The organism is Pseudomonas sp. BR20 (assembly GCF_050780135.1).
In the GTDB taxonomy this organism is placed as follows: Bacteria; Pseudomonadota; Gammaproteobacteria; order Pseudomonadales; family Pseudomonadaceae; genus Aquipseudomonas.
The window spans coordinates 2,153,153-2,208,091 of the sequence record NZ_CP172012.1 but is presented as its reverse complement, the minus strand read 5'-3'; the positions used below and the strand labels follow the sequence as shown (position 1 = coordinate 2,208,091).

Here is a 54,939-nt window from a genome sequence, read left to right as displayed (position 1 = left end):
GGATCATCTTGGCAACGTCGGTGGCGTACTCGGTGGAACGCGCGTCCAACGGGTTGCTGATGGTGAAACCCACCTGGTTGTTGATGACGATGTGAACAGTACCGCCGGTCTTGAAGCCGCGGGTCTGCGACATCTGGAACGTTTCCAGGACCACGCCTTGACCGGCGAATGCCGCGTCACCGTGGATGGAAATCGGCAGGACCTTTTCACCGGTGGTGTCGTTACGACGATCCTGGCGAGCACGGACCGAACCCTCGACCACTGGAGAAACGATTTCCAGGTGGGATGGGTTGAAGGCCATGGCCAGGTGAACTTCACCGCCGGTGGTCATCACGTTGGACGAGAAGCCCTGGTGGTATTTAACGTCACCGGAACCCAGCTCGACCTTCTTCTTGCCTTCGAACTCGTCGAACAGCTCACGCGGGTTCTTGCCGAAGGTGTTGACCAACACGTTCAGGCGACCACGGTGGGCCATGCCGATCACGATTTCCTTGGTGCCGTAGGAGCCGGAACGCTGGATCAGCTCGTCGAGCATCGGGATCAGGCTCTCGCCGCCTTCCAGGCCGAAACGCTTGGTGCCCGGGTATTTGGTACCCAGGTATTTTTCCAGGCCTTCGGCTGCGGTCACGCGCTCAAGCAGGTGGCTGCGCACGTCGGCGGACAATACCGGGCGGCCGCGTACGCCTTCCAGGCGATGCTGGAACCAGTGGCGTTGCTCGGAATCGGTGATGTGCGTGAACTCAGCGCCGATGGTGCGGCAATATGTCTGCTGCAACGCTTCGTGAATTTCGCGTAGGCTCGCTTCCTCTTTGCCGATGAACAGGTCGCCGGCACGGAAGGTCGTATCAAGATCGGCATTGGTCAAGCCGTAATGATTGATCGACAGGTCTGCAGGTGCAGGACGCTGCCAGAGCCCCAGCGGGTCAAGCTGGGCCGCCTGGTGGCCACGCATCCGGTAGGCCTGGATCAGTCGCAGTACTTCAACTTGCTTCTTCTCGTGCTCACTGCTCACGCTTCCGGCGGAAACCGGCTGGGCGCGGCGCTGGTTCTTTGCCAGCAGCACGAACTGATCGCGAATTGTTGCGTGCGATACATCGGTGGCAGCGTTGCCGTCTGAAGACAACGTCTGAAATTTGGTGCGCCATTCTTCTGGCACAGCGTTAGGGTCGTGCAGGTAGAGCTCATAAAGCTCTTCCACATAGGCAGCGTTACCACCTGAAAGATAGCCGCTGTTCCACATGCGCTGCATCACGCTTTCTTGCATGCTTGGTCACCCTCGATTTGGGGACACCACCGGCGAAAACACCGAGTTTGCTTGCAAAAGGCCAAGTGCAGCGACCAAAACAAGCCACTTAGGATCACGCTGATAGTTCGGGTACCAACCCGAATGCCCCTGCTTGTCTCATTTCTTCAAAATAAGAGCCGCGGCTTTGTAAGTCGCTGCTCAAGTTAAAACTACGGCGCCGGTTGAAGCCTGCGCCGCAGCATTTACGGGCACAACGGTCCTGCCTTGTTACAACGTCAGTTACACGCCACTCTGCAGCAGCATGTTACGGATGTGACCAATGGCCTTAGTCGGGTTCAGGCCTTTGGGACATACGTTGACGCAGTTCATGATCCCGCGGCAGCGGAATACGCTGAACGGGTCATCCAGCGAAGCCAGGCGCTCGGACGTCTTGGTATCACGGCTGTCTGCCAGGAAGCGGTACGCTTGCAGCAGGGCAGCTGGACCCAGGAACTTGTCCGGGTTCCACCAGAAGGACGGGCAAGAGGTCGAGCAGCAGGCGCACAGGATGCACTCGTACAGACCGTCGAGCTTTTCACGCTCTTCAGGGGACTGCAGACGCTCGATGGCCGGAGCCGGCGTATCGTTCTGCAGGAACGGCTTAACTTTCTCGTATTGCTTGTAGAAGATGCTCATATCGACGACCAGGTCACGGATAACCGGCAAACCTGGCAGAGGACGAACGATCAGCTTGTTGCCTTTAACAACAGCAGACAGCGGCGTGATGCACGCCAGGCCGTTTTTGCCGTTGATGTTCATGCCGTCGGAACCGCAAACACCTTCACGGCAAGAGCGACGATAGGAGAAACCCTCGTCCTGCTCTTTGATCAGTGCCAATACATCCAGCACCATCAGGTCTTTACCACCGGTATCGACCTGGAACTCCTGCATGAACGGCGCAGCGTCCTGATCAGGGTTGTAGCGATAAACACTGACTTTCAACATGGCAGCCACCCTTAGTAAGTCCGAATTTTCGGTTCAAACGTCGGAACCGTCTTCGGCGAGAAGTTCACAGCACGCTTGGTTACGCGCTTGTCACCCGGGAAGTACAGGGTGTGGCACAACCAGTTTTCGTCATCGCGATCTTCAAAGTCTTCACGAGCGTGGGCACCACGGGATTCTTTACGAACCTCGGCGGCGATCGCAGTCGCTTCAGCCACTTCCAGCAGGTTTTGCAGCTCAAGGGCTTCGATACGAGCGGTGTTGAACGCCTGGCTCTTATCGTTGATCTTGACGTTGGCGATGCGCTTGCGCAGATCGGCCAGCTGGGCAATACCCTTCTGCATGTATTCGCCGGTACGGAATACACCGAAGTAGTTCTGCATGCAGTTTTGCAGTTCGCGACGCAGGGTTGCCACGTCTTCGCCATCAGTCCGCTCGTTCAGAGCGTTCAGACGCGCCAGAGCGGCCTCGATGTTGGCGTCGGTGGCGTCATCGTATTCGATGCCGTCGGTCAGGGCTTTTTCCAGGTGCAGGCCAGCTGCGCGGCCGAATACCACCAGGTCGAGCAGCGAGTTGCCGCCCAGACGGTTGGCACCGTGTACCGATACACAAGCCACTTCGCCTACTGCGAACAGACCGTGGATGATCTCGTCCACGCCGTCGGCGTTCTGGGTGATCGCCTGGCCATGAATGTTGGTCGGAACACCGCCCATCATGTAGTGGCAGGTTGGAACAACCGGAACCGGAGCAACCACTGGGTCAACGTGGGCAAAGGTCTTGGACAGTTCACAGATACCCGGCAGGCGGCTGTGCAGCACTTCTTCACCCAGGTGATCGAGCTTCAGCAGTACGTGGTCACCATTCGGGCCACAGCCGTTACCGGCGATGATTTCCTTAACCATCGAACGAGCAACAACGTCACGACCCGCCAGGTCTTTCGCGTTCGGAGCATAACGCTCCATGAAACGCTCGCCGTGCTTGTTGATCAGGTAACCACCTTCACCACGGCAACCCTCGGTCACCAGTACACCGGCGCCGGCGATGCCGGTCGGGTGGAACTGCCACATTTCGATGTCTTGCACCGGCACGCCGGCACGCAGTGCCATGCCGACGCCGTCACCGGTGTTGATCAGGGCATTGGTGGTCGACGCGTAGATACGACCTGCACCGCCAGTCGCCAGAACAGTAGCCTTGGCGCGGATGTAGGTGGTTTCACCGGTTTCGATGCAGATGGCGATCACACCGACGAACTCGCCTTGTGCGTTCTTGACCAGGTCAACCGCGTAGTACTCGTTCAGGAATGTGGTACCGGCTTTCAGGTTGCCCTGATAAAGCGTGTGCAGCAGCGCGTGACCGGTACGGTCGGACGCGGCGCAGGTACGGGCAGCCTGGCCGCCTTTACCGTAATCCTTCGACTGGCCGCCGAATGGACGCTGGTAGATACGACCTTGTTCGGTACGGGAGAACGGCAGACCCATGTGGTCCAGCTCGAACACCGCGGCCGGGCCTTCCTGACACATGTATTCGATAGCGTCCTGGTCACCGATATAGTCGGAACCCTTGACGGTATCGTACATGTGCCAGCGCCAGTCGTCGTTCGGGTCGGCGGACGCGATGGCGCAGGTGATGCCACCCTGGGCCGATACGGTGTGGGAGCGCGTCGGGAACACCTTGGTGATCACGGCAGTCTTGTGACCGCCCTGGGCCAGCTGCAACGCCGCGCGCATGCCAGCACCGCCGCCACCAATAATGATGGCGTCGAATGAAATAGTTGGAATGTTAGCCATGAATCAGATACCCCAAAGAATCTGCACACCCCAGACGAAGTAAGCGAACATCGCGACGCCGCATACTGCCTGGAAGAGGAAACGGACTGCGGTCGCGGACTTGCCCAGCGCCATCGGCGTCAGGTAGTCAGTCGCGATGGTCCACATGCCGACCCAGGCGTGAGCGCCCAGGGCTACAAGGGCCAGCAGGCTGAAGATTCGCATCGCATTGTGGGAAAACAGCCCGTGCCATTGCTCGTAGCCAATGCCCGGGTTTGCGACGAGGTATCCGATCAGGAAAATGAAATAAGCCGCGAGAACGACCGCAGACACACGCTGCGCCATCCAGTCATAGAGGCCCGAACGCGATAGGTTCGTAACGCTGGTTACCATATCCAAACTCCTGCCAGAACGATCAGCACCACGGAAATGGCGATGATGATTTTCGAGCCCAGGCGGCCGCCTTCCAGCGTCTCACCGATGCCCATATCCATGATCAAGTGGCGCACACCGGCTACCAGGTGATAAAGCAGAGCGGACAGGAGGCCCCATGCTACGAACTTGGCCAGCGGGCTGGTCAAGCATGCCTTCACCTCGGCGTATCCTTCCTCGGAACCCAGGGATTTGCTCAATGCATAAAGCATGATGCCCAAGCCCAGGAACAGGATGATGCCGGAAACACGGTGCAGGAACGACGTAACGCCGGTGATGGGGAGTTTGATGGTCCTTAGGTCTAGGTTTACAGGTCGTTGGCTATTCACGGCTTTTTTTCACACTGAAGAGCCCCTAACAATCAGGGCAAAGTTGTTGGGGAGTGCACTGGTCAGGTAAGCACCACCCAGGGAGTGCGACCCCCAATGAAAGCAAGCCCAAAAGCCCTTGGCGGTCGGTGGCCGAGTATAGACAGTTAGGTTACTAATGACAACGCGCGCTCCTCACCCTAATAGCGGATTGCGCTGGCGAGATAAAAGGCGTAAACGGCAGGCAATTTCGAGGAAAAAGTAGGCTTAAAGCCTTCTGGGGCAAGACTTTAGGCAAATTGACATCTGAATTTATCTCACTATAGTGGTGCGGGCCCTGCGTGGGGGGTCTGTCTGATGATTTGAAGCATAAATAGGAGGCCACATGGCTGACAAAAAAGCGCAGTTGATCATCGAGGGCGCAGCCCCCGTCGAGCTGCCCATTTTAACCGGCACCGTTGGTCCCGATGTTATCGACGTACGGGGCCTGACGGCCACGGGCCGTTTCACTTTCGACCCAGGTTTCATGTCGACCGCCTCTTGCGAGTCGAAGATCACCTATATCGACGGCGACAATGGCATCCTGCTGCACCGGGGCTACCCGATCGAGCAACTGGCTGAAAAATCGGACTACCTGGAAACCTGCTACCTGCTGCTAAATGGCGAATTGCCAACAGCCGAGCAAAAAGCCCAGTTCGTCAGCACCGTGAAGAACCACACCATGGTTCACGAGCAGTTGAAGACCTTCTTCAACGGCTTCCGTCGCGACGCCCACCCGATGGCCGTCATGTGCGGCGTGGTCGGCGCCCTGTCGGCCTTCTATCACGACTCTCTCGACATCAATAACCCGCAGCATCGCGAAATTTCCGCGATCCGCCTGGTTGCCAAGATGCCGACCCTGGCCGCAATGGTTTACAAGTACTCCATGGGTCAACCCATGATGTACCCGCGCAACGACCTGACGTACGCGGAAAACTTCCTGCACATGATGTTCAACACCCCGTGCGAGATCAAACCGATCAGCCCGGTGCTGGCCAAGGCAATGGACCGGATCTTCATCCTCCACGCCGACCACGAGCAAAACGCCTCGACGTCCACCGTGCGCCTGGCAGGCTCTTCGGGTGCCAACCCGTTCGCCTGTATCGCCGCCGGCATCGCCGCGCTGTGGGGCCCTGCCCACGGCGGTGCGAACGAAGCCGTATTGACCATGCTCGATGAAATCGGCGATGTGTCCAACATCGACAAGTTCATCGCCAAGGCCAAGGACAAGAACGATCCGTTCAAGTTGATGGGCTTCGGTCACCGGGTCTACAAGAACCGCGACCCGCGCGCCACCGTCATGAAACAGACCTGCGACGAAGTGTTGAAGGAACTGGGCATCAAGAACGATCCGCAACTCGAACTGGCCATGCGCCTGGAAGAGATCGCCCTGACCGACCCGTACTTCATCGAACGCTCGCTGTACCCGAACGTCGACTTCTACTCGGGGATCATCCTCAAGGCGATCGGCATTCCAACCAGCATGTTCACCGTGATCTTCGCCCTGGCGCGGACCGTGGGCTGGATCTCCCACTGGAAAGAAATGCTCTCCAGCCCGTACAAGATTGGCCGCCCGCGCCAGTTGTACACCGGCTACGAGTCGCGTGACATTACCAAGCTGGAAGATCGCAAGTAAGCACCTTTTAGCAGCACCGAAAACGGCCTCCCTCAGTGGAGGCCGTTTTTATTTGTGTCGACTGATCTACCACCATCGGGGGCAAGCCCCTCCCCCCACATTGAACTGCATTCCAAATGATGTACTCGGTTAACTGTAGGAGAGGGGGGTTGCCCCCGATGGCATTGGCACAAGCACCTTCATAACCTCCAGACAAAAAAATGCCCCGGCCTTTCGACCGGGGCATTTCTTATCCAGCTACAACCTTAGTGATTAACCGCCCCACTCGCCCCCAGGCCAGTCTGCGAACGCACAAACTGCGGGAAGTACAGTGCACGTTCTTTCTCTGCCGCCGCCGACTTGTCGGTGATGGAGAAGAACCAGATGCCGACGAACGCGATGATCATCGAGAACAGCGCCGGGTACTCGTACGGGAAGATGGCTTTTTCGTGATGCAGGATCGAGACCCAGATGGTCGGACCCAGGATCATCAGGCCAACGGCACTGACCAGGCCCAGCCAGCCGCCAATCATCGCGCCACGGGTGGTGAGGTTTTTCCAGTACATGGAAAGCAGCAGTACCGGGAAGTTACAGCTGGCGGCAATCGAGAACGCCAGGCCGACCATGAACGCGATGTTCTGGCTTTCGAACAGGATACCCAGACCAATCGCCAGCACGGCCAGGGCGATGGTGGTGATCTTCGATACGCGAATCTCATCCTTCTCGTTGGCCTTGCCCTTCTTGATCACGCTGGCGTACAGGTCATGGGACACCGCCGAAGCACCGGCCAGGGTCAAACCGGCAACCACTGCCAGGATGGTGGCGAAGGCCACAGCCGAGATGAAGCCCAGGAAGATACTGCCGCCCACCGCGTTGGCCAGGTGCACCGCCGCCATGTTGTTACCACCGAGCAAGGCGCCTGCAGCATCCTTGAACGCCGGGTTGGTACTGACCAGCAGGATCGCGCCGAAGCCGATAATAAAGGTCAGGATATAGAAGTAGCCGATGAAGCCAGTGGCATACAGCACGCTCTTACGCGCTTCCTTGGCGTCGCTTACAGTGAAGAAGCGCATCAGGATGTGCGGCAGGCCGGCGGTACCGAACATCAGTGCCAGGCCCAGGGAGAACGCAGAGATCGGGTCTTTCACCAGGCCGCCGGGGCTCATGATCGCTTCACCTTTAGGGTGAACCTTGATCGCCTCGGAGAACAGCATGTTGAAGTCGAAGTTGACGTGCTTCATCACCATCAGCGCCATGAACGAAGCACCGGACAGCAACAGCACCGCCTTGATGATCTGCACCCAGGTGGTCGCCAGCATGCCGCCGAACAGCACGTACATGCACATCAGGATCCCTACCAGGATCACCGCCACATGGTAGTCGAGGCCGAACAGCAGCTGGATCAGCTTGCCCGCACCCACCATTTGCGCGATCAGGTAGAACGCCACCACGACCAGGGAACCACAGGCCGACAGGCTGCGGATCTGGGTTTGCCCGAGGCGATAGGACGCCACGTCGGCAAACGTGTACTTGCCCAGGTTACGCAGGCGCTCGGCGATCAGGAACAGAATGATCGGCCAGCCCACCAGGAAGCCGATCGAGTAGATCAGGCCGTCGTAGCCAGAGGTGAACACCAGTGCGGAAATACCCAGGAAGGACGCGGCCGACATGTAGTCGCCGGCAATGGCCAGGCCATTCTGGAAACCGGTGATCTTGCCGCCGGCCGCATAGTAGTCGGCCGCCGACTTGTTGCGCTTGGACGCCCAGTAGGTGATGCACAACGTCGCGCCGACAAAGGCCACGAACATCAGGATCGCTGCGATATTCAGCGGTTGTTTGTGCACTTCACCGGTCAATGCATCCGCCGCCCAAACAGCGGGCGCGAAGACCGAAGCGCCGAATACAGCCAATAGACGACGGATCATTGCGCAGCCTCCTTGAGAATCGCATTGTTCAGGTCGTCGAATTCGCCGTTGGCGCGTCGCACATAGATGCCGGTGAGGACAAAGGCCGAGACAATCAGCCCGACCCCGATGGGGATGCCCCAGGTGATGGATGAGCCGGGGCTGAGTTTAGCCCCCAGTACTTGTGGCCCGTAGGCGATCAACAGAATGAATCCGGAGTACAGCCCTAGCATGATCGCCGAGAGAATCCAGGCGAACCTTTCCCTTTTTCTCACCAGCTCCTTGAAACGCGGGCTGTTTTGAATCGAGAGGTAAATGCTGTCGTTCATTGTTTTTATCCTCGCAGCACAGCTTTTTTATTATTGGAACGTATCCACTGTATGCGGCTACGGAACAGGTTCCAGACGACCTTAGTAGTAGACGGAGTGTAGCGAGGGATTGAGAGGGCGCAGAAACATTTGCGGGTGACGAAAATAATGTGGGAGAGGGCTTGCTCCCGGTAGCGGTGAGCCAGTCAGATCATTGCCGACTGACACTCCGCTATCGGGGGCAAGCCCCCTCCCACAGGGGGTGTATCAAGGCATTGGGGGGTTATTTACCGATCCATTCGGCAACGCGCTCAGGGTGCTTGGCAACCCAGTCCTTCGCGGCCGCGTCTGGCTTGGCACCTTCCTGGATAGCGAGCATGACTTCGCCGATCTCATCCTTGGAGGCCCACTGGAATTTCTTCAGGAAGGCCGCGACTTCCGGCGCTTTCTTCTCCAGGCCCTTGCTGCCGATGCTGTTGACGGTTTCAGCAGCACCATAAATCCCTTTTGGATCGTCCAGGAAACGCAGTTTCCACTTGGCGAACATCCAGTGTGGCACCCAGCCGGTGACCGCAATGGATTCCTGTTTGTCTTCGGCACGGGTCAGCTCGGCGATCATCGCCGCACCCGAACTGGCTTGCAGCTTATAGTCGAGGCCGTACTGCTTGATGGCTTCGTCGGTCTTGAGCATCACGCCTGAACCGGCATCGATGCCGACGATCTTGTTCTTGAAGGTGGTATCGGTCTTGAGGTCTTCAATGGACTTGGCCTTGACGTACTCAGGCACGATCAAGCCGATCTTCGCATCCTTGAAGTTGGGGCCGTAGTCGACCACCTTGTCCTTGTTCTTGGTCCAGTACTCGCCGTGGGTCACGGGCAGCCAGGCGGAGAGCATGGCATCGAGCTTGCCGGTGGCCACGCCTTGCCACATGATCCCGGTGGCGACCGCTTGCAGTTTCACGTCATAACCGAGCTTTGCCTTAATCACCTCTGCCGCCACGTGCGTGGTGGCAACGCTGTCGGACCAGCCATCTACATAACCGATGCTCAGAGTTTTGCTGTCGGCGCTGGCCAGTGTGGAGCTCATCGCAACTACCAGAGTGGCAGCTGCGCCCAAGAGTCGTCGCATCTTCATCGTACTTCCCCGAAAGTGCTGCGCCCGACGGATGTCGAGCGACGTCAACCTGTTGTTATGTGGTGCGCCGCGCCCCCTTCACGCGCATCGATCCGGCTGCTGCGACATCAGTGGAGTGCTGACACGTCGATCATCAACCTGCCGGGGCCTTCGACCTGCTCTGTCAGCGACCTCATGCAAGCAAGAAACGACATCACATCGCCAGTAGGACTTTTTGTAGGACTTAACCCCACATTCCCGCCTGAACTTTGCATGTCAAAATTATGCAGCCCCACTGGGATAGCGCAAATCCGGGTAAGATGCGCGCCTTTGCTCCCCCAGATAAGCCGACCATGCCCGCGACTGCCCGCTTCCCTGCCCTGCCCTATTGCTTCGCTTTGATCCTCGGCCTGCTGGCCCTGACTGGTTACTGGTATGGCCTAGGCCGGCCGGTGGTGCTGCCCGATGTGGCCAGTGCCAGTCACAAGCTGCAATGTGCGTCGTACACACCGTTCGACAAGGACCAATCGCCCTTCGACCAACCGTTCAAACTGCGCCCCGAGCGCATGGACGCCGACCTCGCACTGCTGGCCACCCGCTTCGAATGCATCCGCACCTACTCCATGACCGGGCTGGAAGCCTTGCCGGACCTGGCGCGCAAGCATGGCCTAAAGGTGATGGCTGGTGCCTGGGTCAGCAGTGACCCAGTGACAACCGAAAAGGAGATCGACGAGCTGATCGCGTCCGCCAACGCCAACCCCGATGTGGTCACCTCGGTGATCGTCGGCAACGAAGCCCTGCTGCGCAAGGAAGTCACCGCCAAACAGCTGGTGACGCTGATCCATAAAGTCAAAAGCCAGATCAAGCAGCCGGTCACCTATGCCGACGTCTGGGAGTTCTGGCTGCAGCACCCGGAAATCGCTCCGGCGGTGGACTTCCTGACCATCCACCTGCTGCCGTACTGGGAAGATGACCCCTCCGGCATCGACCAGGCCCTCAAGCATGTGGGCGATGTACGCCAGACTTTTGGCAACAAATTCGCGCCCAAGGACATATTGATCGGCGAGACCGGCTGGCCCAGCGAAGGTCGCCAGCGCGAAACCGCAGTGCCGAGCCGGGTCAATGAAGCCAAGTTCATGCGCGGTTTCGTGGCCATGGCCGAAGCCAATGGCTGGCACTACAACCTGATCGAAGCGTTCGACCAACCGTGGAAGCGCGCCAGTGAAGGCGCCGTGGGCGGTTACTGGGGCCTGTTCGATGCCGATCGCCAGGACAAGGGCATCCTCGCCGGGCCGGTGACCAATGTGCCGTACTGGCCGCTGTGGCTGGGAGTGGGCGGGATTATCCTGCTGGGCACGTTGGTGCTCGGTGGTCGCGTTCGCAGCACTCGTGCCGCGATGGCCTTGCCTCTGCTGGGTGCGGTGGCTGCCTGCTCCATCGGTACCTGGGCTGAACTGACCCGCGTGACTGCGCGTTTCAACGATGAGTGGGTATGGGCCGGTTTACTCGTGGCGCTGAACCTGCTGGTGCTGGCCCACGCAGCCCTGGCCCTGAGTGCCCGGGAAGGCTGGCGCGAACGGGCGTTCAGTTGGCTGGAACAACGCGCAGGCTGGCTGGTGGCAATCACCGGGTTTGCCGGCGCAGTGATGATGCTGGCACTGGTGTTTGACCCACGCTACCGCAGCTTCCCAAGTGCAGCACTGCTGCTGCCGGCCTTGGTGTACCTGGTTCGCCCGGTGACCGGGCCACGCCGGGAGATCGCCCTGCTGACCTTTATCATCGGTGCCGGCATTGCGCCGCAATTGTACCGTGAAGGTCTGCTGAACCAGCAGGCGTGGGGTTGGGCGCTGGTCAGCGGGTTGATGGTTGTGGCTTTGTGGCGGTGCTTGCGGGTGCGCAAGGCTTAAGAGCGCCATCGGGGGCAAGCCCCCTCCCACCTTTGGAATGCGTTCTCAGGTGGAAGGGGGCTTGCCCCCGATTGGCCTTATCAGGCGCCCCGCGGCTGCCTGACCAACCTCAACCCCGCAATCACTACCGCAAACACCGCAAACGTGGTGTTGTACAACGCCAGGGCCGGGAACCCGAACACCAGCCCCAGCACCGCCAAGCCCCATCCCGCACGGCCCGGTACGAAAAATGCCAGTACCGCCGTCACCAGCGCGGCCCAGCCCAGCACCTTGAAGTGGATCATCAAGCCCAGGTTCGAACGCACCTGGCATTCCCAGCGGCTGGCCTCGTCGGCACAGATGCCGACCCACTGGCCATCTTCCATAAAGCCATAACGTGCGCCATAACTGGCAGCCAGCCATAACGGCAGGGCAATAAGCAGCAGAATCAGCGGCAAGCGGCGGGACATGGAGCACTCCGATAGGCAAAAACGGCGCTCAGCTTAATGCGCCGGCGGCCGTTAGCAAGGTGCATACACACAATTAGTGTTCACTAATGCATGGCAAAGTGTATCGTCTCGCTACTATTACCCCGATTCCGACGTTATTTTCCGACTTTTAGTGCCGAAGGCTGGCACTTCGGTGGCAACGCGGTGGTCATAGCCTGCGAACTTCATTAAGCACGTTTCCTCTTAGGGATTAAGTCATGCTCCGTTCCTTGCGCTGTGCTGCCTTACTGGGCAGCCTTTTTTTGAGTGCGTCAGCACTGGCCGTCGATATCGACCCAGCCAGCTATGGCTACCCTTTGACCAACCCGTTCGAAGCGACCATCGCCACCACACCGCCTGACCTTCGGCCTTCATTGCCGACTGATGACGAGATCAACCAGTCCGACTACACCCTGAATATGCGCCCCGAGCGCGAGTTCAGCCTGCCGGACAATTTCTGGGCAGTGAAGAAACTCACTTACCGCATCGCCAAGCAGGATCGTGCTGCGCCGCTGATCTTCCTGATCGCAGGCACCGGTGCGCGGTTTGACAGCAGCATCAACGAATACCTGAAAAAACTGTATTACCAGGCCGGCTACCACGTGGTGCAACTGTCGTCGCCCACCAGCTTCGACTTCATCGCCTCTGCGTCGCGCTTCGCCACCCCCGGCATCAGCCAGGAAGATGCCGAAGACATGTACCGCGTGATGCAAGCCGTGCGCGCACAGAACGCTTCGCTGCCGGTGACCGACTTCTACCTCACCGGCTACAGCCTCGGCGCGCTGGATGCGGCGTTTGTCAGCAAGCTCGACGAGACCCGCCGCAGCTTCAACTTCAAGAAAGTGCTGCTGCTCAACCCGCCGGTCAACCTCTACACCTCGATCACCAACCTCGACAAGCTGGTACAGACCGAGGTCAAGGGCATCAACAACACCACCACGTTCTATGAACTGGTGTTGAACAAGCTGACCCGTTACTTCCAGCAAAAGGGCTACATCGACCTCAATGACGCCCTGCTCTACGACTTCCAGCAATCCAAGCAGCACCTGACCAACGAACAGATGGCCATGCTGATCGGCACCTCGTTCCGCTTCTCGGCGGCCGACATCGCCTTTACTTCGGACCTGATCAACCGCCGTGGCCTGATCATCCCGCCGAAGTACCCGATCAGCGAAGGCACCAGCCTCACGCCGTTCCTCAAGCGTGCGCTGCAGTGCGACTTCGACTGCTACCTCACCGAACAGGTGATCCCGATGTGGCGCGCCCGCTCCGACGGCGGCAGCCTGCTACAACTGGTTGACCAGGTCAGCCTGTACGCCCTCAAGGACTACCTGCACGCCAGCCCGAAAATCGCCGTCATGCACAACGCCGACGACGTGATCCTCGGCCCGGGCGACCTTGGTTTCCTGCGTAAAACCTTCGGCGATCGCTTGACCGTCTACCCGCTGGGCGGCCATTGCGGCAACCTCAATTACCGCGTCAACGCCGACGCCATGCTGGAGTTCTTCCGTGGCTAAATATCTTCTGCTGCTCGCCGCCCTGATGTGTGCGGGCGTAGCCAATGCCGACAACAGCAAGGCTCACGCGCCTGTGGTGATGGACTCCGACGGTTTCAAGGAGCCGTTGAGCAAACTCAAGTTCAACCCGGGCCTGGACCAGCGTGAGTTCGAACGCTCATCGGTCAACGCGCTGAATGTGTATGACCCGTTGGAGTCATGGAACCGCCGCGTGTACCACTTCAACTACCGCTTCGACCAATGGGTGTTCCTGCCGGTGGTCGATGGTTACCGCTACGTCACGCCAAGCTTCCTGCGCACCGGCGTGAGCAACTTCTTCAACAACCTGGGCGACGTGCCCAACCTGTTGAACAGCCTGCTGCAACTCAAAGGCCACCGTTCCCTGGAAACCACCGGGCGCCTGCTGCTCAACACCACCGTCGGCGTCGCCGGCCTGTGGGACCCGGCGACCGCCATGGGCCTGCCGCGCCAGAGCGAAGACTTCGGCCAGACCCTGGGCTTCTACGGCGTGCCCGGCGGTGCCTACCTGGTACTGCCGATCTTCGGCCCGTCGAACCTGCGTGACACCGGCGGCTTGCTGGTGGACTACACCGCCGAGTCGCAGATCAACTTCCTGAACGTCTCCGAAGTCAGCTCCAACCACCCGGAAATCTGGGCCCTGCGCGCGGTGGACAAGCGCTACCAGACCAGCTTCCGCTACGGTCAGATGAACTCGCCGTTCGAGTATGAAAAGGTGCGGTATATCTATACGGAATCACGCAAATTGCAGATTGCCGAGTAAATAACACCGACAAAAAAGGCCATTCGAATGAATGGCCTTTTTTTTGCGCGGAGTGGCGGCAACAGCAGCATGACTGGAACCACCCGCACAGGAATGCGACGGACCATCCGACCGAGCTTCCGGGTAAGCAACAGCCCATAGACACCGATGGCCATAAGCTTGGTTACGCAAACCGGTAATTTCCCCCACACGCAGCTCACTAAATTTCCTAGATATCCGGGAACCGTTTCTTTTTATAAAACCACCTAAGGCGCGAACCCACGGGTTCCCTAATCAGATGCCTAATCATTAAAAACGGAAAACCTTGATGAATGTAGACCGCCCCGGCCCTAGCGGCTCCAATCAATACAATACCGGATACGCCCAGGCAAACGGCCCGTCAGGCCCCCAGTCGTCGATAGACCGGCAGGGGCACGACTCTATCAGTGCACCTACCGGCAATACGGGCAGGGCACCTGGCGATCATCGCAGCGTCGACGCCATCACCAGCACCCCGCTTTTTGCGAGCGCGCGCGAGGCGCTCAAGGATGACAATCTGACGGGGATCAAGTCTCAGACAGGTGACTGGGACGACGTGAATGCATCGGACGATACTCGGGCCGACCGGGCCGCAAATGCCGAGCGCGTATTCCGATACACCGACGCCAAGGGCGGCACCGAGTCGACACCAAATAACAACCAGATAGAAGGGGCGATTTACACCCGGCCAATGATGCTAGGCGCCAGTTCTGACAGTAGCTATGACTACGTGGAGGGTTCGGAAGCAAACACGCTTTCTAACTTCGCGCAGAACGGCTACAAAGCCTTCGCTCAGTAATCGGCAGGCTGCAAGCAGCGGGCGTGACGACGCTCGCTGCGCTAATACACGTCGGTGGCCTGACTGAAATGTCAGTCCCTCGCAGTCCGCCATAACCGACCGACCACCGACACCACAACCAATACCGCCGCCCCGGCGACAATCCCCACACCCGCGTTCAACAGGGTCGGCATCAGCCACGCCACCCCACCGACACTCTGGCTCACCGTTTCCACCCAATGATGCACCACCGGCACGCCATGGGTAAGGATGCCGCCACCGACCATGAACATCGCCGCCGTGCCAATCACCGACAGGCTCTTCATCATGTACGGCGCCGTCCGCAGAATCCCGCCGCCGATACTGCGTGCCACCTGGCCGGGCTTTTGGGTGAGCCACAGGCCCAGGTCATCCAGCTTGACGATGCCGGCCACCAGCCCGTAAACGCCGATGGTCATGACGATGGCAATGCCCGATAGGACGATCACTTGCTGCATCAACGGCGCATCGGCCACAGTGCCGAGGGTGATGGCGATGATTTCCGCGGAGAGAATGAAGTCGGTACGGATCGCGCCTTTGATCTTGTCCTTTTCAAAGGCCACCAGATCAGTGGCCGGGTCGGCCACCGCTTCAACCAGCTGCGTGTGTTCGGCCTGGACTTCAGCCTTGCTGTGCAGGAACTTATGCGCGAGTTTCTCGAAACCTTCGAAACACAGATACGCGCCACCGAGCATCAACAACGGTGTCACGGCCCAAGGGGCGAAGGCGCTGATCAACAACGCAGTGGGCACCAGGATCAACTTGTTGATGAAGGAACCCTTGGCAACGGCCCATACCACCGGAATTTCCCGCTCGGCACGCACGCCGGAAACCTGCTGGGCATTTAGCGCGAGGTCATCGCCGAGCACCCCGGCGGTCTTCTTCGCGGCCACTTTTGTCATCAGGGCAACGTCATCGAGTACTGCGGCGATATCGTCGATCAACACCAACAAGCTGCTTCCTGCCATGAATCGGGCTTCCTTAAGAGAGGGATGGGCGGAGCATAACGCGGCGCAGGGCTTTGCGGGCACATTGTTGAGGCCCGCGGATGGCCGGTGCTACCATGCTCGACCGCCTGTCCTGGCAAGGAAACCTCCCGTGCTCAGTTTCATAGATACGTTTCTCTTTTGGCGAATGGCTGTTGTCGTCAGGCAAGGAGCCGCGGCGACTCATAGCTCGCTATGGGGAGGAGCGGCGACGCAGAATGGCGGCAACAGACGCCGTCAAAAAGAAACCGTATCTGTGAGACTGAGCACTTTATGAGCACCATTCGCGAGCGCAACAAAGAAAAGATCCTGCGGGCGGCGAGCGAGGAGTTTGCCGACAAGGGCTTCGCCGCGACCAAAACCAGCGACATCGCCGCCAAGGCCGGGCTGCCCAAGCCCAACGTCTATTACTACTTCAAGTCCAAGGACAACCTCTACCGAGAGGTGCTCGAAAGCATTATCGAGCCGATCCTGGTGGCTTCCACGCCATTCAATCCCGAGGGTGAGCCTTCGGTGGTGTTGAGTAATTACATCCGCTCGAAAATCCGCATCTCCCGCGACCTGCCTTTCGCCTCCAAGGTGTTCGCCAGCGAAATCATGCATGGCGCACCGCACCTGAGTGCCGAGCAGGTCCAACAACTCAACGCCCAGGCCAAGCACAATATCGACTGCATCCAGAGCTGGGTGGATCGCGGGTTGATTGCGGCTATCGACCCCAACCACCTGATGTTCAGCATCTGGGCGGCAACGCAGACGTATGCGGATTTCGACTGGCAGATTTCGGCGGTGACCGGTAAGGCCAAGCTGGATGAAGCCGATTATGAAGCGGCGGCGCAGACGATTATTCGGTTGGTACTCAAGGGCTGTGCGCCGGACTGATGCACCGAGGTGCCTGTGCCGATCGGGAGCAAGCCCCCTCCCACACTTGATTGGGTTCACACATTTATAAAGGTGAATACGGTCAAATGTGGGAGGGGGCTTGCTCCCGATGAGGCCCTTACAGTCACACACGACTTAAGCTGACACCCCCGCATCCGCCATCAACCCCACCCCCTCGATCGCCGTGATCGCACACTGCTCATCAATATCCGACGTATCCCCGCTGATCCCGATCGCCCCCAGTACCACCCCGGCCTGATCCCGAATCAACACCCCACCCGGTGCTGGCACCACGCTGCCCTGCCCCAGGCTATTTAACGCCGCGATAAACGCCGGCCGTTGCTGCGCGTCCAGTGCAAGCAAGCGCGAGCCCTTGCCCAGCGCAATCGCGCCCCAGGCCTTGCCGATGGCGATTTGCGGGCGCAGCAGGCTGGCGCCGTCTTCGCGCTGCAGGGTGATCAAGTGGCCGCCGCTGTCGAGGACCGCGATGGTCAGCGGTGCGGCCGAAAGCGTGCGGCCGGCGCTGAGGGCCTGGCTGGCCAGTTGGGTAGCAATCTTCAAGGTTAAAGCGCTCATGGTGCCGTCCTTCTTTTGTTATTGGGGAAGCGGTGGAGGTCTGTTTGATCAGATACTTGATCAAACAAATAGAACACAATGACATTTATTTTTGTATACAATATTTTCGCACAAAGGCTCCATACGTCGAAAAAAGCCGTTCCGACGAACGCAAAGACCAATCAATAAAATGGATTGACCTGCGCCGCCCGCCGTGAATACACTTTGGACAGACACCACTTGTATACAATTACAAAACGCAAGAGGCACCAAAATCATGAGCAAAATGAGAGCAATCGAAGCCGCCGTCCTCGTCATGCGTCGTGAAGGCGTGGACACCGCCTTCGGTATCCCAGGCGCTGCGATCAACCCGCTGTATTCGGCCTTGCAGAAGGTGGGTGGCATCGATCACGTCCTTGCTCGCCACGTTGAAGGCGCCTCGCACATGGCCGAGGGGTACACCCGCACCAAGGCCGGCAATATCGGCGTGTGCATCGGCACCTCGGGCCCGGCGGGCACCGACATGGTCACCGGCCTCTACAGCGCCTCGGCCGATTCGATCCCGATCCTGTGCATCACCGGCCAGGCGCCACGGGCCCGCATGCACAAGGAAGACTTCCAGGCCGTGGACATCACCAGCATCGTCAAGCCGGTGACCAAGTGGGCAACCACTGTCCTCGAGCCGGGCCAAGTGCCATACGCCTTCCAGAAAGCCTTCTATGAAATGCGCTCCGGCCGCCCTGGCCCGGTACTGATCGACCTGCCGTTCGACGTGCAGATGGCCGAGATCGAATTCGATATCGACGCGTACCAGCCGCTGCCACTGGCCAAGCCACTGGCCACGCGCATCCAGGTCGAAAAGGCACTGGCGCTGCTGGATCAGGCTGAACGCCCGTTGCTGGTGAGCGGCGGCGGTGTGATCAACGCCGACGCCAGCGAGCTGCTGGTGGAGTTCGCCGAATTGACCGGCATCCCGGTGATCCCGACGCTGATGGGCTGGGGCACCATTCCCGACGATCACCCGCTGATGGTGGGCATGGTCGGCCTGCAAACCTCCCACCGCTACGGCAACGCGACGATGCTCAAGTCCGACGTGGTGCTGGGGATCGGTAACCGCTGGGCCAACCGCCATACCGGTTCAGTGGAGGTGTATACCGAAGGGCGTAAATTCATTCACGTCGACATCGAACCGACGCAGATTGGCCGCGTATTCACCCCGGACCTGGGCATCGTGTCCGACGCCGGCTCCGCGCTGACGATGTTTATCGAAGTAGCCCGCGAGTGGAAAGCCGCCGGCAAGCTCAAGGACCGCAGCGCTTGGCTGCATGACTGCCAGCAGCGCAAGGCGACCCTGCACCGCAAGACCCACTTCGACCATGTGCCGGTCAAGCCGCAACGGGTCTACGAAGAAATGAACCAGGTATTCGGCAAAGACACCTGCTACGTCAGCACCATCGGCCTGTCGCAGATTGCCGGCGCCCAGTTCCTGCATGTGTACAAGCCACGCCACTGGATCAACTGCGGCCAGGCCGGCCCGTTGGGCTGGACCATTCCGGCGGCGCTGGGCGTGGTCAAGGCCGACCCGAGCCGCAAGGTGGTGGCGCTGTCCGGTGACTATGACTTCCAGTTCATGATCGAAGAGCTGGCCGTGGGCGCACAGTTCAAGCTGCCGTATATCCATGTGGTGGTGAACAACTCCTACCTGGGGTTGATCCGCCAGGCCCAGCGCGGGTTTGAAATGGACTACTGCGTGCAGTTATCTTTCGACAACCTCAACGCACCGGAGCTGAACGGTTATGGCGTCGACCACGTCGCCGTCGCTGAGGGCCTGGGTTGCAAAGCCCTGCGCGTGTTCGAACCGGGACAGATCGCGCCGGCGTTGCGCAAGGCCGAACACATGATCGAAGAGTTCAAGGTGCCGGTGATCGTCGAGATCATCCTGGAGCGCGTGACCAATATTTCCATGGGCACCGAGATCAACGCCGTCAACGAATTCGAAGACCTGGCCCTGGTCGGCAACGATGCGCCGACTGCCATTTCCCTGCTCGATTAAGGAGAACCCTATGCCGCGCTTTGCCGCCAACCTGTCCATGCTGTTTACCGAGCAGGACTTTCTCGCCCGCTTCAAAGCCGCTGCCGATGCCGGCTTCCAGGGTGTCGAGTACCTGTTCCCCTACGAATTCAGCTCGGCTGACATCAAAGCCCAGCTCGACGCTCACCGCCTGACCCAGGTGCTGTTCAACCTGCCGGCCGGTGACTGGGCCAAAGGCGAACGCGGCCTGGCGTGCCACCCGGACCGGGTCGAGGAATTTCGCGCCGGGGTCACGCTGGCTATCGCCTACGCCCAGGTGCTGGGCAATACCCAGATCAACTGCCTGGCGGGGATTCGGCCCCAGGGTGTGGATGATGAAACCGTGGAAAAGACTTTTGTCGCCAACCTCAAGTACGCCGCCGACAAGCTGCAAGCGGCGGGCATCAAGCTGGTGATGGAGGCGATCAACACCCGCGATATCCCTGGCTTCTACCTGAACAACACAGCGCAAGCCCTGTCGATTCGCGAGCAGGTGGGCAGTGACAACCTGTTCCTGCAGTACGACATCTACCACATGCAAATCATGGAAGGCGACCTGGCCCGAACCATGGCCGCGCACCTGGGGGAGATCAACCACATCCAGCTGGCGGACAACCCTGGGCGCAATGAGCCGGGAACGGGGGAGATCAACTACCGCTTCCTGTTCGAACATCTGGACCGCATCGGGTACGGGGGCTGGGTCGGCTGTGAGTACAAGCCGTTGACCACTACCGAAGCGGGTTTGGGCTGGCTTAAAACCCACAATGCCATCTGACAAACACCACATAAGAAGAGGCATTCATCATGGCTAAAATCGGATTTATCGGCACCGGCATCATGGGCCAACCCATGGCCGCGAACCTGCAGAAAGCCGGGCATCAACTATTTCTTTCCGAGCACCACGGCAAGGCGCCGGCCGAGCTGATCAGCGCCGGCGCAGTGGCCTTGGCCAACCCGCAGCACGTCGCCCAGGAAGCCGAGTTCATTATCGTCATGGTCCCCGACACCCCGCAGGTCGACGACGTGCTGTTCCGCGCCGACGGCGTGGCCGCGGGCCTGTCGCCGCACAAGGTGGTGATCGACATGAGTTCGATCTCGCCCTCCGCCACGAAAGCGTTTGCCGCCAGGATCAATGAAACCGGCGCGCAGTACCTTGATGCACCGGTGTCCGGCGGTGAAGTCGGCGCCAAGGCCGGCACCTTGAGCATCATGGTCGGTGGCGAGCCGCAGACCTTCGAACGCGCCCTGCCGCTGTTCCAGAGCATGGGCAAGAACATCACCCTGGTGGGCGGCAATGGCGACGGCCAGACCGCCAAAGTGGCCAACCAGATCATCGTCGCGCTGAATATCCAGGCGGTGGCCGAAGCGCTGCTGTTTGCCTCCAGGAACGGCGCCGACCCGGCCAAGGTGCGTGAAGCACTGATGGGCGGCTTTGCCTCATCGAAGATCCTCGAAGTGCATGGCGAACGCATGATCAAGGGCACCTTCGATCCGGGCTTTCGCATCAACCTGCACCAGAAGGACCTGAACCTGGCCCTGGCCGGTGCCAGGGAACTGGGAATCAACCTGCCGAACACCGCCGGCACCCAGCAGGTGTTCAGCACGTGCGCGGCGATTGGCGGCGGGAATTGGGACCACTCGGCGTTGATCAAGGGACTGGAGCATATGGCGAACTTCTCGATTCGCGATAAATAACCCCCTTTGAAATGGCTGCACCTCTAATAACAAAAATCCCCCGGGAGCCCGCTTATGTCGGTCGATCCGCAGCACCTGCTTCGCGAGCTGTTTGCCACAGCCATCGACGCCGCCCACCCCCGGCACGTCCTTGAACCCTACCTGCCGGCCGACCGTAGCGGCCGTGTGATCGTGATCGGCGCCGGCAAGGCGGCGGCCGCCATGGCGCTGGTCGTCGAGAACTGCTGGCAGGGCGACGTCTCGGGCCTGGTGGTGACCCGCTACGGCCATGGCGCGCCGTGCCAGAAAATCGAAGTGGTCGAAGCCGCCCACCCGGTGCCCGATGCCGCCGGCCTTGCAGTGGCCAAGCGCGTGCTGGAACTGATCAGCAACCTCGGCGAAGACGACCGGGTTATTTTCCTGCTCTCCGGCGGCGGTTCCGCCTTGCTGGCGCTGCCCGCCGAAGGCATCAGCCTGGCCGACAAGCAGGCCATCAACAAAGCCCTGCTCACCTCCGGCGCCACCATTGGCGAGATGAATTGCGTGCGCAAGCACCTCTCGGCGATCAAGGGCGGTCGGCTGGCCAAGGCCGCCTGGCCGGCAATGGTCTACACCTACGCGATTTCCGATGTGCCGGGCGACCAGGCCACGGTCATCGCCTCCGGCCCCACGGTCGGCGACCCGAGCACCTCGCAACAGGCGCTGGCGATCCTCAAGCGCTACGGCATCGACGCACCGGCCGCCGTGCGCAGCTGGTTGCAGAATCCGGCCTCGGAAACCGTCAAGCCCGGCGACCCGGTGCTCGCCCGCAGCCACTTCCAGCTGATCGCGCGCCCGCAACAATCGCTGGAAGCGGTGGCGGTGAAAGCGCGCCAGGCCGGTTTCAGCCCGCTGATCCTCGGCGACCTGGAAGGCGAAGCGCGGGAGGTGGCCAAAGTACACGCCGGCATCGCGCGGCAAATCGTGCAGCACGGCCAGCCGCTGGCGGCACCGTGCGTGATCCTCTCCGGCGGTGAAACCACCGTCACCGTGCACGGCGACGGCCGTGGCGGACGCAACGCCGAATTCCTGCTGAGCCTGACCGACAGCCTCAAAGGCCTGCCCGGCGTGTACGCCCTGGCCGGTGACACCGACGGCATCGACGGTTCCGAAGACAACGCCGGCGCCATCATGACACCCACCAGTTATGCACGCGCCGAAGCCCTGGGCCTGTCGGCCAGCGACGAGCTGGATAACAACAACGGTTATGGCTACTTCGCCGCCCTCGACGGTTTGATCGTTACCGAGCCGACCCGCACCAATGTCAACGACTTGCGTGCCATCCTGATCCTTGAGACTGCCCACCATGACGCCTGACAGGAAGGTCAAGATCATCGCCACCCTCGGCCCGGCCACCGACGGTATCGACGACATCCGCGAGCGGGTGCACGCCGGGGTGAATATCTTCCGCCTCAACTTCAGCTACGTTGACCATGCCGATCACGCCCGGCGCTACCAACGGATTCGCCAGGTGGATGAGGTGTGTTCCACAGCGCTGGAGATTGTCCAGGCGCAGGGCATGGCGCCGTGCGGGCAGGCGGGGTAGACCAACTCCTTGCGTATAGAGACGCTGATCCAGCGCCTGTAGAGGCCCCATCGGGGGGCAAGCCCCCTCCCACATTGGACGGCATTCACACATCTAACTATGTGAACCCAATCAAGTGTGGGAGGGCTTGCCCCCGATGGGCCCAACTCGGTCCCACTGAATACCCATCATGCACAACCCAACCTGCCCCGACTGGGCCGAAGCCCTGCTCAACGGTTTCAGCCAGATCTTCCTGCAACGCCATCCGCTGTGCGGCCTGCTGTGCCTGTTGGCGATCCTGATCGGCGCTCCGGCCTTGTTTGGCGGAGCATTGCTGGGTGGCGTCGCGGGGTTGCTCACGGCCCAGCGTCGCGGCTATCCCAAGGCCGAGCGTCAGGCCGGGCTGTATAGCTATAACGGCGTATTGCTGGGCCTGTTGATCAGCCAGCATTTCGCCTGGTCGGCGTTGTTGCCGCCGCTGATCCTCGCGTGCGGCGGCTTGAGTGCGATGCTTACGCGGCAGTGGTTGAAACACGCTACGCAGCCCGACGACCTGCCCGCCTACACCGCGCCCTTTGTCGGCCTGGGCTGGCTGCTGTTGGGTAGCGTCTCGCACAGTACCTTGGCCCTGAGCGAGGCCGATACCCTGGCTGCGCTCGGCGCGCCGTTCACCGGCCTGGCGCAAATCATGCTGCTGGACCAGCCGCTGGCGGGCGCGTTGATTGCCCTCGGCCTGTTGCTGGCGAACCGGCGCGCCGCGGTCTGGGCCATGATCGGCGCCAGCAGCGGCGTACTGATCGCCCTGTTGCTGGACGAAACCACCGCCGCCCTCCTCGGCCTGCACAGCTACAACCCGGCTCTCGCGGCCCTGGCGCTGAGCCAGGCACGGCACCAACCGTGGCTGCCGCTGCTCGGCATCCTCCTGGCGATCGTCCTCACACCGGGCTTTGCCGCCCTGCACCTGCCCGCACTCACCGCGCCGTTTATCCTCGCCTGCTGGCTGGTACGTGCCGGCGGCCGAATACTCAGGAAACCCCGCATGGACAGCCCCTTCGAATCCCCCTAGGCTTGCTCGATATTCGATTCAGGCGGGTTTTATGGACAGCAATAACGACTGGCGTCAGCGGCTCTACGTCATGGTTTTTCAAAGCGACACCGTCGCCGGGCGGCGCTTTGACGGCATCCTGCTGTTGATCATCCTCGCCAGTCTGGTGATCGTGATGCTCGACAGCATCGACCAGGTCCACCAGAACTACGCCGATGTGCTGGCCTACATTGAATGGGGCTTCACGCTGATCTTCCTGATCGAGTACGGGTTGCGCCTGTACTGCTCGCCCAAGCCGTTGCGCTACGCCTTCAGCTTTTACGGGCTGGTCGATCTGCTCGCCATCGTGCCCGGCATCCTCGCGCTGTACTACAGCGACGCGCAATACCTGCTGATCATCCGCATCATCCGGATGCTGCGGATTTTCCGCGTGCTCAAGCTCAGCCCGTACCTCAAGCAGGCCAACTACCTGATGGCGGCGCTGCGCGGCAGCAAGCAGAAGATCGTGGTGTTCCTGGTCAGCGTGTGCACCCTGGTGACGGTGTTCGGCACCTTGATGTATGTGATCGAAGGCCCGGAGCACGGCTTCACCAGTATCCCCAAGGGCATCTATTGGGCGATCGTGACGCTGACGACCGTGGGCTTTGGCGATATCGTGCCCAAGACGCCGTTGGGCCAGGTGATTTCGTCGCTGGTGATGATCACCGGTTACTCGATCATCGCCGTGCCCACGGGTATTTTTACTGCCGAGCTGGCCAGTGCCATGCGCGGTGAACAACTGCAACACGACTGCCCGGTGTGCAGGAAAAACAGTCACGAGCCCAACGCGGCGTTCTGTTCGCGCTGTGGCAGCGCTCTTTTTAAGAAAGTGGAATAAGCAAAGTTCTTTTTAATCTTTAAGCGACTAAGTGCCCCCCGGCTATAGTCGCTGGCAATGTGCCTCCCCTCTTCTCCCGAACAACAAGGAATGAGCAGTGAAAAAACTCGTAAGCGCCTCTCTCCTGGCCGCCGGCCTTGCCCTGGCGGGCGCCGTCCAGGCCGCCCCGGTCACTCTGCTCAACGTCTCCTACGACGTGATGCGCGATTTCTACAAGGACTACAACACCGCCTTCCAGAAGCACTGGGAAGCCGAGCACCCGAATGACAAGCTGACCCTGCAGATGTCCTTCGGCGGTTCCAGCAAACAAGCGCGCTCGGTAATCGACGGCCTGCCGGCTGACGTGATTACCATGAACATGGCCACCGACATCAACGCCCTGGTCGACAACGGCAAACTGGTGCCGGACAACTGGGTCAGCCGCCTGCCGAACAACAGCGCGCCGTTCACCTCGGCCACTGTGTTCATCGTGCGCAAGGGCAACCCGAAAGCCCTGAAAGACTGGCCGGACCTGTTGAAAGATGGCGTGCAAGTAATCGTGCCCAACCCGAAAACCTCGGGTAACGGCCGCTACACCTACCTGTCGGCCTGGGGTTATGTGCTCAAAAACGGCGGCGATGAAGAGAAGGCCAAGGCCTTTGTCGGCAAGCTGTTCAAACAGGCGCCAGTGCTGGACACCGGTGGCCGTGCCGCCACCACCACGTTCATGACCAACCAGATCGGCGACGTGCTGGTGACCTTCGAGAACGAAGCGGAAATGATCGCGCGGGAATTCGGCCGTGACCAGTTCGAAGTGGTCTACCCAAGCGTCTCCGCCGAAGCCGAGCCGCCGGTGTCGGTGGTGGATAAAGTGGTCGAGAAGAAAGGCACCCGCGTGGCGGCTGAAGACTACCTGAAGTACCTGTGGTCGCCGGAAGGCCAGGAAATCGCCGCCAATAACTACCTGCGCCCACGTGATCCGAAGGTGCTGGCCAAGTACACCGACCGCTTCCCGAAAGTCGACTTCCTGTCGGTAGAGAAGACCTTTGGTGACTGGCGCACCGTGCAGAAAACCCACTTCAATGATGGTGGCGTTTTCGACCAGATCTACAGCGGCCAGTAACCCGACCTGACTGAATAAACTCGGTCAACATGTGAGAGGGGGCTTGCCCCTCCCACATTTGGATCTGTGTTTTGCAGTTACATCGGCGGCGTCACGCCATCCTTGCCGGCCGAGATAGCTTGGGCAGTGATTTTCCCATCCGCCCCCTGCGCCGCAAACAACACCACCTTCACCCCCGGCTTGAGCAAGCTGCGGTCCCCCGGTTCCAGGTTGACGATCGGTACATCCTCCGGCACCACGATCTTCTGTTCGCCGCCTTTGTATTTCACGGTCAACGTCCGCCCTTTGCTGACCACCAGGTCGCCGACAGTGCCGTTGGTCATGCTGCTGCCTTCCTTCAGGTCAAACGCCCGATGCCCGTCGCCGGTGCCGGCCATGGCCGGTGGGAACACATGCACTTCCAGCGCCGTCAGGGTGCCGTCGGCGTTGGGCATGGCGGCCGAGCCGATGTAGCTGCCAGGTTTGATTTCATCGATCTTGGCCAGGGTGACGGCGCGCACCTGGGTCGCTTGGGTCAGGTGCACGGTGACTTCTTCACCGCTGTTGACCTTGACGTGCAGGGCGTCGCCGTCGACTGCCGTGATGGCGCCACGCACACCGACGCGCGGCGCCTCGGCCGCATTCGCCAGCCCCACCGCCATCGCGGCGGCAAGGGTGGAAGCCAGGAGCATCTTGTTCAACGTGATCTTCATTGCAATGGATTTCCTGTTTCGGCAATTGGGACTGACTGTATCATTGCCGTTCGCGCAGAAAATTAACGATTCACTCATCATTACAGGGCATGAGTGTTATCACTGCCGGCGGCCTACCCGGGCTACGGTGTTGTCTTTAGGCTCGCCTCACTTTCCCTCGCTTTTATGAGAACACCATGAACGCTACTTCCCACGCTACAAGCACCATGACCCGGAGCATGGTGATGCTGTTTGCGTTTTGCTGCGGCGCCATCGTCGCCAACATCTACTACGCCCAGCCGATCATCGAACTGATCGCACCGGACGTCGGCCTCACCCCCGCGATGGCCAGCCTGATCGTGTCGCTGACGCAGATCGGCTATGCCCTCGGCCTGTTTTTCCTGGTTCCCCTGGGTGACCTGCTGGAAAACCGCAAGTTGATGATCATCACGACCGTGGTGGCAATTGCCAGCCTGTTGGGTGCGGCCTTTACCGAACAACCGAACCTGTTCCTGCTGGTGTCGTTGCTGATCGGTTTCAGTTCGGTGTCGGTCCAGATCCTGATCCCGCTGGCCGCACACCTGGCGCCCGCCGAGTCTCGGGGTCGGGTGGTCGGCAGCATCATGGGCGGCCTGCTGCTGGGCATCCTGCTGGCACGGCCAGTGTCCAGCGTCGTGGCTGACCATTTTGGCTGGCGCGCGATGTTCATGGCCGCAGCCGCGTTGATGGCGCTGATCAGCGTGGTGCTGATGCTGACCATCCCCAAGCGCCAACCGGATCACAGTGCCAGTTATGGCCAACTGCTGCGCTCCCTGGGCACCCTGCTGCGTGAACAACCGCTGCTGCGCCAACGCGCGTTTTACCAAGGCTGCATGTTCGCCACGTTCAGCCTGTTCTGGACCGCCGCCCCGCTGGAACTGGTGCGCAACCACGGCCTGAGCCAGACCCAGATCGCGATCTTCGCCCTGGTCGGTGCCATCGGCGCCATTGCCGCCCCCATCGCCGGGCGCCTGGCCGATGCCGGCCACACCCACCGCGCGTCGCTGCTGGCCATGGTGTTTGCAGTGTTGAGCTTCCTGCCGGCCTTTGTACACCCGCTGTACAGCGTGATCGGCCTGGCGGTGACCGGCGTGGTCCTGGACTTCTGCGTGCAGATGAACATGGTCCTCGGTCAACGCGCCATCTACGCCCTTGACGCCAACAGCCGCAGCCGTCTGAACGCGCTGTACATGACCAGCATCTTCATCGGCGGTGCCTTCGGCTCGGCGATTGCCAGCAGCGTGTACGAACACGGCGGCTGGCTGGGTGTGATGCTGGTGGGCAGCGCGTTTCCGCTGGTGGCGTTGTTGCGGTTCCTCAGTGCGTCACGGCAAACGGCTGTCGCCACCGCCTAAGAACGCACCAACTTCTCCAAAGCCGCATCCGCCAGAAATGACGAGCGGCTTTTGACCTTGTGCTCGCGCACATAGCGATCGATGCGCTGGATGACATAACCGGGCAAGGTCACATTGACCTTCTCGGTCTTGCCCAGATAGGGCGAGATGTCCAGCTCCAGCATGCCCCAGCCCATCCCGACATAGTCTTCGTGGGTGTGATGATTGGCCACCGATGTTGGCATCGGAATCACCCCACCCTCTGCGGCGATCTGCTGCAGCAGGATGTGCGCGACTTCCACAGCGGCGTTGTACGCCTCTTCGAAACTGTCCCCGGCAGTGGCTGCGCCTGGAATATCGGGGATCTGGATACCGGTGGCGGTGAAGTCATCGCCCCATTCGATACAGATTGGGTATTGCATGAATGCTCTCCTTAAAACTGAAACAGCCCGGCGCGTTTCCTGATGCTTCTGACGGTGCCCAAGGGCAGATCCTTCTTCGGATGCGGCACCGGGATCGTGTACGGGTTATAGCGGTGGGTAAAAATATGATGACTGCCCGTGACCCGATCCAGCACCCAGCCCGCCTCTTGCAGCTCCTTGATCAATAGCCTGCTTTGCACCCCAGCCTCCTTGGCTTGGCCTGAATGAAAGTAACCCTAGAGTTATCTTTACTCAAGCACAGATTGGGTCAGCCTGACTGGCGGTTGTTTTGCACCATGTTGAAAACCGCCAACCGGATGACACCCCATGGGCATTACCCTTAGGCTGGTACGCCGCGCTGCATCGCGATGCGCCCAATCCAGCAAGGAACACCCGATGGACCGTCTCACCGCCATGGAAACCTTCGTCCACGTTGTCGAGACCGGCTCGTTCTCCGCCGCGGCCAAGCGCCTGGGCATCGGCCAACCGGCCGTGTCCAAGAGCGTCGCGCAATTGGAGGCACGCCTGGCGGTACGCTTGGTGATGCGTTCGACAAGGGGTCTGACGCCAACCGAGGCAGGGCTGGCGTTTTTCGATAAAGCCAAGCGCGCCATTGATGAAGCCAACGCGGCCGACGAGGCTGCGCGCGGTGCAGGCTCCGGGCTCTCGGGGAACCTGCGGATCAGCGCGCCGGTGACCTTCGCACGCCTGCACATCATTCCGCACCTGGGGCCGTTCCTGGCGCAATATCCGGGGATGAACGTGGACGTGGTGCTCGATGACCGCAGCCTCAACCTGGTGGAGGAAGGCATCGACGTCGCCCTGCGCATGGGCAACCTGAATGACTCAAGCCTTACGGCGCGCAAGATTGGCGAATCGCCCTGCGTCATCCTCGGCACCCCGGCCTACTTCGCACGCTTCGGCGAACCCGCCACCCCCGCCGACCTGATGCAACACCAGGCAATCATCTATACCCGCGCTGAAGGCTCACACTGGCGCTTCAGCCAAGGCGGCAGCCAATACCCCGTCGTCGCCCATGGCCGCGTGCATGTCACCGCAGCAGAAGGGGTGCGCGCCGCCGTGCTGAGTCATCTGGGGCTCACCCTGTCGTCCTCCTGGATGTTCGCGCCGGAGCTGGCCAGCGGCGAAGTCAAGACGGTACTGACCGACTGGGAATTGCCGCCCAGGGATCTATGGGCGGTATTCCCCACCGGGCGTATGGCCAGTGCCAAGGCGCGGGCATTTGTGGAGTATGTGCAGGCGCTGATCAAGGCTTGACGACGCGCTGCAGTACCTGCAGCAACGTCGATAATATCTTGACGATTACCTCGTTCAATGCCGAAAGGGTATCGGTTTTCGACTCAGGCGGTGAAGGTGACGGTAAGGGTGCAGGTAACGGTGAAGGTGGCGTCGGGGCAGGCAGCGGCCTGACCTGCGGTTTTTGCCCTTGCCACAGCACGTCCCCGGGCTTGATCTGGCCGACGCTCTTGACCATGAAATCGGCATTGCCGCGGCCCTTCAGGTCGATCTCCAGGCTGGAGCGGCCGGTGGCGGCGTCGTGTTTGAGCACAGCCTCGCCTGCCCGGCCACTGAAGCGATCAGTAAACACCAGGGCGCCGACACCTGCTTCTTTCAAGACACCCGAGACGTCGAGCCTATCGGTGCCGCTGGTGAAGTCCTCAATAAGGTCCGGCTGCTGCGAGGTGGAGTCACTGGCCTTATCGTAGGTAAACGTGTCTGCGCCACCACCACCGCGCAACGTGTCGGCCCCTGCCCCGCCCTTAAGCCGGTTGTCGGCGTCATTGCCGGTCAGCACATCCCGTCCGGAACCGCCGATGGCGTTTTCAACCGTAACGCCTTTGGCGATCGAAACATTGCCCTTCAAACCGCCTACATCAGAAAACGATTCGGCCTTCAAATTGATGTTCTGGTTTTGGGAAAACCCGGAAAAATCCAGGGTATCGTCACCGCCGCCATCCCAGACGCAAAAGATGGGTTTATCGCTGGCGCTGGTGAGGGTCATGGCTTCACGGTCGGTATTGGAATTGAAGCCGTAGGTCGTGTCGGTGTTGCGGGTTTGGTGATTGGCCCCATAGAGCCGCTGAACCGCAGCGATGTCGTCCATCATCGGGGCAGAAGGGTTCGAATTCCGAAAGTCGTGGCCGGCCTGGTTTTTCTCCGACCAGTAACTCATCACACTGCGTGCCTTTGTATCACCGGCATACGCGGCGCCACTGTTGTAATCAGAACCGCCGCCATTGTAGTTGCCCGGATGCTGCAGGCCGATGGCGTGGCCGATTTCATGCACGGCGGTCACTGAAAAGTGGCTGCCTAACGCAGGCGAACTACTTTCTCGCAGGGTGCCAACCGTGGCCGTGGTGCTGGCAGTGGAGCGCGTGGGTGAGGTGGCGACGCCACGGTCACCGCGCGGGTTATTTTTGATATGTACCGTGCCGTCGGCGCCGGCGGCCCGCTCCTTGAAACTGATGTTGGCCACGTCCTCCCAGGACTGCGCCGCCTGGCGCACACGGCGTTGCTGCGCGGCGCTGAACGTCGGGTCTACCGTATAGGAGAGGTCGATCCGCTTGTCGCTATTACGGTCGTGGAAGTGCAGGTTGTCGCGGGTGATGTGCTTTCCGGCCTGCTCCGTCGTGAAGGTGGGTTTGCGACTGGCGCCCACACCGAAGGGGCCGGGATCGGAAGGTGGTAAATTTTCAAGCGAGAAGCTGAGCGGATTACGTTCAGAGTTAATCATGGGACAGTGCGCTCTTGAGAGTGAGTGAATGAGCCGAATCAATCAGCATCGGGGCAGTAACCTCCCATGCAGAAAACCCTCGGAACAGCACTGATTTAGTTCGCACTGAAACATTCTAACGTGGCGCAACACGCGCTAAGAGACGCACTAAAACACTTTCAATTTAAACAACTGAACACACACTTTCGGGTAAGAAAACTTATTGGATTATCAGGAAAAAAACGAAATCCTACAAAACTGTCCTGATTCGGCTACGCAAAATCCGCCCGCCCCCAGATACATGCTCTTAACCTTTTCCGACGAGTTCTCAGCATGTCAGAATCTCGCCGCTTGACATGACCTTATGCTAAAGCGCAGGTCACCGCGCGTCATCGGTGCCGAGCAGGCTCAGGCGCATACCGAGTGCCCCTGGCTCAGGCAACATAACAAGCGTTCGACCGTGTGTTCCAGTGGGCCGGAGTTATCCAACACGAACAACCCGGCGCCATTGCCGGCGATCAGCTCTTGGGTAAACCGCGCATTGCGCGCCAGGCGCGCCTCGATATCCGCCAAAGACTCACGGCCCCGCGCTATTAAGCGCTGGCGCAAGACGGCTTGATCCACCGTCAGCAACAGCACCAACACATCCGGGTAGCGCTCGCGGGTCTGCGCCAGGTGTGCGCGTGAGCCGTTGACCAGCACGTCTTCCCCCGTCGCCAGCCATTCGTCGATGACCTCAGGGATGCCGTAAGACAACCCGTTGGCGTGCCAGCTGAGGGCAAACGCGCCCTCGGCCTGCATCACGGCGAATTGCTCCGGGCTTACGCCCTGGGCCGCCTCGCCCACCGCTTCCGCCGAGCGCGTGATCACGCGGCGCACAATCCGGCAACCGCGCTCGGCCAACCGCGGGCGTGCAGCCTCCAGCAGGCTGTCCTTGCCCGAACCCGATGGCCCGATGAGATAGATCAACCTGCCCACCATCAAAACACCCTCTTCGTTTGTCGCCAGACGTGTTGCACCACAGGAAGCCCTACGCGGCTCCTGGCTTGGACCAGGTCGGCGCGCAGGCCAATGGCGATTTTCCCCGCACTGGAAAGTATATCCAGCAATCTCTCGGCAGCCACGCCTGCGGCGGCCACATTACCGAAGTGCGCGCCGCTCCAATATTTGCTAGACGTAGTGCTTGCTCAACCCTGACGGGTTGGTGCTGGCTGTGGGTGCGGCACTGGAGCGGGAGTGCCCTGTGGCTTGATGGCTGAGGAGATCTCCTGTGGGAGGGGGCTTGCTCTCGATAGAGGTATGTCAGTCAGACACTCATTAACTGAAACACCGCTATCGGGGGCAAGCCCCCGCCCACATTTGCCCTCCAGTGTTTAGAAGAATGGGTTCACAGGCATGAAAAAGGCGACCCGAAGGTCGCCTTTTGTCATTGCGCGTACTGCTTGCTCAAGCCCGGCGGCACGCCCTGCACGTCGGTGTCTTCCCAGGGCCCGTTGGGGCTGATGGAGCGGCTCCAGCCGTTGCTCCAGCGGTAGTAGGTGCGCTGGCGGTAGAAGGTGTCGGGCTGGTCGTCCAGCACGTACACCTGCATCTTGCCGTCCCAGTGGCTGGCCGCGCCCGGTGGTGGGGCGAAGGTCGGCGATTTGGTCGGCAGTGGCTTCGGCGGCGGGGTCACCGGGCCCGAGGGCTTGGTGCTTGGCTGGGTGGATGGGCCTGACGGCGGGATGGTCGGGCCGGTCGGGGCGGGAGGTGGGCGGTGGACCGCACAGGCGCTCAGGCCCAATACCAGGCTGAGCAGGGTGATGCGTGCAAATGCGGTCATAGGCGTTTCCTCGAATTACTTGTCCGGACTGTCGATGGTCAGCTGCTGCAACGCAGTGGTGGTGCTGGCCAAGGGTTGGCTGCGGCCGATCCACTCGCCAGTGGTCGGTTGACCGGCCCGGGATATGCGCGCAACCAGTTGGACTTCGGGGAAGTTGGACAGTTTCAACTGCGGCATCATCGCGTCGGCATCGCCGAGTTCGACGGTGACGGGCAACTCGGCAACGGTGACGCGCTTGGCCGCCAAGGGTGCCGGCGGGCCTTTTACCGCGCGGGCGAAGATGAATACGCTGTCGGTTGGCAGGGCCTTGGCCTTGACCTCGGCGGACAGGTCCACGCGGACTTTCATCACCGCCTTTTGCGCGACGGTGCCGCCGCTTTCCTTGAGCTTCTCGGCGGCACGGTCGATGCCGCCTTGCAGCGCCACGCGGGAATTGTCTTGAGGTGGCAGTTGCGCCAGCAGGCGGCTCCAGTAGTCGATTGCCTCTTGATAACGCTGGCCTTCGAAGGCGGCGATACCGAGCAGGCCGAGACTGGTGACTTCCTTCGGGTCGAGCTTCAAGGCTTCGTCGGTCAGCGCCTGGACCTTGGGCGACCACTGTTTATTGTCGGCAAAGTACTGCGCCTGGGCCCATTGCCCCAGCAGTTCCGGCTGACGCCCGGCCAAAGCCACGGTGCGTTCGAAGACCTTGGCGGCATCGGCGGAACGATCCTGGGCCATATAGGCGCGGCCGAGGAAGTACAAACCTTCCGCCGAGTCCGGTTGGGCGGCGGCGGCGCGTTCCAGGCGCTGGGTCATGTCTTCCATGGACACCGGCGGCTGGGAAAATTCGCGGGTCAGTTCAACCTTGTCGCTGGCGCCGAAGTGCATATACAGGCCAAGGCCAAGCACCGGGACGAGTACGGCGGCGAGCAACGGCAGCGGTTTGCCCAGGCGTGATTCGCGGGGTTTTTCCACGCCCTCGGTATCCGCCAGCAGCTCGCGGGCGGCTTCGGCGCGGCCGGTGTCGAGCTGGGCGGCGTTGAGCACGCCTTCGTCCTGCTGCACTTGCAGCTCGGCCACACGTTCTTGGTAAAGCGCCACGTTCAGCGCGGTGCGATCCTCTTCGCGCTGGACACGGCGGCCGCGCAACACAGGGATCAACAGGAAACTCAGGGCAATCAGAAGCAGCAAGCCGGCTGCGAGCCAGAAATCAATCATCAGTCTTGGTGTCCAGCAATTGGTCGAGGCGTTGGCGCTCTTCGGGGGATAGCGCGTCGGAACCATCGGTAGGCGCGGCGCGGCGACGGCGGACGATCACGGCCATGACGACCACGCCGGCCAGCAGCAGCCCGGCGGGGCCGAACCAGAGCAGCGCGGTCTTGCCGGTGAGGGCCGGTTTGTAGCGCACGAAATCACCGTAGCGGTCGACCATGAAGTCGATGATCTGCTGGTTGTCCTTGCCCTCCCCCAGCATGCGGAAGATTTCTTTGCGCAGGTCGGCGGCGATGGGCGCGTTGGAGTCGGCGATGTCCTGGTTCTGGCACTTGGGGCAGCGCAGTTCCTTGGTCAGTTCGCGGAAACGCTCGCGGTCACCGTCCTTGGCAAATTCGTAAGTGTCGATGGCGGCGTGGGCCACCCCGGCCAAGCCCAGCGCCAGGACGGCAGCGGCTAACAGGCGCTTCATGGCTTGGCCTCGTCGACCAGCGCCTGGTACTTGGCGGCCAGTTGCTCGCGCCACACCACTTCGTCGATCACCCCGACGTATTTGTCGCGGATCACACCTTTGGCGTCGATAAAGAAGGTTTCCGGGGCGCCGTACACGCCGAGGTTCAAACCGAGGTTGCCGTCTTCATCACGAATATCCAGCTGGTACGGGTTGTGGAACTCCGCCAGCCACTTCAAGGCCGCCGCGTTGTCGTCCTTGTAGTTGATGCCGTAGATCACCACGCCCTTCTCGGCCAGCTTGTTCAGCACCGGGTGCTCAACGCGGCAGGAGATGCACCAGGTGCCCCACACGTTGACCAGCGCCGGTTTGCCGAGCAGGTCGGCCTGGGTCAGGGTCTTGTCACCCTGCACGGTCGGCAGGCTGAACGCGGGGAACGGCTTGCCGATCATCGCCGAGGGCAGTTCGGCCGGGTCCAGGTACAAGCCGCGATACAGAAACACCGCTACCACCAGGAACAATGCCAGCGGCAACACCATCAACCAACGCTTCATACCGCCGCTCCTTGCATGCCAAGCGCTTCACGCACCCGGCTCTTGACCTTGACCCGATACCTGCGGTCCAGCGCCGCGAGCAAACCACCGAAGCCGGTGAGCAAACCACCGAACCAGATCCAGCGCACGAACGGTTTCACATGCACGCGCACGGCCCAGGCGCCATCGCCCAGGGGTTCACCCAAGGCCACATAGAGGTCACGGGTGAAACCGGCATCGATGCCGGCTTCGGTCATCATCGAGCTTTGTACGGTGTACAGGCGTTTTTCCGGGTGCAGCACGGCGATCTCTTTACCGTTACGGACTACGCGCACGGTGCCTTTGTCTGACGTGAAGTTCGGCCCTTCGAAGTGCTTGGCGCCGTCGAAGATGAAGTGGTAACCGGCCAGGTCCATGGACTCGCCCGGCGCCAGGCGCAGGTCGCGCTCGGCACTGTTCTGGCTTGACAGCACCACGCCGAGGGCGCACACGGCGATGCCGATGTGGGCGATCTGCATGCCCCAGTAGCTGCGGGTCAGGGTCGGCAGGCCTTTGACCAGGCCTTTGTGGCGGGTCTTGTCGAAGATGTCACGCACACCGGCCAGCAACACCCAGGCGGCGAGCAGGAAGGTGGCGAGCACCGCCCAGTTGAAGTCGCCATAGGCAATGCCGGCGACCACGGCCAGGGCCACGCTGCCGAGCAGCACCGGCATCAACATGCCGGCCAGCCATTTGACCGGGGTGTCCTTCCAGCGCACCAGCATGCCGACCGCCATCACCACCATCAACAGGCCCATCAACGGGATAAACAACGCGTTGAAGTACGGCGGGCCGACGGACAGTTTGGCGCCGCTCAGGGCATCCAGCACCAAGGGGTACAAGGTGCCGAGCAGGATCATCGACGCGGCCACCACCAACACCAGGTTATTGCCCAGCAGCAGGGTTTCCCGCGACCACAGGTTGAAGCCGACCTGGCTCTTGACCACCGGCGCGCGCAGGGCGAACAGGGTAAGGGAGCCGCCGACCACAAACAGCAGGAAGATCAGGATGAACACGCCGCGCTCCGGGTCGGAGGCGAAGGCATGCACCGAGGTCAACACGCCCGAACGCACGAGGAAGGTGCCGAGCAGGCTGAGGGAAAATGCCGCGATGGCCAGCAACACGGTCCAGCTCTTGAACACGCCGCGTTTTTCGGTGACGGCCAACGAGTGAATCAGTGCGGTACCCACCAGCCATGGCATGAACGAGGCGTTTTCCACCGGGTCCCAGAACCACCAGCCACCCCAGCCGAGTTCGTAGTAGGCCCACCACGAACCGAGGGTGATGCCGATGCCGAGGAAGGCCCAGGCGACGATGGTCCACGGCCGCGACCAGCGCGCCCACGCCGCATCGAGACGCCCGCCGAGCAAGGCGGCGATGGCGAAGGCAAAGGCCACGGAGAAACCCACATAGCCCATGTAGAGCATCGGCGGGTGCACGATCAGGCCGATGTCTTGCAGCAGCGGGTTGAGGTCGTGACCGTTCGCCGGGATCTGCGGCAGGATGCGGGTGAACGGGTTGGAGGTCATGATCAGGAACAGCAGGAAGCCGATGCTGATCATGCCCATCACCGCCAGCACCCGGGCGAGCATGACTTGCGGCAACTGGCGCGAAAACACCGACACCGCGAAGGTCCAGCCCCCGAGGATCAACGCCCACAACAGCAGCGAGCCTTCGTGGGCGCCCCACACCGCGCTGAACTTGTAGTACCAGGGCAAGGCGCTGTTGGAGTTATTGGCCACATAAGCGACGGAAAAGTCGTCGGTCATAAAGGCGTAGGTCAGGCAGCCAAACGCGAACACCAGGAACGCACACTGGCCCCAGGCGGCCGGCTGCGCCAGGCTCATCCACAGGCGGTCACCACGCCAGGCGCCGAGCAACGGCACCACGGCCTGGACGATGGCAAAGCACAGGGCGAGGATCATCGCCAACTGGCCCAGCTCCGGAATAAACAGTGCGGACGTCATGGCTTAGCCCTCCTTGGCGGGGGTGGGTGCGGACTGGCCGCTGTCCTTGAGGGCTTTGGTCACCTCAGGTGGCATGTATTTTTCATCGTGCTTGGCCAGTACTTCATCGGCCACCACCACGCCGTCGGCGTTGAGCTTGCCCAGGGCGACGATGCCCTGGCCTTCGCGGAACAGGTCCGGGAGGATGCCGCGATAAGTGATGGTCACGGCCTTGTTGAAATCGGTGACAACGAAGGTGACGTCGAGGGAATCGCCGGAGCGTTTCAGGGAGCCCTTCTCCACCATGCCGCCGGCGCGGATGCGCGTGTCCAGCGGCGCTTCGCCGTTGGCGATCTGGGTCGGGGTGTAGAACAGGTTGATGTTCTCCCGCAGGGCGCTCATCGCCAGGCCCACGGCAATACTGACGCCGGCCAGAATGGCAAGGATGATCAACAGACGCTTTCTACGCAGCGGATTCACTTTTCGGTCTCCCGGCGCAGACGACGCGCCTCTTGTTGCAGGTAACGCTTGCGGGCCAGGATCGGCGCGACGACGTTGAGGGCCAGCACAGCCAGGCAGATGCCATAGGCCGTCCAGACATACAGGCCGTGGTGGCCCATGGCGAGAAAATCACTGAAAGAAGCAAAGCTCATCCACGCGCTCCCAGGCAGGTTTGCACTTCGGCCTTGACCCAGCTGGCGCGGGCTTCACGCTTGAGCACTTCGAGGCGCATGCGCATCAGCAGCACGGCGCCGAAGAAACAGTAGAAGCCCAGCACCATCAACAGCAGCGGCGCCCACATTTCCACGGGCATCGCCGGCTTTTCGGTGAGGGTGAAGGTGGCGCCCTGGTGCAGGGTGTTCCACCACTCCACCGAGTACTTGATGATCGGGATGTTGATCACGCCGACAATCGCCAGCACCGCGCAGGCCTTGGCGGCGCTGTCACGATTGCTGATCGCGTTGCCCAGCGCAATCAGACCGAAGTACAGGAACAGCAGGATCAACATGGACGTTAGTCGCGCATCCCACACCCACCATGAGCCCCAGGTGGGTTTGCCCCAGATCGCGCCGGTGACCAGCGCCACGGCGGTCATCCACGCACCGATGGGCGCGGCGCATTGCAGGGCGACGTCCGCGAGTTTCATCTTCCAGACCAGGCCGACGACACCGCATACCGCCAGCATCACGTAGCAGGACTGGGCCAGCATCGCGGCAGGCACGTGGATGTAGATGATGCGAAAGCTGTTGCCTTGCTGGTAGTCCGGCGGCGCAAAGGCCAGGCCCCAGACCAGGCCGATGCCGATCAGCAACACGGCGGCGATGCTGAACCAAGGCAGCAGTTTGCCACTGATGCCGTAGAACCATTTGGGCGAGCCGAGCTTGTGAAACCAGGTCCAGTTCATTGCTGTTTCTCACGGTTGCTTCTCGTCATTGCGAGAAGCGTAGGGTCTTTCTTATGTTGAAGAGCTGACAATGTCGCTGGGTCAGACCTCATTATTCGCCGACGCTGATCTTCAGGCCGGCAGCTATAGCAAAGGGTGTCAGGGTTACCGCCAGGGCGGTCAGGCTGCCAAGCCACAGGAGGTAACCGGTCGCCGGCATGCCCATGAGCGCGGCTTGCAACGCGCCGCTGCCCAGGATCAGTACCGGGATGTACAACGGCAGAATCAACAGGGCCAATAGCAGGCCACCACGCTTCAAACCGACGGTCAGTGCCGCGCCCACCGCCCCCAGCAAGCTCAAGGCTGGCGTGCCGAGCAACAAGGAAAGGAGCAACACCGGCAGGCACTCGGAGGGCAACCCTAGCATCATCGCCAGCAACGGTGAGAGCAGCACCAGCGCCAAGCCGGAAAAAGCCCAGTGTGCCAGCACCTTGGCCAGTACCAGAAGTGGCAGGGGGTGCGACGAAAGGACCCACTGTTCGAGGGAACCGTCTTCGAAATCACTGCGAAACAGCCCGTCCAGCGAGAGCAGGACAGACAAAAGGGCCGCGACCCACACCAGTCCCGGCGACAAGGTTTGCAACAGTTTAGTCTCGGGGCCGACCGCCAACGGGAACAACGCGATCACGATGGCAAAGAACACCAGCGGGTTGGCCAATTCGGCCGGGCGACGGCACAGCAACCGGGCTTCGCGGGCGACCAACAGGGCGAACACACTCATACCGACCACCGGCCCAGGTCGAGGTCACGGTAACCGACGGGAATGCGCGCCAGGGTGTGGTGGGTGGTGAGCACCACCTGGCCGCCCTGCTCGCAGTGCCGCGCCAGGTGTTCTTCCAATTGGGTGACGCCTTGTTTGTCGAGGGCGGTGAAGGGTTCGTCGAGAATCCACAGTGGCGGGCCCGGCAGGTACAGGCGCGCCAGGGCCACACGGCGCTGTTGGCCGGCAGACAGGGTGTGACAGGGAACGTCTTCGAAACCCTTGAGGCCGACGGCGGCCAGGGCCTGCCAGATGGCGTCGCGGGTCGCGGGATGATGCAGGGCACTGAGCCAGCTGAGGTTCTCTTCGGCGGTGAGCACATCTTTGATGCCGGCGGCGTGGCCGATCCAGATCAGGTTGCGCGCAAGCTCAGAGCGTTGTTCGTTGAGCGGCTTGCCGTTGAGTCGAACTTCACCGGCCGTGGGCTGCATCAAGCCGGCCAGCAGGCGCAGCAGACTGGTCTTGCCGCTGCCGTTGGGGCCGCTGATCTGCAGCATGTCGCCGCCCGCCACACGCAGGTCGAGGTGCTCGAACAGCAGACGCAGGTCGCGTTCACAGGAGAGCGCTACGGCTTCAAGAAGAGGGCTGGTCAAGAGATTGCGGGCCTTTACGGTTCAAGTCGGCGGTGCAGCGGCCGTTATAGAAAGAAGCACCATAACGGCTTTGGCGACCGATTTTAGAGAGCTGGATCAAATAGTTGTGAGGTTTTTAGCGCTCTCTTTGCAGACGGGCGGCATTATACATGCGATGCCCTACGCTAAAGAGGGCTATTTCCCCAGAGACGATGCGCACGATGACCGGAGAGATCAACCTTCCTACGCTTCCTCCCACCCCGGCAGCCGGGCAAAGCTCTGCGCCTGCGCCTGCGCCTGGGGCGCTGCTGAAACTGCTGGAGCCGCAGACCGGGCTGATCGACCCAGGGAAAACCGCGAATGCCGAAGTCATCGCCCTTAAACAAGGCGGTGAGGCCTTTCAGTTGCTGCTCAAGCTGACCTTGGACGGCGGTCGTCAGACGCTGGTGCAGGCCAGCAGCGCCCAGCCCTTGCCCTTAGGCAGCAATGTGGCAGTGAGTCAGACGCCAGCGGGCAACCTGACCCTCAGCCTGCAACAGGCCTTGAGTGCCAACGTCGCCGCCCTCACCCGCATCGATACCGCCAAGGTCCCGGAAGGTACGCTGTTGCAAGCCAAGGTATTGACCACTCAGATGCTGCCCCAGGGCACGGCGCAACCGGCGATCTATCGTTCGCTGGTGACAGTGCTGAATAACGCCTTGGCTGGCGCGACACTGACGGTGGAAAGCCCACAACCGCTGCGCGTGGGCAGTTTGCTCAGCGCTGTGGTGCAGAACGCGCAGACCTTGAATTTTGTGCCGCTGAGCGGGCTCAAGGATCAATTGGCGGTCACCCAGCAACTGTCGACCCAGCAAAGTCGCCAGGGCTCCCTCGATGCGGTCTTCACCGCACTGCAAAACCTGCCCCGTGGCGACAGTACTTCCGCCGACCTGCGCGCCGCCGCCGACCGTTTGCTCGCCGCGTTGCCCGACCTGGCACAGGTCAGTAACCCCAAAGTCCTGGCTCAAGTGATCCAGAACAGCGGCGCCTTTCTGGAAGCCAAATTACTCGCAGGGCAGAATCCTCAGATACCCCCCCTGGACATGAAGGGCGCACTGCTGCGCCTTGTCGCGGACTTATTGCCCGCCCTGCCCGCCAGTACCAACCTGAACGCCATTCTTGCGGCCAACACGCTGGCCCAGGTATTGCCCAATTTTGTGCGCAGCCCACTGAACACGCTGGGCCAAGTCAGCGCGCGGCAGGCACCGGTCAGCTTTCCACTGCCCGAGCGGCTGATGGCGAAGCTTGAAGGCGAAGGCGACCTGGAAAACCTGCTGCGTCTGGCCGCCGGGGCCATTTCCAGGTTGCAGAGTCACCAGCTGTCGAGCTTGGAGCAAACCGGCACCACCGCCGACGGCCGCCTGCAAACCACTTGGCAGTTGGAAATCCCCATGCGCACCCTGCAGGACATCGTGCCGTTGCAGGTCAAGTTCCAGCGCGAAGAACCGGTGCCGGACAAGGACCAACCCGAACGCAAGGACAAAAAAGATCCGAAGCAGATGCTCTGGCGCGTCGAACTGGCCTTCGACATGGAGCCTCTGGGGCCGTTGCAGGTCCAGGCGCAGTTGAATCAGGGCAAACTGTCCAGCCAGCTGTGGGCAACGCGACCTTTCACCGCCAGCCTGATCGAAAGCCATCTGGGCAATCTGCGCGAAAGGCTGGTGACTTCGGGCATCAACGTCGGCGACCTGGATTGCCACCTCGGCACGCCACCCCGCGGGCCAAAAACCGGACTGGAACAACGCTGGGTGGATGAAACCGCATGAATAACGCCAACCCGCCACGCCAGGCGATTGCCCTCAAGTACGACGGCCAGCAAGCACCGACCCTGACCGCTAAGGGCGACGATGCCCTGGCAGAAGCCATCCTCAAGTTGGCGCGGGAAAATGAAGTGCCTATCTATGAGAACGCCGAGTTGGTGAAACTGCTGGCACGCATGGAACTGGGCGACAGTATTCCGGAGGAGTTGTACCGCACCATCGCCGAGATCATTGCGTTTGCCTGGACCTTGAAGGGCAAGTTCCCGGTGGGCTATGACCCGGATGCGGGGCCGGTGGAGCGGGATGTGACCGAGCGTGGCGACGACTACTGAATAGCCACAGGCACACACAGATCCAAATGTGGGAGGGGGCTTGCTCCCGATGGCGGTGGTTCAGCCACACATTAGATGACTGATACTCCGCTATCGGGAGCAAGCCCCCTCCCACATTTGGATTGGGGGTCAATTCAAGACTTCACTCAGAGGGATGAAATTGACTCGATCACCCACCTCCAACGTCGTGCCTTCCAACACCTCCACAAACCCCTCCGCCCACGCCGCGCTGCGCAGCACGCCGGAGCTCTGGTTGCGGTAGATGATCGCCTTGCCCTGCTCGATGCGCCCGCGCAGATACTCGCGGCGGTTGCCCGGCTTGGGCCAGGTGAACCCCACCGGCACTGCGAAACGCAGCGGCTCGACGTCGGCCACTCCCTGGCGGCGCAGTAAGTACGGGCGCGCCAACAGCGCAAAGGTCACCAGGGTCGAGGCCGGGTTGCCCGGCAGGCCGATCACCGGCACGCCACGGAAATGACCAAAGGTCAGGGGTTTGCCCGGCTTGATCGCCAGCTTCCATAACGCCAGCTCACCGTCTTCGCGCAGGGCGATACCAAGGAAGTCCGCCTCGCCCACCGACACACCGCCCGTGGACAAAATCAGGTCAACCGCGCTCAAGCCTGCCAGTCGGGAACGGGTCTGCTCCAGGTCATCCGGCAGGATGCCCGCGTCGATGACTTCGCAGCCCATGCGCTCAAGCCAGGAACACAACACGCGGCGGTTGCTGTTGTAGATCTGGCCCGGACCGAGCGGCAGACCGGGTTCGATCAGTTCATCACCGGTGGACAACACCGCAACACGCGGGCGGCGGATCACGTCCAACCGATCACGGCCAAGTGAAGCCGCCAGACCCAGCTCGATCGGACCCAGGCGCGTACCGGCCGCGAGCACCAACTCGCCGACGGTGGTTTCCTGGCCTTGGGGGCGAATGTTCTGGTTGAGCTGCAACGGCTCGCTGAAGCTCACGCGTTCGTCGGCGTGGACCACGGCGTTTTCCTGCATTTCCACGCAGTCCGCGCCTTCCGGTACCGGCGCCCCGGTGAAGATGCGCGCACAGGTTCCAGGCGCCAGCGGCTGCGGCGCCTGGCCGGCAAAGATGCGCTGGCTGACGGGCAACGGTTCACCGGTCCAATCCGCCAGGCGCACGGCGTAACCGTCCATGGCGCTGTTGGGCCAGGGCGGCAGATCGAGGGTGGAGACCAGGTCCTGGGCCAATACGCGACCGTCGCACTCGGCCAGGGGCAGCACGTGCTGCTCGCGGATCGGCGCGGCTTCGGCCATCGCCAGCAGCTGCTGCAGGGCGTGTTCTACCGGCATCAGGGCGCCGGTCTTGCCGGGCTTACCCACGGGATTCACAGGGTTCAGCCAGTTTAAGGTGCGGCACGAAATTGCACGGGCGATGGCGATTATCCAGTTGCTCGGCGAGGATGCCGTCCCAACCGGTGCGCACTGCATTGGTGGAACCCGGCAGGCAGCACACCAGGGTGCCGTTGGCCAGGCCGGCCAGGGCGCGGGATTGCACGGTGGAGGTACCGATGTCAGCCACGGAGATCTGGCGGAACAGTTCGCCAAAGCCGTCGACCTGTTTGTCGAGCAGGCAACTGACCGCTTCGGGGGTGCTGTCGCGGCCGGTGAAGCCGGTGCCGCCGGTGATCAACACCACTTGCACCACGTCTTCGGCAATCCAGTGGGCGACTTGGGCGCGGATCTTGTAGAGGTCGTCCTTGAGCAACACGCGCTCGGCCAGGTTGTGCCCGGCGGCGGTGAGGCGGTCGACGAAGACCTGGCCCGAGGTGTCGGTGTCCAGGGTGCGGGTGTCGCTGACGGTCAATACCGCGATATTCAGGGGTACGAAGGGTGCATCGGCCTTGGCTTTCATGGCACGGTCCGGTTGTCGAAGGAACAGCCCGATGTTATATCACAGGCCCCTGTTCAGCTGCCTGCGCGGAACCCACATGCCACTCGATTCAATGCCCCTGCCCTGTTCGATCCTGCTGTTGGCCGGTGGCCGCGGCCAGCGCATGGGCGGCCAGGATAAAGGCCTGCTGGACTGGCACGGCCTGCCCTTGATCGCACACTTGCAGGGCCTGGTGCGACCACTCACCGATGACCTGATCATCTCGTGCAACCGCAACCAGGCGCAGTACGCCACCTATGCCGACCAGGTGGTGAGCGACGACAGCCCGGACTTCCCCGGGCCGTTGGCCGGTATCCGCGCAGGACTGGCCGCCGCGCGCCATGAGCACCTGCTGATCCTGCCGTGCGATGTGCCACACATCGATGCCCGACTGCTCGCCGACCTGCGTGAAACCGCACAACGCAATCCATCGTTGCCGGTGATGGTGCGCCACGGTGAATTCTGGGAACCCTTGATCTGCATCATCCCCATCGGTCTGCGAACCGAGGTAGAACAGGCCTGGCATGCCGGTGAACGCAGCCCACGAAAGATCCTCCTGCAATTGGGCGGTGTGGGCCTGGAATGCCCAACCGATGACCCACGCCTGGCCAACCTGAATACACCAGAGCTGTTGCGCCAAAGGTCTGACGTGTCAGAATGAACCTTCGCACAAGGAACTTTGGCGACGTCTCACACGTCACAAGGTCAGTAATCAAAAAAGTATTCTCTCGGAGACAACACCCATGACTCAACGGACCATCGCCGCTCTCATGCTTGCACTGGGCCTGGCTACCCTCGCCGGTTGCGCCTCGCCGACAGTGATCACCCTGAATGACGGTCGCGAAATCCAGGCCGTCGACACCCCGAAATACAACGAAGATTCGGGTTTCTACGAATTCGAACAACTTGACGGCAAGCGTACCCGCATCAACAAAGATCAGGTTCGCACCGTTAAAGACCTGTAAGTCTCAGCGCTTGCACATAAGGCCCGCCTCGCGCGGGCCTTGTCGTTTCCGGGGTCACCAGTCGAGGGTGATCCGGCTGCGAAAACGGCGTTCTTCAGCGGTGACCGGGTCGATAAACCGCACGCCCTGGGCCAGCAGCTTGAGAGGGTTGGCGTAATCGTCCATGGCATCCTTGATCACCTCCGGGTAGAACGGATCGTTGCAGATGCTCGCCCCCAGCGCGGTCATGTGCACGCGCAGCTGGTGCTTCTTGCCGGTCACGGGAAACAGGCCGTAGCGCCATAAGTCGCCATTCTTTTCCCGCACCTCCACCGCTGTTTCGGTATTGCTGGCGCCCGGGCCCTCCTGCATGCGGAAGAACGGTTCGCCATCCACCAGGCGGCTTTTGTGTACCAACGGGAACGTCAGCCCAGGCAAAGCCGGGGCGATGGCTTCGTAGAATTTATCGATCTGGCGCGTGGGAAACAGCTGCTGATAGGCCGAGCGGCTGGCCGGGTTGGCCGAGAACAGCACCAGCCCGGCGGTGTGTCGGTCGATACGGTGCAGGGGCACCAGCGCCGGGTTGTCCAGGCGGCGAATCAGGCGGCGCAGCAGGGTTTGCTCGACGTACTCGCCGGCCGGGGTCACGGGCAGGAAGTGCGGTTTGTCCGCCACCACCAGATGCTCGTCGGCGTAGAGGATGGTTTCCTGCACCGGGATGACTTTTTCGTTGGGTACTTCACGGAAGTAATAGATGCACAGGCCTTCCTTGTAGGCCAGGTCCAGGGGGATGGGGTTGCCATTGACATCCAGCACCCGCCCCCGGGCGATGCGGTCCAGCCAGTGTTCGCGGCTGATCGCCGCAAAGTGCTCGCACAGACACTCCAGCACCGTTGCCCAGGGGCCAGGTGGCAGGTACAGGGTGCTGGCTTGGTGCTGGGACGCGGAAAAAGCGGATGTGGACATGAAGTGCTCGAAGCCTGGGAAAAACAGGCAGGCATTATCCCGCATGAAGCGGGACTCGGCCTAGGGCGGATCTCAGGCCTTGGCCAATTCCGCCCGCAGGATCGGCGAAGCACTCGCCGCCTCGGTGAACTCCTTGAGCCAGCGCAGCACGTCCACTGCTTCCCAGCGGCCGGGATCGTAAAGCGCGTACAACAGGCCCTGGTAGCCCACCACATCGAGCTGCTTGTGATAACCGGCGCGCTGGAACAACGCCTCGATCTCGGCAAAGCAGGTATTGAAATGCACTTTGTTAAACGGCGTCTTGCCTTCCGTGACCAGGCCGTCGAGGCGCAGCTCGTTCACCGCGTCGCGCACGACATCGGCAGACATGCGATTGACGCTGCTTTTCAGTTGTTCAACATTCACCACGGGCGTTCCCTCTATTCAATCGCTGTACAAACATACAGTAACGTAATATTCGGAAACCCGCCATCGCATAAACGTCAGCGCAGGAAGGCGACAACCTGATCGGTGTCGAAAGGCCAATCCAGTTCAGCTCCGGTATCGACCCGTCGAAGCACCGGAATCCTTAGGCCGTAGGCGTCGGTCAGGTCTTCGGGGTCGGTGATATCAACCAACTCAACCAGCAACCCGCGCTCGACGAGCGGCATGATTTCGGCTTCGGCAATTTCACAAAGATGGCAACCCAGGGTGCCGAACAACTGGCATTCAGGAAGCATGACGAATGGCCCTGATCAGTAAGTAGACAAGTATTCTAAGCCTGACAAAAACCTGTGGCGAGCGGGCTTGTTGTGGCGAGCGGGCTTGCCACAATAAACCCTGACCCAGATCACCATGGCCTATAACTGATTCAGCGATTCTCGCGGCTTTTTGCCCGCTCACCCTGCAACGGAGATGCTTGTGTTCGCCAACCTGCTGATCATTCTGGCCTCATCCCTGGTGGTGATTGCGCTGTTTCGCCGTCTGCAACTGCCACCCGTGCTGGGCTACCTGTGCGTGGGCCTGGCCGTGGGGCCCACTGCCCTGGACTGGGTGAATGACAGCGAGGATCTGCCCGACCTCGCCGAACTGGGCGTGGTGTTCCTGCTGTTTTCCCTGGGCCTGGAGTTTTCCCTGACCAAGATGCTCGCCCTGCGCCGCGTAGTGTTTGGCCTGGGCAGCTTGCAGGTGCTGGGTTGCAGCGTGCTGCTGGGGGGTTTGTTGATAGCCTTTGGTGTGACGCCGGGCATCGCCTTGTTGCTGGGTGCAGGGCTGGCGCTGTCGTCCACAGCAATCGTCAGCAAGGAACTGACCAGCCTCGGCGAGATCTTCAGCAGCCATGGCCAGAACGCGATCGGCGTGTTGCTGTTCCAGGATGTGGTGGCGGTGTTGCTGCTGACGTTGGTACCAGTGTTCGCCGGCAGCAGCGAGCAGGCCTGGTACTGGGCATTGCCGCTGACGCTGGGCAAAACCGTGGTGTTGTTCGTGGGCCTGTTGCTCGCCAGCCGCTGGTTATTGCCGCGCTTGTTTCATGAGGTCGCCGCCTCCCATTCGGCGGAGCTGTTTGTGCTGCTGGCGCTGGTGATCGTCTTGCTGACGGCCTGGCTCACTCACTTGCTGGGCCTCTCCCCTGCCCTCGGCGCCTTCCTGGCCGGCATGCTGCTGGGCGAAAGCCATTATCGCCATCAGATCGAAGCGGATATCCGCCCCTTTCGCGACATCCTGCTGGGGCTGTTTTTCGTCAGCATCGGCATGCTCATCGACCTGCAGTTGTTCGTCAGCCACAGCCTGTTGATCCTCGGCATGACCCTCGCGCTGATACTGATCAAAGGGTGTGTGGTGGCTGCGTTGGTCAAGCTGCGCGGCAGCGACAGTGAGACTGCCTGGCGCAGCGGCCTGGCCCTGGCCCAGGGCGGTGAGTTCTGTTTTGCGCTGATGGCGCAGATGCAGCAGAGCCGGTTGATACCCGATGAATTCAACGGCTTGCTGCTCGCCGCTACGTTCTGTTCGATGCTGTTGACCCCACTGCTGTTGCGCGCCGCACCGGCGATTGCCTTGCGCCTGCACCGCAAGCCCAACCAACAGGTGCAATTGGAACAGATCACCGCCCTCAACGCCCAATTACAAGGGCATGCGGTCATCTGCGGCTATGGCCGGGTCGGGCAATCCATCGGGCGCTTTCTGCGCAATGAGCAACAGGCGTTTATCGCCCTGGATGACGACCCGGAACGGGTGCAGGAAGCCGCCACCGAAGACAGCAGCGTGCATTACGGCGACTGTCGCCGTGGCGCGTTGCTCAGTGCAGTGGGCCTGGAACGCGCGCGCCTGGTGGTGATTGCCGTGGACAACAGTGATGTCGCCCTGGCGGTGCTCAAGGAAGCACGCCATATCAACCCCGAGGTGCCGATCCTGGTGCGCACCCGCGATGACAGCCAGCTGGCTGAATTAAAAGCCGCGGGCGCCAACGAAGTGGTGCCCGAGTTGCTGGAGTCGAGCCTGATGCTCGCCTCCCACGCCTTGATCCTGCTGGGCCTGCCGGACCACCAGGTGCAGGCGCGGGTCGATGAAGTACGGCATAACCGCTATCGCCTGCTGCACGGTTTTTACACGCATCCGAGCACCGACGAAGAGGCGCCGATCAATCCTGACTGACCGCACCGATCTTGTGGATCGACAGGTCTGCGCCGTAATACTCCTCTTCCTGGCTCAGGCGCAGCCCGTGCACGCGCTTGATCACGCCGTACACCAGCAGGCCGCCGCCGAACGCGACGGCCACACCGAGCCCCGTGCCGATCAATTGGCTGATCAGGCTCACGCCGCCCAATCCACCCAGCGCCGTCTGGCCAAAGATGCCGCACGCAATCCCGCCCCATACACCGCACAGGCCGTGCAGTGGCCATACACCCAGCACGTCGTCGATCTTCCAGCGATCCTGGGCGGCGATAAAGCACCACACAAACAGCCCGCCCGCGACCACACCGGTGACCAGCGCGCCCACCGGATGCATCAGGTCGGAACCCGCGCAGATCGCCACCAGCCCGGCCAACGGACCGTTATGCAGGAAACCAGGGTCATTGCGGCCGATCACCAGGGCGGCAACGGTGCCACCGACCATGGCCATCAGCGAGTTGACCGCCACCAGACCGCTGACACCGTCCAGGGTCTGCGCGCTCATCACGTTAAAACCGAACCAGCCGACAATCAGGATCCACGACCCCAGCGCCAGAAACGGAATGCTCGACGGCGCGAAGGCCACCAGGCGCCCTTCGCGGTAGCGCCCGTTGCGTGGGCCCAGCAGCAACACCGCCGCCAGCGCCAGCCAGCCGCCCATGGCATGCACCACCACGGAGCCGGCAAAGTCATGGAAGCTGGCGCCAAACGTCTTGAGCAGCCAGGCCTGCAAACCGAAATTGCCGTTCCACACCATGCCTTCGAAAAACGGATAGATAAATGCCACGATCAACGCAGTGGCGCACAACTGCGGAGCGAACTTTGCACGCTCCGCAATACCGCCGGAGATGATCGCCGGGATCGCTGCCGCAAACGTCAGCAGGAAGAAGAACTTCACCAGGCCATAACCATGATCGGCACTGATCACGGCCGCCGGTTGCATGAAGCTCACACCGTAGGAGATCCAATAGCCTATAAAGAAATAGGCCAGGGTGGAGATGGCGAAGTCGCTGAGGATCTTCGACAGGGCGTTGACCTGGTTTTTCTGGCGCACCGTCCCGACTTCCAGAAACGCGAAGCCGGCGTGCATGGCCAGGACCATGACCGCACCAATCAGGATGAACAGGGTATTGGAACTGTGGACGAGGGTATCCACTGCACTTTGCAAATTTTCCATTGAGGGTGGCAGGCCTGCATTAAGGGCAAAAAGCACCAAAGCGGTTCAAGCCAGGGTTTCGCGCACTAAATTGGCACCACCGGTCCCACCCCTCTTCAGAGGGCATGAACCGCTTTAGCGCAGCGAAAAACACAACAGGCCATTGCCGACAGGGTTTTTCCGCGAGTTTCAGTTATTTAGGGTAAGGTTTTTAAGGCACTGGCCTTAGGCCGCCCAGATTCAGCGCAGGCCCAGGAGCCTGCGCACCAAGGCAAAGCAAAAGCTGTACCACACAATTGCACTGAACCTTCACCGAAGCCGGTGACTCGAAACCACACGTACCGATCAGCCAATCACGGAGATAACCATGGCCAGAAGAACTGCAAAGACTGCTCAAGAAATACTGATGGCGGATTTTCAAACCCTGGTGACTGACACCGAAAGGTTGCTGGACGATACCAAGGTGCTTGCGGGAGACCAGGCCGATGAACTGCGCGCCAAGATTCATGACACGCTGTTACAGGCCCGCGAAACCCTCAAGCAAACCGAAGACTCCCTGCGCGAACGCGGCCAGGCGGCGGTCACCGCGACGGAAGATTACGTGCAGGCCAACCCTTGGCAGTCGGTAGGCATTGCCGCCGGCGTGGGCTTTCTGATCGGCCTGCTGGCCACAAGGCGCTAATCATGTCTATCGGCGAAACTGGCTCGTCCACGGGTACCACCTCACGACGCCTGGGCGCGGCCGTTCTAGGCTTGCTGCACAGCCACGTCGAACTGTTTGGCATCGAATTGCAGGAACAGAAGGCCCGCACCGTCAGCCTGCTGCTGTTTGCCGGCCTGGCACTGGTGTTTGCCCTGTTGCTGCTGGTGGGGTTGTCGACGCTGGTGATGATCCTGGTATGGGACACGGGCTACCGCCTGACCGGGATCATTTGCCTCTGTGTGTTCTATACCCTGGCCGCCGCCTTCTGCGGGGTGCGCTTGAAAGCGGCAGTGTTCGATGAGTCCACGCCGTTCCACGCCACCCTCGAAGAACTGGCCAATGATCGGGAGCGCCTGCTGCCATGAGCTCGAATGAAACCCAGCAAACCTCCCGCCGGGAAATGCGCAAGGCCTTGATCCGCCTGCGCATGGAGATGCACCGCCAGGAGATTCGCCACGAGTCCCAGCAATTGATGGTGCCGCTGAACAAGGTGCGCAACATGGGCCAAAGCTTTCAGGGCGGCCTGGGCATCAAGCACGCGCCGCTGTGGGGCGTGGCCGCTGTAACGCTGATCGGTTTCTTCACCGGTAAGGGCGCCAAGGGCGGCGGGATCAGCAGTGTGACGCGCTTGGTTCGGCTCGGTGCCGGATTAATCCCGCTGATCAAACTGGCCATGCAAGGCAATTCACGCAAAGGTTGAGCCGGCTGGCTGCATTCTTGCTAACAGAATCGGCCCGGTCCTCGTTTTCGAGGGCCGGGCCTTTTTTCGCCACCTATCTTAAGGAGGCCCCGTGATCGACGGGCAACCGCTCGCCTGCTTCCAGCCGTTTATCGACACCGCCACCGGTCGCATTGCTGGCGTCGAAGCCTTGGGCCGTCTACGCCAGGCTGATGGCAGTTTGCACTCCGTTGGCCCGTTGTTCGCCGACCCACGCACGCCAGGCGCGACCTTGCGCCGTCTCGACCGGCAGATTCGCGACAATGCGTTAAGCCGCCTGCATGAAGCCCCGGAAGACTGGTTCCTGAGCCTGAATATCTCGCCGCGCTGGATTAACCAATTGCGCCCGGGCCAGGCGCTGCCGAGTCTCAAACAGATTCACAGCCATGGCGTCGACCCGCAGCGCATCGTGTTCGAGATCACCGAACTGGGCGGCGACATTAAGCGCCTGGCCGAGGTGGTGGCACGTTATCGCGAGGCCGGTGCGCGCATCGCCATCGATGACTTCGGCGCCGGCTATTCCCAGCTTGACCGGGTATTGGCGCTGCAGCCGGACATTCTCAAGCTGGACATGCGCCTGTTCCAGCAAGCCGCCAAGGGCGGGCCGAGCAGTGACGTAGTACGGGCTCTGGCGCAGATGGCGGAAAAGACCGGCTGCTGGATCATTGCCGAAGGCGTGGAAACCGAGGCGCAGCTGAGCTTCGCCCTGGAATGCGGGTCGCGCTATGTACAGGGCTATCTGTTTGCCCAGGCGCAATTGGACTGGTTCGCCACCGACGCCTTCGTGCCGCGTTTTGACCAACTGCGCGCGGCGTATGTCCAGCAGAAACTGGCCGAACGCGGGCGCATCATGCAACTGCGCCAGCAATTGACCGAACTGATGAAGATCCTGCAATCCTGGGCACAAACCCAAGCCCCGCTGGATCACTTGCCCCAACTGCCAGCCTTCCCCTGGCTGCTGCGCTTTTACCAGTGCGACCGGCATGGCACCCAGTTGACCCCCAACTTCGAATGGCGCCAGGACGCCTGGCAGGCCGACAGCCGCTATCTGGGCCACAACTGGTCGTGGCGCCCGTACTTCTATCACCTGCTGGCCGAAGGTTGGGAGGAGCGTCGCCTGACGTTGTCCTCGACCTACCGTGACGCCACCACCAACCAGTACTGCCTCACCGCCGGACAATTCTTCGATAACGGTCAGCGCTTGCTGTTAATCGATATCGACGCGGCCGGCCTGTAGATTTTCGCTTGCCCCGTCAGGGCGGAACCGGGAAGCTGGGAGGGTCATTCACCGTACGGAGAGTACCCGCCTTGGATTGGCCCACCCTGCTTACCCGCGAACGCCTTGGAAAACCCCTGCACAGCCCGGAAGAACTCGGCCGCAGCCCGTTTCACAAAGACCATGACCGCATTATCTTCTCCGGCGCGTTTCGCCGCCTGGGCCGCAAGACCCAAGTGCACCCGGTGTCCAGCAACGACCATATCCATACACGCCTGACCCACTCCCTGGAAGTCAGCTGCGTAGGCCGCTCCCTCGGCATGCGCGTGGGCGAAACCCTGCGCAGCGCCCTGCCCGACTGGTGCGACCCGAGCGACCTGGGCATGGTGGTGCAATCGGCCTGCCTGGCCCATGACATCGGCAACCCGCCGTTCGGGCATTCCGGCGAAGACGCCATCCGCCACTGGTTCCAGCAGGCAGCGGGGCGCGGCTGGCTGGACGACATGAGCACCGCTGAGCGCAATGATTTCCTCAACTTCGAAGGCAATGCCCAAGGGTTCCGGGTACTGACCCAGCTGGAATACCACCAGTTCGACGGCGGCACGCGCCTGACTTACGCGACCTTGGGCACGTACCTCAAGTACCCCTGGACTGCCCGCCACGCCGATTCCCTGGGTTACAAGAAACATAAGTTCGGCTGCTACCAGAGCGAACTGCCGATCCTCGAACAGATCGCCAGCAAGCTCGGCCTGCCGCAACTCGAGGAACAACGCTGGGCTCGCCATCCCCTGGTCTATCTGATGGAGGCAGCAGACGACATCTGCTACGCCTTGATCGACCTGGAGGACGGCCTGGAAATGGACCTCCTGGAGTACGCCGAAGTCGAGTCGCTGCTGCTCGACCTGGTGGGCGACGACCTGCCGCAGACTTACCGGCAACTGGGCTCCCAGGATTCGCGCCGACGCAAGCTGGCGATCCTGCGCGGCAAGGCTATCGAGCATTTGACCAACGCCGCGGCACGCGCCTTCGTCGAACAACAGGATGCCTTGTTGGCTGGCACCTTGCCCGGCGACCTGGTGGAGCATATGCACGGCCCCGCCAAACGCTGCGTGCTGGATGCCAAGGACATGGCGCGCAAAAAGATCTTCCAGGACAAGCGCAAGACTCTGCACGAGATCGGCGCCTACACCACCCTGGAAATCCTGTTGAACGCCTTCTGCGGCGCGGCCCTGGAGCAGCACGGCGGACGCACGCCGTCGTTCAAGAACCGGCGCATTCTCGACCTGCTGGGCAACAACGCGCCGGACCCTGCGTGGCCGCTGCACAGGTCGTTCCTGCGGATGATCGACTTCATCGCCGGCATGACCGACAGCTATGCCACCGAGATGGCACGGGAGATGACCGGGCGCTCCAGCCCTCAATAGCCTGACTGATCAGCCCGCCTGTTCACTGAACAGAATCTGCCTACGACGGGAACAGAGCGGCCTGATCGAATTCGCACAAGCACCCGAAGAATAATCGCGCACGCTCCGGGCAGGTCTGGTGAACAGTTCCTACGTGCCCCCTATCGACGCTTGACTCACCGTGTGCCTTCTATGCCCAGTTACCCTCTTCGTATCCTGTTGGTGGAGGACCATCCCTTTCAACTGCTCGCCACCCAATGCCTGCTGAGAAGCTTCGGCTTCGAACACCTCGCCCCGGCCGAAAACGCCGAGCAGGCAATCCGTTTGATGACCCAGGCCGAGGCGCCCTTCGACATCATCCTGTGTGACCAGTGCCTGCCCGACCTGCCTGGGCTTGAATTGATCGAAATTGCCAGTCGCCAATGCTTTATCAAGGCCGCCATCTTGCTCAGCGGACTTCCCGAGACAGAACTTTCAGCGTTGCAAACCCAAGCCCTCAAACGTGGCCTGCCATTGCTCGGCTACTTGCCAAAGCCGTTGAATAAAGATGAGCTTGCACATTTGACCCATACATTACTGACGTTATAAATGTAGGACTTTAAACAAATCGTCCGGTCGGAAAATTCTCGCACAACCACCGTAAAGTTCTTGCCATGCCCCTTCAACCCATGCCCCTGCGAAACGTTGACCTCTCGCGTTACAGCTCCTTAGGGACAGGTAGGCTTTTACCTTTTTTAATGTAGGAACTTTCCTGTTTTATACCTGTTGCCCCCCAAGTTCATGCTTACCCGTCGGCTTCTGAGCTAATGTGCCCGCTTTATTTGTACTTGCATGGAATATGATCATGAACACAGTTTTTATTATTGACGACCATCCCGTTATAAGGCTGGCCATACGAATGTTGTTGGAGCACGAAGAAAATTTCAAAGTAGTCGGCGAAACGGATAACGGATGCGACGCCATACAAATGGTCCGCGAATGCATGCCGGACCTGATCATCCTGGACATAAGCATTCCAAAACTCGATGGCCTGGAAGTGCTTTGCCGCTTCAACGCCATGAACGCCTCGATGAAAACCCTCGTTCTGACGGCTCAATCCCCCACCCTGTTTGCCACTCGATGCATGCGTTCGGGCGCCGATGGCTATGTGTGCAAGGAAGGTGACCTGAGCGAGCTGATGAGCGCCATCCGCGCCGTACTGTCCGGTTACAACTACTTCCCC

Annotated in this window: 59 protein-coding genes and 2 pseudogenes (2 of these 61 only partly in view); 28 read left to right on the top strand and 33 right to left on the bottom strand. The window is 61.0% G+C overall.

What is annotated here, in order from left to right; all coding sequences use genetic code 11:
• From ACHPFG_RS10085 to sdhC, 5 genes are all read right to left on the bottom strand, one after another.
• Nucleotides 1-1,264: the start of a 2-oxoglutarate dehydrogenase E1 component gene (locus ACHPFG_RS10085; RefSeq protein WP_431702272.1), read on the bottom strand. Its footprint begins 1,568 nt before the window's first position; the window shows 1,264 of its 2,832 coding nt (coding positions 1-1,264); the start codon lies at nucleotides 1,262-1,264; its stop codon lies off the left edge, out of view.
• A 261-nt stretch (nucleotides 1,265-1,525) separates the two neighbouring features.
• Nucleotides 1,526-2,230, bottom strand: a complete 705-nt coding sequence (locus ACHPFG_RS10080; protein WP_003172807.1) for a succinate dehydrogenase iron-sulfur subunit — start codon at nucleotides 2,228-2,230, stop codon at nucleotides 1,526-1,528.
• 11 nt (nucleotides 2,231-2,241) lie between these two features.
• The gene (gene sdhA / locus ACHPFG_RS10075) at nucleotides 2,242-4,014 is read right to left on the bottom strand and encodes a succinate dehydrogenase flavoprotein subunit (protein WP_053130512.1); all 1,773 of its coding nucleotides are present in this window, start codon (nucleotides 4,012-4,014) and stop codon (nucleotides 2,242-2,244) included.
• Nucleotides 4,015-4,017: 3 nt separating this feature from the next.
• Nucleotides 4,018-4,386, bottom strand: coding sequence for a succinate dehydrogenase, hydrophobic membrane anchor protein (gene sdhD, locus ACHPFG_RS10070; protein ID WP_003172805.1), 369 nt, complete (start codon nucleotides 4,384-4,386; stop codon nucleotides 4,018-4,020).
• Nucleotides 4,380-4,754 (bottom strand): succinate dehydrogenase, cytochrome b556 subunit, encoded by a 375-nt coding sequence (gene sdhC / locus ACHPFG_RS10065; RefSeq protein ID WP_003172804.1) that lies wholly within the window; start codon nucleotides 4,752-4,754, stop codon nucleotides 4,380-4,382. Before sdhC ends, sdhD begins: the two co-directional genes overlap by 7 nt.
• 364 nt (nucleotides 4,755-5,118) lie before the next feature.
• On the opposite strand from sdhC, the gene gltA reads away from it, so the two are divergent.
• Complete coding sequence (gene gltA, locus ACHPFG_RS10060; RefSeq protein WP_003172803.1) at nucleotides 5,119-6,408, top strand: citrate synthase; 1,290 nt, start codon at nucleotides 5,119-5,121, stop codon at nucleotides 6,406-6,408.
• A gap of 245 nt (nucleotides 6,409-6,653) precedes the next feature.
• On the opposite strand, the gene ACHPFG_RS10055 is transcribed toward gltA, so the two are convergent.
• From ACHPFG_RS10055 to ACHPFG_RS10045, 3 genes are all read right to left on the bottom strand, one after another.
• Entirely contained in the window at nucleotides 6,654-8,312 is a 1,659-nt protein-coding gene (locus tag ACHPFG_RS10055; RefSeq protein WP_090407113.1) for a cation acetate symporter, read from the bottom strand.
• Nucleotides 8,309-8,620 (bottom strand): DUF485 domain-containing protein, encoded by a 312-nt coding sequence (locus ACHPFG_RS10050; protein ID WP_027607054.1) that lies wholly within the window; start codon nucleotides 8,618-8,620, stop codon nucleotides 8,309-8,311. The genes ACHPFG_RS10055 and ACHPFG_RS10050 overlap by 4 nt, the downstream gene beginning before the upstream one ends.
• Nucleotides 8,621-8,882: 262 nt before the next feature.
• A complete protein-coding gene (locus ACHPFG_RS10045; RefSeq protein ID WP_131699467.1) occupies nucleotides 8,883-9,734 on the bottom strand; it encodes a glycine betaine ABC transporter substrate-binding protein in 852 nt (283 codons plus the stop codon).
• Nucleotides 9,735-10,066: 332 nt separating this feature from the next.
• Between ACHPFG_RS10045 and ACHPFG_RS10040 the strand changes: the two genes are divergently transcribed.
• Entirely contained in the window at nucleotides 10,067-11,620 is a 1,554-nt protein-coding gene (locus ACHPFG_RS10040) for a glycosyl hydrolase family 17 protein (RefSeq protein ID WP_431702271.1), read from the top strand.
• 80 nt (nucleotides 11,621-11,700) lie between these two features.
• Here the strand turns inward: ACHPFG_RS10040 and ACHPFG_RS10035 are convergent, their stop codons facing one another.
• Complete coding sequence (locus tag ACHPFG_RS10035; RefSeq protein ID WP_145338021.1) at nucleotides 11,701-12,069, bottom strand: hypothetical protein; 369 nt, start codon at nucleotides 12,067-12,069, stop codon at nucleotides 11,701-11,703.
• Nucleotides 12,070-12,305: 236 nt separating this feature from the next.
• Here ACHPFG_RS10035 and ACHPFG_RS10030 point away from each other — a divergent pair, with 236 nt between their 5' ends.
• From ACHPFG_RS10030 to ACHPFG_RS10020, 3 genes are all read left to right on the top strand, one after another.
• Nucleotides 12,306-13,604: a serine/threonine protein kinase gene (locus ACHPFG_RS10030; protein ID WP_431702270.1), complete on the top strand. Its 1,299-nt coding sequence runs from the start codon at nucleotides 12,306-12,308 to the stop codon at nucleotides 13,602-13,604.
• A complete protein-coding gene (locus ACHPFG_RS10025; protein WP_065924483.1) occupies nucleotides 13,597-14,385 on the top strand; it encodes an MlaA family lipoprotein in 789 nt (262 codons plus the stop codon). The genes ACHPFG_RS10030 and ACHPFG_RS10025 overlap by 8 nt, the downstream gene beginning before the upstream one ends.
• A gap of 307 nt (nucleotides 14,386-14,692) precedes the next feature.
• Entirely contained in the window at nucleotides 14,693-15,202 is a 510-nt protein-coding gene (locus ACHPFG_RS10020) for a hypothetical protein (RefSeq protein ID WP_339452383.1), read from the top strand.
• A gap of 71 nt (nucleotides 15,203-15,273) precedes the next feature.
• On the opposite strand, the gene ACHPFG_RS10015 is transcribed toward ACHPFG_RS10020, so the two are convergent.
• Nucleotides 15,274-16,188, bottom strand: a complete 915-nt coding sequence (locus tag ACHPFG_RS10015) for a DUF808 domain-containing protein (RefSeq protein WP_431702269.1) — start codon at nucleotides 16,186-16,188, stop codon at nucleotides 15,274-15,276.
• 291 nt (nucleotides 16,189-16,479) lie between these two features.
• On the opposite strand from ACHPFG_RS10015, the gene ACHPFG_RS10010 reads away from it, so the two are divergent.
• The gene (locus ACHPFG_RS10010; RefSeq protein ID WP_431702268.1) at nucleotides 16,480-17,085 is read left to right on the top strand and encodes a TetR/AcrR family transcriptional regulator; all 606 of its coding nucleotides are present in this window, start codon (nucleotides 16,480-16,482) and stop codon (nucleotides 17,083-17,085) included.
• A 135-nt stretch (nucleotides 17,086-17,220) separates the two neighbouring features.
• Here ACHPFG_RS10010 and ACHPFG_RS10005 read toward each other — a convergent pair whose 3' ends face one another.
• Nucleotides 17,221-17,661, bottom strand: coding sequence for a GlcG/HbpS family heme-binding protein (locus ACHPFG_RS10005; RefSeq protein WP_131699473.1), 441 nt, complete (start codon nucleotides 17,659-17,661; stop codon nucleotides 17,221-17,223).
• A gap of 256 nt (nucleotides 17,662-17,917) precedes the next feature.
• Here ACHPFG_RS10005 and gcl point away from each other — a divergent pair, with 256 nt between their 5' ends.
• From gcl to ACHPFG_RS09965, 8 genes and pseudogenes are all read left to right on the top strand, one after another.
• Nucleotides 17,918-19,693 carry a glyoxylate carboligase gene (gene gcl, locus ACHPFG_RS10000; RefSeq protein ID WP_431702267.1) on the top strand — a complete coding sequence of 592 codons (1,776 nt, stop codon included), beginning with the start codon at nucleotides 17,918-17,920 and terminating at the stop codon, nucleotides 19,691-19,693.
• 10 nt (nucleotides 19,694-19,703) lie between these two features.
• Complete coding sequence (hyi, locus tag ACHPFG_RS09995) at nucleotides 19,704-20,486, top strand: hydroxypyruvate isomerase (protein WP_431702266.1); 783 nt, start codon at nucleotides 19,704-19,706, stop codon at nucleotides 20,484-20,486.
• Nucleotides 20,487-20,515: 29 nt separating this feature from the next.
• Complete coding sequence (locus ACHPFG_RS09990) at nucleotides 20,516-21,406, top strand: 2-hydroxy-3-oxopropionate reductase (RefSeq protein ID WP_431702265.1); 891 nt, start codon at nucleotides 20,516-20,518, stop codon at nucleotides 21,404-21,406.
• Nucleotides 21,407-21,460: 54 nt separating this feature from the next.
• Nucleotides 21,461-22,741: a glycerate kinase type-2 family protein gene (locus ACHPFG_RS09985; RefSeq protein WP_431702263.1), complete on the top strand. Its 1,281-nt coding sequence runs from the start codon at nucleotides 21,461-21,463 to the stop codon at nucleotides 22,739-22,741.
• Nucleotides 22,731-22,931: pseudogene (locus ACHPFG_RS09980) on the top strand (pyruvate kinase); the annotation flags it as partial. The gene ACHPFG_RS09985 and the pseudogene ACHPFG_RS09980, both read left to right, overlap by 11 nt.
• Nucleotides 22,932-23,139: 208 nt before the next feature.
• Complete coding sequence (locus tag ACHPFG_RS09975) at nucleotides 23,140-24,015, top strand: urea transporter (protein ID WP_431702262.1); 876 nt, start codon at nucleotides 23,140-23,142, stop codon at nucleotides 24,013-24,015.
• Between the two features lie 31 nt (nucleotides 24,016-24,046).
• Nucleotides 24,047-24,871, top strand: coding sequence for an ion transporter (locus tag ACHPFG_RS09970; RefSeq protein ID WP_115488098.1), 825 nt, complete (start codon nucleotides 24,047-24,049; stop codon nucleotides 24,869-24,871).
• A 97-nt stretch (nucleotides 24,872-24,968) separates the two neighbouring features.
• The gene (locus tag ACHPFG_RS09965; RefSeq protein WP_431702261.1) at nucleotides 24,969-25,973 is read left to right on the top strand and encodes a sulfate ABC transporter substrate-binding protein; all 1,005 of its coding nucleotides are present in this window, start codon (nucleotides 24,969-24,971) and stop codon (nucleotides 25,971-25,973) included.
• A 77-nt stretch (nucleotides 25,974-26,050) separates the two neighbouring features.
• Here ACHPFG_RS09965 and ACHPFG_RS09960 read toward each other — a convergent pair whose 3' ends face one another.
• Entirely contained in the window at nucleotides 26,051-26,665 is a 615-nt protein-coding gene (locus ACHPFG_RS09960; protein ID WP_131699480.1) for a DUF5666 domain-containing protein, read from the bottom strand.
• A 176-nt stretch (nucleotides 26,666-26,841) separates the two neighbouring features.
• On the opposite strand from ACHPFG_RS09960, the gene ACHPFG_RS09955 reads away from it, so the two are divergent.
• Nucleotides 26,842-28,038 carry an MFS transporter gene (locus ACHPFG_RS09955; protein ID WP_431702260.1) on the top strand — a complete coding sequence of 399 codons (1,197 nt, stop codon included), beginning with the start codon at nucleotides 26,842-26,844 and terminating at the stop codon, nucleotides 28,036-28,038.
• Here the strand turns inward: ACHPFG_RS09955 and ACHPFG_RS09950 are convergent.
• Complete coding sequence (locus ACHPFG_RS09950) at nucleotides 28,035-28,439, bottom strand: type II toxin-antitoxin system HicB family antitoxin (protein ID WP_431702259.1); 405 nt, start codon at nucleotides 28,437-28,439, stop codon at nucleotides 28,035-28,037. The two genes, ACHPFG_RS09955 and ACHPFG_RS09950, sit on opposite strands and share 4 nt — an antisense overlap.
• Nucleotides 28,440-28,450: 11 nt before the next feature.
• A complete protein-coding gene (locus ACHPFG_RS09945; protein WP_065901605.1) occupies nucleotides 28,451-28,639 on the bottom strand; it encodes a type II toxin-antitoxin system HicA family toxin in 189 nt (62 codons plus the stop codon).
• Between the two features lie 196 nt (nucleotides 28,640-28,835).
• Between ACHPFG_RS09945 and ACHPFG_RS09940 the strand changes: the two genes are divergently transcribed.
• Complete coding sequence (locus tag ACHPFG_RS09940) at nucleotides 28,836-29,717, top strand: LysR family transcriptional regulator (protein ID WP_131699483.1); 882 nt, start codon at nucleotides 28,836-28,838, stop codon at nucleotides 29,715-29,717.
• Here the strand turns inward: ACHPFG_RS09940 and ACHPFG_RS09935 are convergent.
• The 13 genes and pseudogenes from ACHPFG_RS09935 to ccmA all read right to left on the bottom strand — a co-directional run bounded on the left by ACHPFG_RS09935 (nucleotide 29,707) and on the right by ccmA (nucleotide 39,955).
• Nucleotides 29,707-31,194 carry a M10 family metallopeptidase C-terminal domain-containing protein gene (locus ACHPFG_RS09935; RefSeq protein WP_431702258.1) on the bottom strand — a complete coding sequence of 496 codons (1,488 nt, stop codon included), beginning with the start codon at nucleotides 31,192-31,194 and terminating at the stop codon, nucleotides 29,707-29,709. The genes ACHPFG_RS09940 and ACHPFG_RS09935 overlap by 11 nt on opposite strands.
• Nucleotides 31,195-31,581: 387 nt before the next feature.
• A complete protein-coding gene (phnN, locus tag ACHPFG_RS09930; protein ID WP_431702257.1) occupies nucleotides 31,582-32,154 on the bottom strand; it encodes a phosphonate metabolism protein/1,5-bisphosphokinase (PRPP-forming) PhnN in 573 nt (190 codons plus the stop codon).
• A pseudogene (locus tag ACHPFG_RS09925) lies at nucleotides 32,154-32,330 on the bottom strand (alpha-D-ribose 1-methylphosphonate 5-triphosphate diphosphatase); the annotation flags it as partial. The pseudogene ACHPFG_RS09925 and the gene phnN, both read right to left, overlap by 1 nt.
• Before the next feature lie 269 nt (nucleotides 32,331-32,599).
• Nucleotides 32,600-32,995 carry a hypothetical protein gene (locus tag ACHPFG_RS09920; protein WP_074844687.1) on the bottom strand — a complete coding sequence of 132 codons (396 nt, stop codon included), beginning with the start codon at nucleotides 32,993-32,995 and terminating at the stop codon, nucleotides 32,600-32,602.
• Nucleotides 32,996-33,010: 15 nt separating this feature from the next.
• The gene (gene ccmI / locus ACHPFG_RS09915) at nucleotides 33,011-34,195 is read right to left on the bottom strand and encodes a c-type cytochrome biogenesis protein CcmI (protein WP_431702256.1); all 1,185 of its coding nucleotides are present in this window, start codon (nucleotides 34,193-34,195) and stop codon (nucleotides 33,011-33,013) included.
• Nucleotides 34,188-34,661, bottom strand: coding sequence for a cytochrome c-type biogenesis protein (locus ACHPFG_RS09910; RefSeq protein WP_053130594.1), 474 nt, complete (start codon nucleotides 34,659-34,661; stop codon nucleotides 34,188-34,190). The genes ccmI and ACHPFG_RS09910 overlap by 8 nt, the downstream gene beginning before the upstream one ends.
• On the bottom strand, nucleotides 34,658-35,194 hold the full coding sequence (locus ACHPFG_RS09905; RefSeq protein ID WP_090407195.1) for a DsbE family thiol:disulfide interchange protein: 537 nt from the start codon (nucleotides 35,192-35,194) through the stop codon (nucleotides 34,658-34,660). Before ACHPFG_RS09905 ends, ACHPFG_RS09910 begins: the two co-directional genes overlap by 4 nt.
• On the bottom strand, nucleotides 35,191-37,179 hold the full coding sequence (locus ACHPFG_RS09900) for a heme lyase CcmF/NrfE family subunit (protein ID WP_145338052.1): 1,989 nt from the start codon (nucleotides 37,177-37,179) through the stop codon (nucleotides 35,191-35,193). Before ACHPFG_RS09900 ends, ACHPFG_RS09905 begins: the two co-directional genes overlap by 4 nt.
• Before the next feature lie 3 nt (nucleotides 37,180-37,182).
• A complete protein-coding gene (ccmE, locus tag ACHPFG_RS09895) occupies nucleotides 37,183-37,638 on the bottom strand; it encodes a cytochrome c maturation protein CcmE (protein WP_027607026.1) in 456 nt (151 codons plus the stop codon).
• Complete coding sequence (gene ccmD, locus ACHPFG_RS09890) at nucleotides 37,635-37,811, bottom strand: heme exporter protein CcmD (RefSeq protein ID WP_065924460.1); 177 nt, start codon at nucleotides 37,809-37,811, stop codon at nucleotides 37,635-37,637. The genes ccmE and ccmD overlap by 4 nt, the downstream gene beginning before the upstream one ends.
• Nucleotides 37,808-38,563, bottom strand: a complete 756-nt coding sequence (locus tag ACHPFG_RS09885; protein WP_431702255.1) for a heme ABC transporter permease — start codon at nucleotides 38,561-38,563, stop codon at nucleotides 37,808-37,810. The genes ccmD and ACHPFG_RS09885 overlap by 4 nt, the downstream gene beginning before the upstream one ends.
• 91 nt (nucleotides 38,564-38,654) lie before the next feature.
• Nucleotides 38,655-39,323, bottom strand: coding sequence for a heme exporter protein CcmB (ccmB, locus tag ACHPFG_RS09880; protein WP_057014556.1), 669 nt, complete (start codon nucleotides 39,321-39,323; stop codon nucleotides 38,655-38,657).
• Complete coding sequence (ccmA, locus tag ACHPFG_RS09875) at nucleotides 39,320-39,955, bottom strand: cytochrome c biogenesis heme-transporting ATPase CcmA (RefSeq protein ID WP_431702254.1); 636 nt, start codon at nucleotides 39,953-39,955, stop codon at nucleotides 39,320-39,322. The genes ccmB and ccmA overlap by 4 nt, the downstream gene beginning before the upstream one ends.
• Before the next feature lie 200 nt (nucleotides 39,956-40,155).
• On the opposite strand from ccmA, the gene ACHPFG_RS09870 reads away from it, so the two are divergent.
• Together ACHPFG_RS09870 and ACHPFG_RS09865 are read left to right on the top strand one after the other, a co-directional pair.
• Nucleotides 40,156-41,739 carry a flagellar hook-length control protein FliK gene (locus ACHPFG_RS09870; RefSeq protein WP_431702253.1) on the top strand — a complete coding sequence of 528 codons (1,584 nt, stop codon included), beginning with the start codon at nucleotides 40,156-40,158 and terminating at the stop codon, nucleotides 41,737-41,739.
• The gene (locus ACHPFG_RS09865; protein WP_065939955.1) at nucleotides 41,736-42,065 is read left to right on the top strand and encodes an EscU/YscU/HrcU family type III secretion system export apparatus switch protein; all 330 of its coding nucleotides are present in this window, start codon (nucleotides 41,736-41,738) and stop codon (nucleotides 42,063-42,065) included. Before ACHPFG_RS09870 ends, ACHPFG_RS09865 begins: the two co-directional genes overlap by 4 nt.
• 129 nt (nucleotides 42,066-42,194) lie before the next feature.
• On the opposite strand, the gene ACHPFG_RS09860 is transcribed toward ACHPFG_RS09865, so the two are convergent.
• Together ACHPFG_RS09860 and moaB are read right to left on the bottom strand one after the other, a co-directional pair.
• Nucleotides 42,195-43,421 carry a molybdopterin molybdotransferase MoeA gene (locus ACHPFG_RS09860; RefSeq protein WP_431702252.1) on the bottom strand — a complete coding sequence of 409 codons (1,227 nt, stop codon included), beginning with the start codon at nucleotides 43,419-43,421 and terminating at the stop codon, nucleotides 42,195-42,197.
• A complete protein-coding gene (moaB, locus tag ACHPFG_RS09855) occupies nucleotides 43,405-43,944 on the bottom strand; it encodes a molybdenum cofactor biosynthesis protein B (RefSeq protein ID WP_131699497.1) in 540 nt (179 codons plus the stop codon). Before moaB ends, ACHPFG_RS09860 begins: the two co-directional genes overlap by 17 nt.
• Before the next feature lie 76 nt (nucleotides 43,945-44,020).
• On the opposite strand from moaB, the gene mobA reads away from it, so the two are divergent.
• Entirely contained in the window at nucleotides 44,021-44,623 is a 603-nt protein-coding gene (gene mobA / locus ACHPFG_RS09850; protein ID WP_339452367.1) for a molybdenum cofactor guanylyltransferase MobA, read from the top strand.
• A gap of 82 nt (nucleotides 44,624-44,705) precedes the next feature.
• The gene (locus ACHPFG_RS09845; RefSeq protein WP_010211805.1) at nucleotides 44,706-44,927 is read left to right on the top strand and encodes a YgdI/YgdR family lipoprotein; all 222 of its coding nucleotides are present in this window, start codon (nucleotides 44,706-44,708) and stop codon (nucleotides 44,925-44,927) included.
• Nucleotides 44,928-44,981: 54 nt separating this feature from the next.
• Here the strand turns inward: ACHPFG_RS09845 and ACHPFG_RS09840 are convergent, their stop codons facing one another.
• From ACHPFG_RS09840 to ACHPFG_RS09830, 3 genes are all read right to left on the bottom strand, one after another.
• A complete protein-coding gene (locus ACHPFG_RS09840) occupies nucleotides 44,982-45,872 on the bottom strand; it encodes a pseudouridine synthase (RefSeq protein ID WP_431702251.1) in 891 nt (296 codons plus the stop codon).
• A gap of 72 nt (nucleotides 45,873-45,944) precedes the next feature.
• Nucleotides 45,945-46,280: a hypothetical protein gene (locus ACHPFG_RS09835; RefSeq protein WP_010565034.1), complete on the bottom strand. Its 336-nt coding sequence runs from the start codon at nucleotides 46,278-46,280 to the stop codon at nucleotides 45,945-45,947.
• A gap of 74 nt (nucleotides 46,281-46,354) precedes the next feature.
• A complete protein-coding gene (locus ACHPFG_RS09830; protein ID WP_259193526.1) occupies nucleotides 46,355-46,591 on the bottom strand; it encodes a glutaredoxin family protein in 237 nt (78 codons plus the stop codon).
• Between the two features lie 175 nt (nucleotides 46,592-46,766).
• Between ACHPFG_RS09830 and ACHPFG_RS09825 the strand changes: the two genes are divergently transcribed.
• Complete coding sequence (locus ACHPFG_RS09825; protein ID WP_431702250.1) at nucleotides 46,767-48,503, top strand: cation:proton antiporter; 1,737 nt, start codon at nucleotides 46,767-46,769, stop codon at nucleotides 48,501-48,503.
• On the opposite strand, the gene ACHPFG_RS09820 is transcribed toward ACHPFG_RS09825, so the two are convergent.
• Nucleotides 48,490-49,698, bottom strand: coding sequence for an ammonium transporter (locus tag ACHPFG_RS09820; protein WP_090410096.1), 1,209 nt, complete (start codon nucleotides 49,696-49,698; stop codon nucleotides 48,490-48,492). The genes ACHPFG_RS09825 and ACHPFG_RS09820 overlap by 14 nt on opposite strands.
• 346 nt (nucleotides 49,699-50,044) lie before the next feature.
• Here ACHPFG_RS09820 and ACHPFG_RS09815 point away from each other — a divergent pair, with 346 nt between their 5' ends.
• From ACHPFG_RS09815 to ACHPFG_RS09785, 7 genes are all read left to right on the top strand, one after another.
• The gene (locus ACHPFG_RS09815) at nucleotides 50,045-50,359 is read left to right on the top strand and encodes a DUF883 family protein (protein WP_012723021.1); all 315 of its coding nucleotides are present in this window, start codon (nucleotides 50,045-50,047) and stop codon (nucleotides 50,357-50,359) included.
• A 2-nt stretch (nucleotides 50,360-50,361) separates the two neighbouring features.
• Nucleotides 50,362-50,745 (top strand): phage holin family protein, encoded by a 384-nt coding sequence (locus tag ACHPFG_RS09810; RefSeq protein ID WP_033901397.1) that lies wholly within the window; start codon nucleotides 50,362-50,364, stop codon nucleotides 50,743-50,745.
• The gene (locus ACHPFG_RS09805) at nucleotides 50,742-51,080 is read left to right on the top strand and encodes a hypothetical protein (protein ID WP_131699502.1); all 339 of its coding nucleotides are present in this window, start codon (nucleotides 50,742-50,744) and stop codon (nucleotides 51,078-51,080) included. The genes ACHPFG_RS09810 and ACHPFG_RS09805 overlap by 4 nt, the downstream gene beginning before the upstream one ends.
• Nucleotides 51,081-51,171: 91 nt before the next feature.
• Nucleotides 51,172-52,335: an EAL domain-containing protein gene (locus ACHPFG_RS09800; RefSeq protein WP_431702249.1), complete on the top strand. Its 1,164-nt coding sequence runs from the start codon at nucleotides 51,172-51,174 to the stop codon at nucleotides 52,333-52,335.
• Between the two features lie 71 nt (nucleotides 52,336-52,406).
• Complete coding sequence (locus ACHPFG_RS09795; RefSeq protein WP_145338064.1) at nucleotides 52,407-53,738, top strand: deoxyguanosinetriphosphate triphosphohydrolase; 1,332 nt, start codon at nucleotides 52,407-52,409, stop codon at nucleotides 53,736-53,738.
• 171 nt (nucleotides 53,739-53,909) lie between these two features.
• Entirely contained in the window at nucleotides 53,910-54,305 is a 396-nt protein-coding gene (locus tag ACHPFG_RS09790; protein ID WP_131699505.1) for a response regulator, read from the top strand.
• Nucleotides 54,306-54,561: 256 nt separating this feature from the next.
• Nucleotides 54,562-54,939, top strand: partial view of a response regulator transcription factor gene (locus tag ACHPFG_RS09785; RefSeq protein WP_065939963.1) — the 5' portion only. Its footprint extends 243 nt past the window's final position; only the first 378 of its 621 coding nucleotides appear in the window; its start codon is at nucleotides 54,562-54,564; its stop codon lies off the right edge, out of view.

Bases quoted from the DNA above. Each gene is read 5' to 3' on its own strand.
- ACHPFG_RS10055 (WP_090407113.1), bottom strand. From the start codon at position 8,312: ATGATCCGTCGTCTATTGGCTGTATTCGGCGCTTCGGTCTTCGCGCCC.
- ACHPFG_RS10020 (WP_339452383.1), top strand. From the start codon at position 14,693: ATGAATGTAGACCGCCCCGGCCCTAGCGGCTCCAATCAATACAATACC.
- ACHPFG_RS09805 (WP_131699502.1), top strand. From the start codon at position 50,742: ATGAGCTCGAATGAAACCCAGCAAACCTCCCGCCGGGAAATGCGCAAG.
- ACHPFG_RS09870 (WP_431702253.1), top strand. From the start codon at position 40,156: ATGACCGGAGAGATCAACCTTCCTACGCTTCCTCCCACCCCGGCAGCC.
- ACHPFG_RS09910 (WP_053130594.1), bottom strand. From the start codon at position 34,661: ATGAAGCGCCTGTTAGCCGCTGCCGTCCTGGCGCTGGGCTTGGCCGGG.
- ACHPFG_RS09885 (WP_431702255.1), bottom strand. From the start codon at position 38,563: ATGAACTGGACCTGGTTTCACAAGCTCGGCTCGCCCAAATGGTTCTAC.
- ACHPFG_RS09935 (WP_431702258.1), bottom strand. From the start codon at position 31,194: ATGATTAACTCTGAACGTAATCCGCTCAGCTTCTCGCTTGAAAATTTA.
- ACHPFG_RS09970 (WP_115488098.1), top strand. From the start codon at position 24,047: ATGGACAGCAATAACGACTGGCGTCAGCGGCTCTACGTCATGGTTTTT.
- ACHPFG_RS10015 (WP_431702269.1), bottom strand. From the start codon at position 16,188: ATGGCAGGAAGCAGCTTGTTGGTGTTGATCGACGATATCGCCGCAGTA.
- ACHPFG_RS09955 (WP_431702260.1), top strand. From the start codon at position 26,842: ATGAACGCTACTTCCCACGCTACAAGCACCATGACCCGGAGCATGGTG.
- ACHPFG_RS09830 (WP_259193526.1), bottom strand. From the start codon at position 46,591: ATGCTTCCTGAATGCCAGTTGTTCGGCACCCTGGGTTGCCATCTTTGT.
- mobA (WP_339452367.1), top strand. From the start codon at position 44,021: ATGCCACTCGATTCAATGCCCCTGCCCTGTTCGATCCTGCTGTTGGCC.
- sdhD (WP_003172805.1), bottom strand. From the start codon at position 4,386: ATGGTAACCAGCGTTACGAACCTATCGCGTTCGGGCCTCTATGACTGG.
- ACHPFG_RS10040 (WP_431702271.1), top strand. From the start codon at position 10,067: ATGCCCGCGACTGCCCGCTTCCCTGCCCTGCCCTATTGCTTCGCTTTG.
- sdhA (WP_053130512.1), bottom strand. From the start codon at position 4,014: ATGGCTAACATTCCAACTATTTCATTCGACGCCATCATTATTGGTGGC.
- ACHPFG_RS09900 (WP_145338052.1), bottom strand. From the start codon at position 37,179: ATGACGTCCGCACTGTTTATTCCGGAGCTGGGCCAGTTGGCGATGATC.
- ACHPFG_RS10030 (WP_431702270.1), top strand. From the start codon at position 12,306: ATGCTCCGTTCCTTGCGCTGTGCTGCCTTACTGGGCAGCCTTTTTTTG.
- ACHPFG_RS09820 (WP_090410096.1), bottom strand. From the start codon at position 49,698: ATGGAAAATTTGCAAAGTGCAGTGGATACCCTCGTCCACAGTTCCAAT.
- ACHPFG_RS10010 (WP_431702268.1), top strand. From the start codon at position 16,480: ATGAGCACCATTCGCGAGCGCAACAAAGAAAAGATCCTGCGGGCGGCG.
- hyi (WP_431702266.1), top strand. From the start codon at position 19,704: ATGCCGCGCTTTGCCGCCAACCTGTCCATGCTGTTTACCGAGCAGGAC.
- ACHPFG_RS09825 (WP_431702250.1), top strand. From the start codon at position 46,767: ATGCTTGTGTTCGCCAACCTGCTGATCATTCTGGCCTCATCCCTGGTG.
- ACHPFG_RS09815 (WP_012723021.1), top strand. From the start codon at position 50,045: ATGGCCAGAAGAACTGCAAAGACTGCTCAAGAAATACTGATGGCGGAT.
- ACHPFG_RS10035 (WP_145338021.1), bottom strand. From the start codon at position 12,069: ATGTCCCGCCGCTTGCCGCTGATTCTGCTGCTTATTGCCCTGCCGTTA.
- ACHPFG_RS09845 (WP_010211805.1), top strand. From the start codon at position 44,706: ATGACTCAACGGACCATCGCCGCTCTCATGCTTGCACTGGGCCTGGCT.
- ACHPFG_RS10045 (WP_131699467.1), bottom strand. From the start codon at position 9,734: ATGAAGATGCGACGACTCTTGGGCGCAGCTGCCACTCTGGTAGTTGCG.
- ACHPFG_RS09975 (WP_431702262.1), top strand. From the start codon at position 23,140: ATGCACAACCCAACCTGCCCCGACTGGGCCGAAGCCCTGCTCAACGGT.
- ACHPFG_RS09905 (WP_090407195.1), bottom strand. From the start codon at position 35,194: ATGAAGCGTTGGTTGATGGTGTTGCCGCTGGCATTGTTCCTGGTGGTA.
- gltA (WP_003172803.1), top strand. From the start codon at position 5,119: ATGGCTGACAAAAAAGCGCAGTTGATCATCGAGGGCGCAGCCCCCGTC.
- ACHPFG_RS10080 (WP_003172807.1), bottom strand. From the start codon at position 2,230: ATGTTGAAAGTCAGTGTTTATCGCTACAACCCTGATCAGGACGCTGCG.
- ACHPFG_RS09990 (WP_431702265.1), top strand. From the start codon at position 20,516: ATGGCTAAAATCGGATTTATCGGCACCGGCATCATGGGCCAACCCATG.
- ACHPFG_RS10005 (WP_131699473.1), bottom strand. From the start codon at position 17,661: ATGAGCGCTTTAACCTTGAAGATTGCTACCCAACTGGCCAGCCAGGCC.
- ACHPFG_RS09810 (WP_033901397.1), top strand. From the start codon at position 50,362: ATGTCTATCGGCGAAACTGGCTCGTCCACGGGTACCACCTCACGACGC.
- ccmD (WP_065924460.1), bottom strand. From the start codon at position 37,811: ATGAGCTTTGCTTCTTTCAGTGATTTTCTCGCCATGGGCCACCACGGC.
- gcl (WP_431702267.1), top strand. From the start codon at position 17,918: ATGAGCAAAATGAGAGCAATCGAAGCCGCCGTCCTCGTCATGCGTCGT.
- ccmB (WP_057014556.1), bottom strand. From the start codon at position 39,323: ATGAGTGTGTTCGCCCTGTTGGTCGCCCGCGAAGCCCGGTTGCTGTGC.
- ACHPFG_RS09865 (WP_065939955.1), top strand. From the start codon at position 41,736: ATGAATAACGCCAACCCGCCACGCCAGGCGATTGCCCTCAAGTACGAC.
- ACHPFG_RS09985 (WP_431702263.1), top strand. From the start codon at position 21,461: ATGTCGGTCGATCCGCAGCACCTGCTTCGCGAGCTGTTTGCCACAGCC.
- ACHPFG_RS09790 (WP_131699505.1), top strand. From the start codon at position 53,910: ATGCCCAGTTACCCTCTTCGTATCCTGTTGGTGGAGGACCATCCCTTT.
- phnN (WP_431702257.1), bottom strand. From the start codon at position 32,154: ATGGTGGGCAGGTTGATCTATCTCATCGGGCCATCGGGTTCGGGCAAG.
- moaB (WP_131699497.1), bottom strand. From the start codon at position 43,944: ATGAAAGCCAAGGCCGATGCACCCTTCGTACCCCTGAATATCGCGGTA.
- ACHPFG_RS09950 (WP_431702259.1), bottom strand. From the start codon at position 28,439: ATGCAATACCCAATCTGTATCGAATGGGGCGATGACTTCACCGCCACC.
- ACHPFG_RS10050 (WP_027607054.1), bottom strand. From the start codon at position 8,620: ATGAACGACAGCATTTACCTCTCGATTCAAAACAGCCCGCGTTTCAAG.
- ACHPFG_RS09960 (WP_131699480.1), bottom strand. From the start codon at position 26,665: ATGAAGATCACGTTGAACAAGATGCTCCTGGCTTCCACCCTTGCCGCC.
- ccmI (WP_431702256.1), bottom strand. From the start codon at position 34,195: ATGATTGATTTCTGGCTCGCAGCCGGCTTGCTGCTTCTGATTGCCCTG.
- ACHPFG_RS09940 (WP_131699483.1), top strand. From the start codon at position 28,836: ATGGACCGTCTCACCGCCATGGAAACCTTCGTCCACGTTGTCGAGACC.
- ACHPFG_RS09920 (WP_074844687.1), bottom strand. From the start codon at position 32,995: ATGACCGCATTTGCACGCATCACCCTGCTCAGCCTGGTATTGGGCCTG.
- ACHPFG_RS09840 (WP_431702251.1), bottom strand. From the start codon at position 45,872: ATGTCCACATCCGCTTTTTCCGCGTCCCAGCACCAAGCCAGCACCCTG.